Below are 57,374 nucleotides of genomic sequence, written 5' to 3'. Positions count from 1 at the left end.
GAGCTCGTCGGAGACACTTTTAGCGTAGAAGAACCAACAGAAATCGCTTTGTTACCCCCTTTTGCAGGAGGATAAAATAATTATGAACAATCGATATAGCAGACACATATTGTTAGAAGAAATTGGCGAGCAGGGACAACAAAGGCTCAACCGTGCCAAGGTCTTGGTCATTGGAGCTGGCGGTTTGGGCTGCCCAGTACTTCAATATCTCACCGGCGCCGGGATCGGCGTCCTTGGCATTGTCGACTTTGATGTCGTGGAACGCTCCAACCTTCAGCGTCAAGTATTGTTTGGTGAGGATGTTCTTGGTAAGAACAAGGCGTTGGCAGCTAAGGATCGGTTACAAGATCTTAATCCCGAAATAACGATCAATGCGTATCCAGAGAAATTGTCACCGACAAATGCCATTTCACTATTTGAAAACTATGATATCATCATCGATGGATCGGACAATTTTGCCACCAGGTATTTGGTGAACGATGCCTGCATTATCACCAATAGACCTTTCATCTACGGAGCTATTTATAAGTTCGAAGGTCAGGTATCGGTCTTTAATTTTAAAGGTGGCCCTTCGTATCGCTGCTTGTTTCCAACTCCTCCAAAAACGGGAAGCGTACCGAACTGTAGCGATATTGGAGTTTTGGGCGTACTTCCTGGGATCATAGGTAGCATGCAAGCCAACGAAGTGATAAAGATGATTTTGGGCATTGGAAAAGTTCTCAGTGGTAAAATGTTACTTTACAATACGATGACCACCCAAACTTCGACATTTACCATAAAGCGAAATGACCTTGAGATAGCAAAGGTGAAGCGTACCGCCAATAATTTTCATATTCAAAATTATGAGCTGTTCTGCGGAAATAACAGCATCAAAGAGATTTCGATTTTCGAGGCGTTAAAGAAGCAAGATACCCTATTCGTCGATGTTCGGGAAGCGCACGAAATGCCAAAAGTAGGGATCGTATCGGCGATAAACATCCCGCTTCAACAATTAGAAGAGAAGCTCGATGATTTAGATAAAGAGAAAGAAATTATCCTGTTATGTCAAACAGGAGTTCGAAGCAAGAAAGCAGCTGAGATCCTTCAAAAAAAGGGATTTGGAAAAGTATTCAATCTCAGGGGAGGCGCGGTCGATCTAGAGAAAGAACCCATTTTGAAATTAGCAAACAATGGAAAAAAAGAAACCTAAAAATGTATTTGTCCAAGGCCCGATCACCTCAGAATTCATTGGACGATCCATCGCCAAACACCAAAGCAAGACCAGCATCGGAGCTCATAATATCTTCTTGGGACAGGTGAGGGGCGACATGATCGATGGAAAAACGATCACAGCGATCGAATACTCGGCCTATGAGGAGATGGCCAACAAGAAGTTCCATGAGATTCGCGAAGCTACCTTCGAAAAATTCGAGCTTACCTGTATGCACATCTATCACAGTCTTGGAAAAGTAGCCGTTGGAGAAATTTGCCTCTTTGTCTTTGTCTCTTCGCCGAGGCGACGGGTGGTCTTCGAGGCATTGGAGTTTGTTGTGGAAAAGATCAAGGCCGACGTTCCGGTCTTTGGGAAAGAACTATTTGAGGATACCTCCCATCAATGGAAAGTGAACAGCTAAGATGCATCATTCAAGTAACAAAACTTGACACATTGTTATTTGAGATTTGAAATTTCATCATTATGATTGACATCACACATAAAACAACGACCCTTAGAATTGCCACGGCGCAAGCCATTGTAAAAGTCAGTACAATGGCTACCATTGAGGCAATTAAAAACAATACCGTTCCCAAAGGCGATGTCTTTGCAATGAGCAAGGCCGCAGGTCTTTTGGGCGTTAAGAAAACACCCGAACTGCTCCCCGATTGTCATCCATTACCTATCGAGTACACAGGGATCGATTACGAAATAAATGATTTGGAGATCAAAGTGCTCGTAACCATTAAGACCATATATAAAACCGGTGTCGAGGTCGAGGCCATGCACGGTGCAAGCGTTGTCGCTTTGAACATGTACGATATGTTGAAGCCCATTGACAAGGGCGTGGAGATCCACCACATAAAATTGCTGAACAAGAAAGGTGGAAAATCTGATTACAAAGATCGTTTCAGGCGAGACTTAAAAGCCGCGGTCATCGTTTGCTCGGATACCATTTCTGAAGGAAAGAAAGAAGACAAGGCTGGAAAGGCCATCATTTCAAAATTAAAGGAATGTGAGGTGGAGATCATGGACTATGTTATCATTCCCGATGAAAAGGATATCATTCAACAAAAAGCGAAAGACTATCAAGGCAAAGGTGCGGACCTCATCATTTTTACTGGAGGAACGGGTCTGTCGATACGCGACGTGACCCCAGAGGCCTTATTGCCTTTGATAGATAGGAACATTCCTGGTATTGAGGAGGCCATTAGATCGTATGGCCAGGATCGTATGCCGTATGCGATGTTATCGCGTAGCTTGGCTGGCACCATTAGGAATACGCTGGTTCTGGCTTTGCCAGGATCCACAAATGGCGCAAAAGAATCGATGGAAGCCGTATTCCCATCCGTTTTACATGTTTTTAGAATTTTGAAAGGAGCAAGACACGAGGAATCATGAGTATTTTACAGGACAAATTTGGTAGAGAACACAACTATCTTCGGATATCGATCACCGAACGATGCAACTTGCGCTGTACCTATTGCATGCCTGCCGAAGGTATAGAACTATCTCCGAAATCACATATAATGAGCTACGAGGAAATATTTGATATCGCTAAAGAATTCGTGGCGCATGGTGTAACGAAGATACGACTAACGGGCGGTGAGCCATTGGTGCGAAAAGATGCCCATGTCATTCTCGAAAAACTAGCCACCCTTCCAGTACGGCTTACCCTTACGACCAACGGTGTCTTGGTGGACAGATTTATAGATACCTTCAAAAAATGTGGCATCAAGAGTTTGAATGTGAGTCTTGACTCATTGGACATTGAGAAAAATACCAAAATTACACGACGGAATTACTTCAAAAGGGTCTATGACAACATTTTGCTTCTTTTGGAAGAAGGCTTTCAGGTAAAAGTGAACTGCGTATTGATGAAGGGCTTCAATGATGACGAAATTATCGATTTCATCAATTTGACCCAGAAATTACCCCTGCACATTCGCTTTATAGAGTTTATGCCCTTTGATGGAAATCGTTGGAATTTTGACAAATTGGTGTCTTTGAAAACAATCCTTGAGCGAGTTGATGCAGCTTTTGGCCAAGACGAGATACTAAAACTTGAAGATGCGCCAAACGACACCACAAAAGCCTATAAAATAAAGGGTTTTAAAGGAGACTTTGCTATTATCAGTTCTGTGACCAACCCATTTTGTGATGGTTGCAACCGTATTCGCTTGACGGCCAATGGACAATTAAAGAACTGTTTATTTTCAACTGCGGAGACCGACCTGCTTTCCGTAATGAGAGCGGGTAGATCGATCGTTCCTATCATTGAGAAGACGATCCTGGCAAAACGCGCCGTTCGCAATGGAATGGAGACCTTGGAAGATTTCAAAAACATGGATTCGCACTCACAAAATCGGAGCATGATAAAGATCGGTGGCTGATCTAATTCACCGAGATTGAGACCACATAGCCCTCATTGGCACGAATATTAAAGACGGTATTATCCTCAAAGATGAGATACTGGCCTTTGATACCTTTGAGCACGCCACTGTAATTAGGGGTTTTATCCAAACTTAGGCTTTTCACCTTTTCGGGATACTGCAATACGGGAAACTCTAAATTGGTTTCCGAATTATTCTCTATAAAGTAATCCTTAGCTTCGTCTGGTATGTATTGCCTCAATTGATCTCGTTGTACAACAAGATCTTCATCTTCAACCGAGTTGGTGAGCATTTTTCTCCAATTGGTCTTGTCAGCGATATGTTCTTTAAGTGCGACCTCCGTGATGCCTGCCAAATATCTGTTAGGCACCTCTACAATTTCAATGGCCTCGTGAGCGCCCTGATCGATCCAACGCGTTGGAACCTGAGATTTTCTGGTGACCCCTACCTTTACACTACTGCTATTGGCCAAATAGACAATATGGGGTTGAAGCTGCACCTTCTTTTCGTAGGCAAGATCCCTGTCTTCTTGGTCTAGATGCGCCTTGCTCAATTCTGGTCGCATCACCCAATCAGCCGCTTGGGGAATTTCAAAAAAACAGCTTTTACAGAAGCCTTGGCGATATATCGGTCTTTCGAGATGGCAATTAAGGCATTCGAAACGCTCAAAGGAGATGGCGATCTCCCTATCTAAAAGTTGATTCATATTGATGAAATCACTTCCCATATCTAAATAATACTGGATAGGACTTGCATTTTCTGTGGTCATCTTGGTCAGAACCCCTGTAAACATACTTTCAACTTTTTTGCTATTTTTATTAATCGAAACGCTTTAAACGAATGTAAAAAAACTTTTTCCCGTACACAATCTTTTTGCAATTTTGCCAAATAAGCCTAGACCAACATGCCAATACCCTTATTCAATTCGATCGTTTCTTGGTTTCTTAAAAAACGGTATCATCAAATTGAGCTGTTTATAAAGTACCCGAACGAGGTACAGCTAGAGCTGTTGCACCAGCTGTTGTCCGCGGCAAAGGATACTGAAGTGGGTCGATTGTACGACTTCGATTCCATGAACAACTACGCCTCTTTTGCCGAGCGCATCCCGGTAAGCACTTATGAAGATATCGAGGGCATCATCAATAGAAGTCGCAAAGGAGAACAGAATCTGTTTTGGCCCACGCCAATAAAATGGTTTGCAAAATCTAGCGGCACCACCAACGCTAAGAGCAAATTTATCCCTGTGAGCGAGGAATCGCTGCAAGATTGTCATTTCAAAGCTGGGAAGGATATGCTTTCGCTTTATTTCAACAATAATGAAGATTCCAAGCTGTTCACCGGAAAGAGTCTTCGACTTGGTGGCAGTAAGGAATTGTACGAAGACAATAACACCTATTTCGGTGATCTTTCAGCGATCATTATCGACAATTTGCCGTTTTGGGCTGAATTGAGTAGCACTCCGAGCCACAAGGTCTCTCTAATGGGCGAATGGGAAAGTAAAATGAATGCCATCGTCAATGAGACCATTCACGAAAATGTGACAAGCTTAGCTGGCGTTCCCTCTTGGATGTTGGTATTGCTGAACAAGATATTGCAAGAAACAGGTAAAGAGCATCTATTTGAAGTATGGGAGAATTTAGAGGTATACTTTCATGGAGGCGTAAACTTCAATCCCTATCGCGAACAGTACGAACGCTTACTACCCAAGGAAAACTTCAGGTATTATGAGATCTACAATGCGTCTGAAGGATTCTTCGCGATCCAAGATCGCAACAACTCTGATGAGATGCTGTTAATGCTCGATTATGGTATATTTTATGAATTTATCCCCATGGAGACCTATGGTTCGAAAGATCAGAAGGTAATTCCATTAAGTGAGGTCGTCATCGGAAAGAACTATGCCGTGGTCATCACTACAAACGCTGGCCTATGGCGTTATCAGATCGGCGATACCGTTCGTTTTACCAGTGTCGACCCTTACCGAATCAAGGTAACTGGGCGCACAAAGCATCATATCAATGTTTTTGGCGAGGAGTTGATCATTGAAAATGCAGAGGAAGCCCTCAAAAAAGCGTGTCGCTCCACCGCCGTTGAGATCATCGACTATACGGCCGCACCCATCTTTATGAAAGGGCGAGAAAAAGGCGCTCACGAATGGTTGATAGAATTCAGAACGCCGCCTGAGAATCTCAGCGCATTTACCCATCAACTGGATCTTACGCTACAATCCTTAAATTCGGATTATGAAGCCAAACGTTACAACAATATGACGTTGAACACCCCTAAGATTCACGTTGCAAGGAGTCGTTTGTTCTACGATTGGCTAAAACAAAAAGACAAACTGGGAGGACAACACAAAATTCCTAGGTTGTCCAATACAAGAGAGCATCTCGAAGAGCTTCTCGCGATGAATACTTAATTGATAATCAACGTTTTGAGGCTGTTTTTTTACGAGCATCCTTGATACTTCTTATCTCATTATATTTTTAAAGTATTTTCTTACAAAATGTGGTGAACCTTTTCTTTTTTGTGGTGAAACCATAAATTTATGTGGTGGCATGTGCATTTCATCGATATTTTTTTCATGTTAATCAAATAAAAAAGTGAAAGGACTTTTCAACTCTTACTTTTACAACGCACTTATAACCAATAACTTTATTTTTAATCAGTAATGAAGAATTTCCTCTTAAACGTTGCACTGCCCCTTGCAATAATTGTCACAAGTTTACCTACCCTATTTGCCCAAGGACCCGTTCAGGAATTCACTGCAGAAGCAACGTTGAGTCCTTTTGGTGTCTATGCCCCTTCCGCTAGCGCCGAGATCATCCGAGAATTGGATCCAAACGGATTCAAATACAACGTAAAGAATCTAGAGGTGAACACCAAATATGGTGAGCACAGCACTTCTTTCTTCCGCAAGAAGCTCATTTATGCTTCTTCAAAGAAAATCGGAGCATTCTACGCTAAAAAAGATAAAAGGACCGGCGAAGGTTTTGAGGACCTTTATTGTGCTGAGATCGACTTTTACGGAGAAGCCTTAAAGAGTCAGAACTTTTCAAGGGTTTTAAACACAAGACAAGAGCACGAAGCGGACGCGACCTTCAATAGAGACCAGTCGATCATATTTTTTAGTCGAAGTGATGAAGCGGATGACTATAAGCAAAAGATCTACAGAGCAGAATTGGTAAATTATCAATGGACCAATTTCGAAAAGATGGAGTTCAATCTAGATGGGTTCACTTACGAAAATCCTGCACTTTCACTCGATGAAAACACCTTGTACTTTGCTTCGAATATGCCAGGCACTTTAGGAGGTTACGATATTTTCAAAGTAGTGATGCAAGAAGACGGTACGTTCTCCAAGCCTATCAATCTAGGAAAGAACATCAACACCACAAAAGACGAGAAATATCCGTATATAGCAGAAGACAATGGAGCCTTATACTTCTCATCTGACGGCCACTATAATATGGGAGGTATGGACATCTTTGAAAGTAAGATCACCAATGATGGCACATATAATTTTCCAGTAAATATGGGAAGTTCCATCAATAGTGTGTCTGATGACATCGCCTTTATGATGGACCTCACGGCTACCGGCTTCTTCACCTCTGATAGAGATGGTGGAAAAGGTGGTGACGACATCTATCATTTTGTAAGAGAGCGTGTTACACAAAGACTTACATTGAGAGCTGTTGAATTTAATACAGACATGCCACTTCCGAATGCCAAGGTGTTGGTAAAGGATGCATATGGAAGAGTGGTGAGAGAGGCCCTGACCGACAAAAACGGTTATATCGACCTAGGTATCATTCCTTACAACTCGTATACCATAGAGGCTTCCAAAGATGGCTATAAGGATCTTAAGACCTATTTTGAAAGCGATCGAGGTGACCGCCATACTTTTGAAGAAGCGTTACAGATGGAGCAAAAAGATGCGGAGATCGTGTCCCTAGCTGATAAGACCATCATCGAAGTAGAACAGATCTATTTTGATTTTGACAAGGCCAATATCAAGGACGAGTCTACATTGACATTAAATAAAATTGCCAATATTCTGAATCAATACCCATTGATGAATATCCAGATAGATGCGCATACCGATGCGAGAGGTACCGATGCTTACAATCAGACACTTTCAGAAAAACGTGCAAAAGCTACCTTGGATTATCTTATCTCTAAAGGAATCGACCAGAATAGGATCATTGCAGTAGGACACGGAGAATCAAGACCTGTACATACCTGTAAGAAAGGCTGCAATGAAACGATGCATAAAGAGAATAGACGTGTAGAGTTTGTTGTGCTAAACATGTGATTTTACAACCATAGACAACCAACCAAACCAATCTATAGACAAAAAGAGGCGTTCATGTAAAAATGAACGCCTCTTTGTTTATTCGCTTGTTAGATACAATATTAACGAATACTTCTTCTTTCGCTAGGAGACTGCCTTGAGTTTCTTAATGGCAGATTTGGTAAGTTTCTGCTCTGCGTACGACTTGGTCACTTTTAAAATGGTCTCATCATTTCCAGGCATTTCAAACATAGCATCGGTAAGGATGGTCTCACAGAGCGACCTCAACCCTCGGGCTCCCAGCTTATACTCCACAGCTTTCTCTACGATATATTCCAAGGCGCCATCGGTGATGCTAAAGTCTATGTTATCCATAGCGAAGAGCTTCTCGTACTGTTTGATGATCGCGTTCTTTGGTTCGGTAAGAATTGCCCTTAGTGTTTTGTTGTCTAAAGGATTCATATGCGTCAATACTGGCAAACGACCGATGATCTCAGGAATCAACCCAAACTCTTTCAGGTCTTTTGGGATGATATACTGCAAGAGGTTATCTTGATCGACCGCATCCTCGCTTATCGAAGCGATATATCCTACAGCTTGCATATTCAAACGTTTGGTGATAATTCTATCGATACCATCAAAAGCACCCCCAGCTATGAAGAGAATATTCTCGGTATTTACTTCGATGAACTTTTGATCTGGATGTTTTCTACCGCCTTTTGGTGGTACATTCACCACGGTTCCCTCTAGGAGTTTCAACAATGCCTGCTGAACTCCTTCTCCAGATACATCTCTAGTGATCGATGGGTTGTCGCTTTTTCGTGCGATCTTATCGATCTCATCGATAAAAACGATACCGCGCTCTGCTTTTTCGAGATTGTAATCAGCCGCTTGAAGCAAGCGTGTTAGAATACTTTCCACATCTTCACCGACATAACCTGCCTCGGTCAACACGGTAGCATCTACGATAGCCAGAGGGACGTTGAGCATCTTTGCGACAGTCTTGGCCATTAGGGTCTTTCCTGTACCAGTTTGGCCAACCATTACTATGTTGCTCTTTTGAATTTCTATGTCATCATTGCTGGCGGGCTGCAATAATCTTTTATAATGATTATAGACTGCCACGGACATCACTTTTTTGGTGGCCTCTTGCCCAATGATAAATTCATCTAAAAATGCCTTGATCTCTTGAGGCTTCTTAAGAATAAGTTCAGAGGAAAGCTCAGTGTTCTTTGATTGTTTTGATTCTTCCAAAACAATCCCATGGGCTTGCTCAATACACCGGTCGCATATATGCGCGTCCAGCCCAGCAATCAATAGATTGGTCTCTGGCTTCTTACGCCCACAGAATGAACATTCTAACTCTTCTTTCGACATGCTATCCTTTTTTTATATAAATCGCTTCTCAATCTCTAATTAAAACCTCATCAATCATGCCATAATTCTTGGCCTCTTCAGCTTTCATCCAGTAATCCCTATCACTGTCATCATAGACCTTTTCGAATGTCTGGCCCGAATGCTTGGCGATGATCTGATATAATTCGTCCTTTAGTTTCAGGATCTCTCTCGCTGTAATTTCGATATCGGAGGCCTGTCCCTGAGCACCTCCTAGTGGTTGATGTATCATCACCCTAGAATGTGTAAGACCAGAACGCTTTCCCTTTTCACCTGCACATAGTAATACAGCCCCCATCGAGGCAGCCATTCCAGTACATATCGTAGCAACATCTGGCTTTATGAATTGCATCGTATCATAAATTCCAAGTCCGGCATACACGCTACCGCCTGGAGAGTTGATGTAGATACTGATGTCCTTGGACGAATCCACGCTGGCCAAGAACAATAATTGCGCTTGAATGATATTGGCCACCTGATCATTGATAGCGGTGCCCATAAAGATGATGCGGTCCATCATTAAACGTGAAAACACGTCCATCGCCACAACATTCATCTGGCGCTCCTCAATGATATTTGGAGTTAGGCCAACGGGATACATAGAGCTCACTATCTTATCATAGTACATACTGCTCACCCCATGATGACCGGTCGCATATTTTTCAAATTCCTTACTGTAATTCATGTTGAATTTTAAGATTTTTAAACGATAAAAGGCGTTAAAAACGATTGTTTTTAACGCCTTAAAGATAGTACAATTATTTTTTAAAGATCCTAGCCATAAACTTCTTTAACGAAGTTTTCGTAAGTGATCTCTTTTACCTTCAAATTTGCTTTTTCTTTGAAAAGTGAGAGCATTTTTTGACTCATCAATTGCTCGGACAATCGTTTCACTTCTTCTTGATTCCCAAGAATACGTGCTGCAATGTCCTCCAGTTCCTTTTCTGCAGGATTCAACTGGCCAAATTGCGCCATCTGTCCTTTGATCATTTCCATCGCATACGCTTTCAGCTCCTCAAATTTGATCTGAAGATCATGCTCCTGGATCAATTTTCCTTCGATCAACTGATAGCGAAGCCCTTTCTCTGACTTTTCATACTCCTCGCTTGCCTGGTCGTCTGTTAAAGGCTCTTCACCAGTTGCTTTGATCCACTTCTTTAAAAATTCTGCTGGTAGATCAAACTTGGTGCTATCGATCAAGTACTCGGTAACATCATTCAAAAGCTTTTGTTCTGCCTGTTGTGCAAACTGTCGCTCGGCATCAGCCTTGATTCGCTCTTTAAGTTCGGTAACCGACTTCACATTTCCTGGACCGAACAACTTATCAAATAATTCTTGGTCCAGATCTGCTAGTTCGCGGGTATTGATCTCGCTAACCGTAAAGGTCACCTCAATATCTAGGTCGTGTGCCTCGTCATGTGATACTTTTAGCGCTTGCATCAGATCATGATCATCTGCAAACAACCCTTTGGTCTTAAAAGTGATCACGTCATCGACCTTGGCGCCAACAAATTTATTCTGGTTTCGCTTTCCTTTGATCTTATCCAAAGAAATTGTGGTGGTATTATCAATCCCCTTTTCGCTATTGGTAAAAGTACCTGTGAGTTCATCACCCAAGGCTGCCTCATCTTTGCTCACCAACTTCCCATATTGTTTTTGAATGCGCTCTACCTGCTCGTCGACCATCTTTTTGTCGGCAACGATATGATATTGTGTAATGGCCTTCTTTCCTTTCAATTTAACTTCGAAGTTCGGCGCAAGACCCAATTCAAACTCAAAAGAGAAATCATCAGCATCCCAGTTAATATCGTCCTGTGGTTTTGGAAGTGGATTTCCTAATACGTCGAGTTTTTCTTCGACCAAATATTTATTCAAGGAATCTTGAAGTAGTTTATTGACCTCATCCACCATCACCGCTCTGCCATATTGCTTCTTCACCAGCCCCATTGGAACCTGACCTTTCCTGAAACCAGGAATATTAGCAGACTTGCGATAGTTACTAAGAATTTCGGCTACCTTATCAGAGTAGTCTTCTTTTGCGATATCTACCTTTACAACAGCATTTAGGGCATCGATATTCTCTCTTGTGATATTCATGAATCTAACATTTAAAACATTCAAATTTTGGCATGCAAAAGTACCACTTTTTTGCTTGCCAGCCAAGTATTTCGACCTTCTGTATTTTAGACTACTTTTTTTCTTCCTTGAGCAGTGAAAAAAAGATGGACTGGGCTATCGAAAGAAGCAAGCTGAACAAAATGGCCCACCAAATGTTCTCAACCGAAAAACCATTGATGAACTTATCGCAAATAACGATGATGAGACCATTGATAACAAGCAGAAAAAGCCCCAAAGTAAGTAGGGTGATTGGCAAGGTCAAGATAATCAGGATGGGCTTCACGATAAAATTGAGAAGTCCTAGAACCAATGCCACAATGATGGCAGTTACGTATCCGTCTACAAAGATTCCAGGCAATAATTTAGATAACGCTACCACAATGAGCGCCGTAAGTAACAGTTTCAATATAAATTTCATGGTCGGTCTGTTTAAAATCTAAGATACAAAAAATAGCGAGTCATTCTTAAAGTACAGCCCTCACCCAAATTTGAATAGTTCAAGTGAAGAAATTATCGAGATTAGATTTTTTATCAAAATAATTGAGGTCTCTCATACCATCTAATGTAGCTTACGATCATTCAACAAAGATCGTGGTAAAGGTTCCTGGATTTACCTTGGGAATCGTCGCATCATATTTTTGATTGATCGCATCTATAAAGGCATTTGCCGTTAAAGCATAGCCCCTTGCGGTCGGATGCACACCATCTAATGAGAATGCTCCGCCACTGGCAAAGGTTGAAGTGACAACTCCTTCATCGATGGCTATACCCCCATTGGCAACCTGTGATAATAGCGCCCTAGCATCGACAAAGGCAAGATCCAAACCATTCGCCGCATCGGCGATCACCTGATTATAGAATGCGTGCGCAGAAGCGACCTCTTCCTGTTCTGAAGGAAGTAGCACCCACTTGTCTTCTAAAGGAAAGGTGACGCCATTTATAGACAATTGTTCTGCAGTCGCCTGTGGAAGCCCCAGAGAAATCAATTGCTGAATCGTATCTGTATTTGCTTGACCAATGACTCTTGAACTGGGCAAGACCATAAGGTCATCGGCCGTCGCCTGCCTCGTCTGCCCATAGAGCATCCCAAAGACGGCAGCAGTCGTGGCATCCAAACCTCCGACTTGCAATGTCTGGGTCAGTGCCGTAGAAATATCCGGTAGTGATTCATCTTTGATCACAACGGCACTTGCGCCTGTTTCAGAAAATTGAATCGAACGCTCTGGAACACCCAAAAATGCGAAGGCACCGTTTAGTTCAGCGAATGTAGCGTTCAATGTTGGAATCTGAGGTCCAAAATTTGGATCCAAAGGACTCAGTGGTGCAAAAGGAACGGTTGTAAAGTAAGGAATAGAAGTCACATCAGGTAAATTGGCCACAACACCCTTACCCTCCGTCGCCTGTGCCAATGCTCCTGCAACGGCATCGTAAGCCGCCTTGAAAGTTGTTTCGGGCGTAAGCTCGTCCAATGCCAAGTCACCTCCAGATGTCGCATATCCCAAAGCATCATTATTCCCTATCCAAAGCATAAAAAAGGTGGGGTCTTGGGCCAAAGCATCATCGAGCACAGAGGCCGTTGCGCTTGAAGCAAATCTACCAAAATACGGATTTAATGTCCCATAGCCGTCTGCAACTAAGTGAAAGCTCTTTGCTCCTGGCACCCCCATATTGTTGAACGGCCCTGTTAGAATATTGGTCGCTTCCGTTGTAGGATCGCCTTCCAATATCACCGGTCCTTGGGGTGTTCCATCGGGATTCAATCGCAACACCAATCTATTATCGCTCACTTGAGTTCCCCCAACTTTTAATCCGCCAAGATTATCCGCCATTAATGGTTGATCAAAGACGCCGCCATCTACGAGCGAAAATTGATCCGCCATGATATTGGGTAGGGAATTCTGTTGACCATCTATATACAAAGCACCATCAGCAAAACCAGCTGTCAAAGAGTTTCCTAAGGCAACAAAGGTGGTGAAATCGGCATCTCCACTGGTGTATTGAACACCGTCTCGTACCTCGTTGACAAATTCTGGTTCGCAGGAGAGAAGACCGAGTCCGATGGTAAAAACTAGCGTGATCTTTATGTATTTTGAATGATTCATCGTTGTAAATTTCTAAAGTAGTTAGACTAAAGGCTATAGCTTATACCAATACCAGGAATAAAGGCATTGTTCTTGTAGGTCCCTCCAAAGGGTACATAATCAAAAGGAGCTCCCGCTTCACCGTCCGTATCGAAAAAGTCATAAGAAGCATCCACCTCGTCAAAGTGAATGAACAAGAATGAAGCATCGATGGCCCATTTGTTATTGATCTTGAACGTGAGACCACCGGTGAAGTTATCAGAGTTGTTCCGAGGAGTCTCTGGAGCAAAATAACCTTCCTGAACGGGAGATTCATCAAAGTAGTACCCTGCCCTGAAGGTGAATTTTGTATTGGCATCATATTGCACCCCAAAGCGATATGCAGATGAATTTTGATAATTCCTCGGATTGAACGATGCCCTGCCATTGCTAAAGAATACATTTAAGTTTTCGTAAGCATCCCAAAATGTCCTGTTTATCTCCATAGCAACAAGCCACTTTGTGGTAATTTGATATGATACTCCAAGGGATAACTCTGCTGGCAATGGGAGTTCAGCCGAAAATGTACCATCTGCGAACGTACTCTCCAGATTGGAAGGAATATTTTCAAAATCGGCCTTCCCGTCGGTAACCTCCATAATGATCTCTGAACGATAATTTATCCCTAAGGTAACCTTTTCTGATGGACGAAACATGACCCCAGCCGCGTATCCCCATGCCGTTATACCACTATCTTCAATGGACACACTGGCCCTATTTCCATTGGTATCAGTAAGTGTCCTGTTCAGGTTGCGATTAAAATTGACATTCCCTAAAGCTAAGATAGGACCCCCACCAATACTCAACTTTTCGCTAAGTTTTATCGATATAGATGGTTGCACGAAAATAGCGGCCAAGTCAATACTGTTCAATAGATGAGAACCCTCCCAGTTGGCTGGATATTCGACCCCACTTCCGTACGGCGTATAGATCCCAAGGCCAGCGCTGATATGATCGTTTATCTTATATGTGGCATATGCATAAAAGGGAGTTCCGACAGGGTTTTCGGCATCTGTAGACCATCCAAATTCCTCGTTTTGGAATCGTATATTAGAAAAGATCGGGGTAACCCCGATACTCGCAGAGAATTTCTGGCCTAAAAATGCCATTCCCGCAGGATTGAAAAACACGATCTCGGCATTATTGACAACAGCGACACCCGTATGCCCCATGGCAAGCGACTTCTGTCCCTGAAGCGCAACACGGTATCCACCAGCATAAGCCAAAGCGCTAAGGAGTACGATGGCCATTAACAAAAGTTGTTTCTTCATAATATGTCGAAATTGAATATTTAGTATGGTATTTTTTGAGAACGCCAATATTAAGATAAAATCCCAATATCGCAATGTTTGGCACAGCGTCTCATTTGTATATTACAAGTTGTGCCAGTCCTTAGCGATTTAGAAACTGCAACACATGTGCTGAGAACGCTATTGGGTTTTCCGCATGCAACCAATGTCCAGCATTCTCGATAGTTTGAATGACCGCATTTGGAAAATGCTGTCTAATTCCAGTTTCATCAGAGGCTATAATATATTCAGACCTATCACCCCTTAAAAACAACGTATCCCCTTCAAAGACCGACCCAATAGGCAATGACTCACCCACTTCGTGAACATGTTCTTTAAGTGCCTCTATATTGACCCTCAATCCTAGTCGTTCTTTTTCTTTCCAATATAGATTTTTAAGTAAAAATTGCCTGATACCTAATTCAGAAACGTAATTGGAAAGCAGTTCGTCTGCAAGCTTCCTACTATTTAAATCAGCAAGGTGCAAAGCCGAAAGTCCCGCTAATATCTGTTGGTGGTGCGTAGGGTAAAATTTCGGTGCAATATCAGCGACCAACAATTTATCCACACGATCGGGATAGGTGGCAGCAAAGAGCATGGCTGTTTTTCCGCCCATAGAATGTCCCAGCAGATTCACCTTTAAAAGTTGATGGTGATCGATATAATATTTTAGGTCCTCGACCAATAGCTCATAGTTAAAATCCACATGATGAAAACTTCGCCCGTGATTTCGCTGGTCGATCAAATGCACCTCAAAATCTTCCTCAGCGAACTTTCTGCCTAGGGTCTTCCAGTTATCCGACATCCCAAGAAAACCGTGTAAAATTAGGAGCGGAGATCCCTCGCCTATGATATTCGAATACAACAACATCAGTCCAGCTCCAATTTGTCCAAGTAAAGATTCACCACATTCTCCAACCCAAGATACAGCGCCTCTGATATCAATGCATGCCCTATGGACACTTCTAAGAGGCCAGGTATCTTCTTCGCAAAGAATTCTATGTTTTGTAAACTAAGGTCGTGACCAGCGTTGATACCAAGCTTCAGCTCATTGGCCAATCTGGCGGCCTCCACATACGGAAGGATCCCTTTTTCATTCCCTTTTTGAAATTCGATGGCGTAGGATTCGGTATAGAGTTCAATCCGATCAGTGCCCGTTGCCTTGGCTCCTTCAACCATCTTAAGGTCTGGATCCACGAAGATAGAGGTACGAATATCGTTGCGTTTGAACTCGCTGATCACATCGACTAGGAAGTCCTTGTTCTTTATGGTATCCCAACCAGCATTTGAAGTAATCGCATCCACAGCATCGGGCACCAAGGTCACCTGTGTTGGTCTTAGATCAAGAACAAGGTCTACAAACTTATCTATAGGATTTCCCTCTATGTTGAACTCGGTCTTAACGACCTTCTTCAGATCCCGGGCGTCCTTATATCGTATATGACGTTCATCTGGTCTTGGATGAATGGTGATTCCTTGAGCTCCAAAACGCTCGATGTCCATGGAAACTTTTACAAGATCGGGAACATTCCCACCCCGAGCATTTCTTAGGGTAGCTATCTTGTTGACATTTACACTTAGTTTGGTCATCTAATATCAATTCTGCTTTTCACGACAAAAATACAAAGTAAACAAGCCGTCTTTGTAGTAATTTTTAATTAATTTGCACCTTAAGACCATAAGTTTTTCAATGAATATTCATCCGTATATTTCTAACGATGTTGAAGCGCTTTCTCTGAGCACGAAGTCAGAAGATGCCAAGTCGCTCTTTGAACGCCTCACTTTCACCCACATTCCAATTGTGGATGACGGACAGCTTTTGGGATGTTTATGCGAAAATGATTCTCGAGGTTTTGAAAATGGCAAAATACTCGGCGATTATCAATATGCACTGGATCATTTTTCGGTTCATAAAGGAACGAATTGGCTTGATGTCTTGGAAACTTTCGCACAGAACGAGACCAATATCGTACCGGTGCTTGATGATGTTGAAAAGTATATCGGCTATTATGAGCTTGTAGACATCCTTAGTCAGTTTAACGAAACTCCTTTCCTCAATGAGGCTGGTGGGATCTTGATCGTAGAAAAAGGCATCAAGGACTACTCGTTCAGCGAAGTGACACAGATCGTCGAATCGAATAATGGCAAGGTCTTAGGTCTCTTTATTTCTGAAATCAGGGAGGATGTGGTACAGATCACCATGAAAATAGCCCAGCAGGGCCTCAATGAGATCATTCAAACATTCCGACGGTATAGCTATCAGATCATTTCGGGAGTGGAGGATGACACCTATTTAGAAGACCTGAAAGAACGATCTGAATACCTTAATAAATATCTCAACATTTAGTATGAAGATCGCTATTTATGGACAAGCGTATCAAAAGGTTGCCGTTAAAAGTGTAGACAAACTATTAACTTCCCTATCGGCCATGGGTGCTGATATATTTATAGAGGAAGACTATCTCCATAAATTGAAGATGTCATCTATAGATAACCGCTATGGTTGCTTTTCCAAGCTGGATAAAAGCTTTGACCTTTTATTTAGCATTGGTGGCGATGGCACCATCCTAAGGGCCATTACCTATGTAAAGGACCTTGGCATCCCAATTATGGGTATCAATACTGGAAGACTTGGTTTTTTGGCGACACTACAGACGGAAGATATCGAGGTCGCAACAAAAGAGATCTTTGCAAAACGATTTTCGCTAGAAGAACGGAGCCTATTATCGATCAGCACAACGAATGGAAAGAAAGATTTCGGGCAGCTCAACTTTGCCTTGAACGAGATCGCCATCAGCAGGAAGAATACAACTTCGATGATCACGGTAGAAACCTATCTCAACGACGAGTATCTTACCAACTACTGGGCTGATGGTCTTATCATTGCTACCCCTACAGGATCCACAGGATACTCTTTAAGCTGCGGCGGACCGGTCATCACCCCAAACACCAACAGCTTTGTGCTGACTCCGATAGCACCACATAACTTAAATGCACGCCCATTGGTCATTCCCGATAGTACCAAAATCATGTTGAAAGCCTCAGGTAGGGAAGATCATCATTTGGTATCCCTAGATTCTCGAATTTTCACCATTAGAAACAATACCACCTTGATCATCGAACGCGCCCCTTTCAACATTAAAATGACACAGCTCCATGATCAGAGTTTCTTTAAGACATTGAGGAAAAAATTATTGTGGGGCGCCGACAGAAGAAATTAGCCAAAGACAGACACTTTAAGGTCCACCGAACTTTAATGACCGTAAATATGTTTGAGAAACAATAAAAAGCCTCAAAATTTGTTTATCAATCACATACAAATGCACTTAGATTGCAGTTGTGAAACCATTATTGTTATATTTGCAAACTTTTGGACTTTATGAGAAATCATTTCTTAGCATTAGCCTCACTTCTTATGATGCACGTTACCTACGCTCAGATCAACGAAGTTGGTCTTTTTTTAGGTGGAAGTAATTATATAGGAGACATCGGCCCAACAGACTACATATCGCCCAATAATGTCGCTTTTGGCGCATTCTACAAATGGAACGTACGATCCCGTTATTCTTATCGGGCAAGTCTTTCGCACGCCAGAATCGAAGCCTCGGACCTAGATTCTGATATTGTTGGAAGACGTTTGCGCGGGCTTTCGTTTGAAAATACGGTCACCGAATTATCAGCAGGGGTCGAATTTAACTTTTTTGATTTCAATTTGCATAAAGATAGAAGATTAGTTACCCCTTATATTTTCACCGGCCTTAGTTACTTTGGCTATGATGCCCTTTTCTTTGAAAATGGGCAAGCGATAAGGCATGCATCCCACAAAACATTTGCAATACCTATAGTGCTTGGAGTTAAGACCAACATTTCTAGAAGATTTATCTTAGGCGCCGAGGTTGGGGCCAGGTACACTTTTACCGATGCTTTGGACGGAAGCAACCCAACTAGAGACAAAGAGCCTTTCGACGAATTGAAATTTGGCAACATCAATACTGACGACTGGTACGTTTTTGCAGGGATCACGCTATCATACACCTTTACCCAAAAACCATGTTATTGTGCTGAAGAGGAATAATGAAGAATGCAGATAAATGAGTTTTAAAGATCAAATAGACAAAGAGAATCTACCAAAGCACATTGCTATCATCATGGATGGCAACGGAAGATGGGCCAAAAAGAAGGGAAAGTTGCGGGTATTTGGTCACGAAAATGGCACCAAGGCCGTTAGAAGAACGGTTGAGGCCTGTGCAGAGTTGGGTATCGAAAACTTGACGATGTACGCTTTTTCTACTGAGAATTGGAACAGACCAAAGATCGAGGTCGAGACCTTGATGCGATTATTGGTGTCCTCCTTAAAAAAAGAGCTGAAAACACTTTCAGAGAATAACATCAGACTAAATGCCATTGGCAACACCTCTTCGCTGCCATCGCAAGCCCAGAAGGAACTTCAAGAAGTCATAGAAAAGACCAAGGACAACAACAGAATGACGCTGACCCTAGCATTGAGCTACGGATCCAGAGAGGAGATGAAACATGCTGTTAAAGAAATTGCAACCAAAGTTAAAAATAACATAATTCAAGTAGATGCTATTGATGAAACAATTATTAATAAGCATCTTTACACGCACAACCTACCAGATGTAGACCTCATGATACGTACAAGTGGGGAGCATCGTATCAGTAATTTTCTACTCTGGCAGATTGCGTATGCCGAATTGTATTTCACCGAAGTACTTTGGCCCGATTTTAGCGAGGAAGATCTGTATAGTGCTTTGCTAAATTATCAAAAAAGAGAACGAAGATTTGGAAAAACAAGTGAACAACTTAACTAATCAGTTAATGCGCAATAATTACACCTACCTAATAATCACCTTAACATTTCTTTTCTCCAGTTTCATGGCACTTGCACAAGAAACCACACTTGACAAGGGGAAAAAATATACCATAGAAGAGATCAAAGTTACCGGTATCAAGAATTTCAACGAGCAGACGGTAATTGCATATACTCAGCTAAGAAAGGGGCAACAAATACTAATTCCCGGCAAAGAACTTAGTGATGTGATCAATAGGCTCTGGAAATTAAATCTTTTTAGTGACGTTTCTTTCTACATCATTGACGTCAAAGACGGGGACAAAGTGACTTTGGAATTAAACATCAAAGAATTGCCCACTTTGATGGATGTTAAGATCAAAGGTATCAAACCAAGAAAAGCCGAAAAGATCATTCAAGAAACGGATCTGAAAAAGGGAAAAAAGGTCACAGAAAGCTTTATCACAACGACCAAGAATTTTTTGATCAACAAATACCAAAAAGAAGGCTACCTCAATGCAAAGGCGAACATAGCGACCTATCCAGACTCTACCGGCAACAATGTGAACATGGTTGTTAATATCGACAAAGGGGAACGGGTTAAAGTGAAGAAGATCCTCTTTAATGGAAATGAACAACTTTCCGATAAGAAATTGCGCAAGAAAATGAAGAACACCAAGCGTAAAAACCCTCTTCGCTTCTATAAAAAGTCAAAATATATAGAAGAGGACTATGAGGAAGATTTGGCATCGATCATCGATAGTTATAAGGAAAATGGTTTTAGAGATGCACGGATCATCAAGGATTCTGTGAGCGTGAACGACGATAACACCATCAACATCAATATAGACTTGGAAGAAGGTAATCGATATTATTTCGGCGACATCAAATTTATAGGAAACTCTGTGTATACAGACGCACAGCTTTCCAGAGTATTTGGCATTAAGACGGGCGATGTCTATAACGGCGTGGAACTGAAAAAAAGAATCCAAGATGATTCAAAGCCAGATGCACAGGACCTCACCAATCTATATCAGAATAACGGTTACTTGTTTTCTAGTATCAATGCCGTAGAAACAGCTGCCAAGAATGATACGATAGACTTTGAAATACGTGTCACCGAAGGGAAGCCGGCATATTTTAATAAGATCACCGTTGTTGGGAACGATCGTACCAACGATCATGTGATCTTTAGAGAATTGAGAACCAAACCTGGAAACCTTTATAGCAAGGATGCCGTGGTGCGTTCTGTTCGAGAATTGGGACAGCTTGGATTTTTCGATCCAGAGCAGATCTCACCAGATTTTAAGAACGTGAATCCAAATGACGGTACCGTAGACATCGAATATGGCGTTGTCGAAAGAGGGGCGAGCCAAATAGAACTTCAGGGAGGATATGGCGGAGGAGGTTTTATTGGAACCTTAGGGCTTTCCTTTAACAACTTCTCGATACGTAATATCTTTAACAAGGAGGCATACAAACCGCTCCCAATGGGAGATGGGCAAAAGCTAGCGCTCCGTTTGCAAGCGAGTAGATTGTTCCAAACTTATAGCTTCTCGTTTTCCGAACCATGGCTGGGCGGAAAACAACCAGTGCAGTTCTCCACCTCGCTATCACATACCATCCAGTTTCGATTCGACCCGAGAACTGGTAATGCGAATAAAGATGAGCGTTTTTTGATCACTGGGCTATCTATAGGATTAGCAAAGCGCCTCAGCGTGCCAGACGATTACTTTACGTTGTCACAGGCATTGAGCTTTCAGCATTATAACCTTAAAAATTACCGTATCTCCTTCTTTAGGAATATCAGCAACGGATTCTCAAATAACTTTGCATATACCATCGCCTTGTCGCGAAATAATACCGCTACGAACCCAATTTTTCCAACTAGGGGTTCTGAGTTCAATATAAGCGCTAAGATCACTCCTCCGTATTCACTTTTTGACGGAATTGACTATAGTGCCTTAAATAATGAACGGATAGCGCTAGAGTCTCAAACACCTACTCCAGCAACCCAAGAAAGACTAGAAGAGATCGACCAACAACGCTTTAAATGGCTGGAGTACTACAAGGTCAAATTCAAAGGGAATTGGTATACTTCGCTTGTAGACAAATTAGTGCTAAAGACCGGAGCCGAGATGGGCTATCTAGGTTCTTACAACAGTGCGCGTGGAGACTCACCTTTTGAGCGTTTTTACCTTGGTGGTGACGGACTTGGTAACTTTACGTTGGATGGTAGAGAGAATATCGCTCTTCGTGGATATGAGAACCAAAGCTTGTCTGACCAGAATGGATCCACCATCTACAACAAATTCTCCCTAGAATTGAGATACCCCATTACCTTGAAACCTTCCGCATCGATCTATGCACTTTCTTTCTTGGAGGCAGGTGCCGGTTTCAACAATTTTAGAGAGTATAATCCGTTTGACTTAAAACGTTCGGCCGGATTTGGATTGCGTATCTTTATGCCTGCTTTTGGATTATTGGGTATTGATTTTGGTTATGGTTTTGATAGTGATAACTTTGCAAATGACCAATTAAGCCCAAGCGGATGGCAGACCCATTTCATTATTGGGCAGCAATTTTAATTTTTGGCACGATATTTTCTATAAACAAACCAGAACAATGAAAACGAAAGTTCTTTTATCATTATTTGCACTTGCTTTGTTTGGCCAGGCCATCGTTGCGCAAAGTGCGCGCGGCCCGAGAATCGGCTACATAGATATGGAATATATTTTAGAAAATGTAGCGGAATATCAAGAGGCGAATGCGCAGTTAGAAAGCAAAGTACAAAAATGGAAAGTAGAGATCGAGGAGAAGCGAAGCGCTATTGAACAGATGAAGAAGGACCTCAGTGTGGAAAAGGTACTTTTGACCAAAGAGTTGATCGAGGAACGTGAAGAAGAGATCAAGCTGCTAGAGGAGGAGATGTTGGAGTATCAGCAAGACCGATTTGGTCCACAGGGCGACCTTGTCGTTCAGCGGAATCTTCTCGTAAAACCGATTCAAGACCAAGTCTTTAATGCAGTTCAAGAAATAGCAAAGAACAAAAGGTACGATTTTGTCTTTGACAAATCTGCAGACGTGGTGATGCTTTATTCTGCCGAAAGATATGATATAAGCGATCTAGTGCTTAGAAGTATCACAAGGGAGGTAAAGAAGACCGAAAGAGCGAACAAGACGGCAAAGGCCAAAGAACGTTTTGAAAGCGGTGAAGTAGAGGTCGATCCAGAGGTTGAAGCCCGAAAAGAAGCGGCCGCAAATAGCCGAGCAGAAAGACAACGACAGCTGGAAGAGCGAAAAGCCGCAAAGATAAAAGAGCGCGAAGAAAAAAAGAAGGCCTATGAAGAGCGAAGAAAAAAACTGCTAGAAGAGCGTGAGGCCAAAAAGAAGGCAAAAGAAGCAGAGGAAAAAGAAGATAACAACACAGAAGAAAACGAAGAAAACAATTAATAATACATTAAAATTTATAACACTTAATTATATTTCCCATGAAACACCTTAAAACCTTTTTAGTAGCCGTGGTAATGATTGTTGGCGCTACTGGTTTTGTAAATGCACAAAGTAAAGTTGCACACATTAATACCCAAACACTGATATCGGAGATGCCTGCGATGAAAGCCGCCCAGGTAGAGTTGGAAAAGTTAAGCAAAACCTATGAAGCGGACATTCAGGATAGGTTCACCAAGTATCAGAATAAGGCCAAGCAATATGGTGCAGAGGCTGAATCTCAAACAGATGCTACCAACGCCGCACGCCAAGAGGAATTGCTGAAAATGGAGCAAGAGATCACCAAGTATCGTAACGATGCTGCTGCTGACCTTTCAAAAAGAAGGGATGATCTTCTGAAACCTTTAATGGAGCAAGCGAAGAAGGCTGTTGAAAAAGTAGCTAAAGCTCAAGGTTTTGATTATGTGATCGACTCTTCTAATGGAGGAGGCGTGATCTTAGCAGACGGTAAGGACCTTTTGGCCGATGTGAAGAAGGAATTAGGATTTTAATACCTTATCATTATGAAAAAAATTTTAGTACTATTCGTATTTGTAGCTGCATCATTTGGTGTGCAAGCGCAAAAGACAAACATAGCGCATATCAACACCCAAGAATTGTTGAGTAGCATGCCTGCGATGATCGAAGCCCAAAAGAAACTCACCCAAGAAGAAGAGAGCTACAAAGCTCAATTTGCCGGAGTCTATAAGGAATATGACAATAAGGTGACTGAATATAAGAATCTTCCCGCAACAACAACGAAAGAAGAAGTTGTGAAAAAGGAACAAGAGTTGATGGCATTGCAACAAAACATCCGTGATGCCGAAAAAGCTGCCGGACAAGAGCTGCAAAAGAAACAACAGGAGATGTTAACTCCTGTGATGGAATCTGCTCGTGTTGCTATCCAGAAAGTAGCTAGAGCACAGGGGTATACCTTTGTGATGGACACCACTCCCGGCGGAATGGTCATTGTAGCTAATGGTAAAGACCTTATGGAAGATGTGAAGAAAGAACTTGGGTTCTAGTTCTACGACAAATCATAGATTTTTAAAGACCGCCTGAAATTTTCAGGCGGTCTTCTTATTTACAATTTAAGCATACATTTGCATTTAATGACAAATACAAACCCCATAGGTTTCTTCGATTCTGGCGTTGGCGGCATTTCGATATGGAATGAAGTGAACACTTTGCTACCAAACGAAAGCAGCATTTATCTTGCAGATAGTGCCAATGCCCCGTATGGGCCAAAGGGCAAAGATAAGATCATTGCGCTTAGCATTAAGAATACTGAGCTCCTTCTGGAGCACCATTGCAAACTCATCGTTGTCGCCTGTAATACGGCGACGACGAATGCCATAGACCATTTGAGGGCGACTTATGATGTTCCCTTTATTGGAATAGAGCCCGCCATTAAACCAGCGGCCTTGCAAACGGTAACCAATGCGGTTGGCATCTTGGCAACCGAAGGGACACTTTCTAGTGAATTGTTTTATAAGACCTCTGCCTTATTCGCAAGTGATGTATCTGTTGTTGAACAAATTGGAACTGGATTGGTAGAGCTTATCGAAGCCGGAAAGATTGATACGGAGGAAATGGAGATGCTTCTAAAGAAGTACACTGCTCCCATGATAAAAGCCAACATAGACCATTTGGTGCTAGGCTGCAGTCATTACCCCTACTTGATACCCAAGTTAAGAGCACTTTTACCAGAAAGTGTAAAGATCATCGACTCCGGAGAGGCCGTAGCGAGACAAACAAAGGCTATCCTGACAAAAAATGGGTTGTTAAATACTGAGGAAGAGAAGGCAGAACACTCCTTTTACACTAATACGAATGCTCATCTTTTGCAAGGGTTTCTCAATGACGATCATATCGCCGCGAAACTAGATTTTTAAGCTCTTATTGGAAAAGAACGTCATTCTTACTTTTTAGAAAGATTCTCCGCCATCAACAAAGCATTGTACGCGTTGACTATTTTTCCCGACTTGGATAATTGATAGAAGGGTATCATGCGTTCTTTGTCTTCCTTTGTAGGTGCATTGACCATGATATCATACATTACCCCACTTTCCATAAGAACCTGCTTGACCTCCGCCGCAGATAAATTTGGGTAGTGAGCGTAGATCAAAGCTGCTATTGCAGATACGATAGGAGTTGCTATCGAGGTACCACTGACTATCTCAAATCCATTTTGATTTGAAGATATTGTGAGGATATCGGTACCTGGGGCAAATAGGTCGACTTCATTTTTTCCGTAGTTGCTGGAAGGCCTTTTGAGGTTGGCTTTAACACTATGACCTGATGCTCCCACTTTAATGAAATTACTTATCATTTCTTGGCCCTTGCTATCGGTATCATTTGGATAATTGTAATTTTCGGCAAGGTCAAGATCGTTGCCACCATTACCTGCTGAAGTAACTACTAGCACGTTATTGCGTTCTGCATATTTCAAGGCATCCAGCACCCAGTCTTCGTGTAACGAAAACTCTTTTCCTGAACTAATGTTGATCACCTTGGCACCATTATCCACGGCATATCGTACCGCCAACGACAGATCTTTATCGTGCTCATCACCATAGGCCGAAATGCATACAGGCATGATCTTAATATGCTCACTATCGACGGCTCCGATGATACCCGCCACAAGTGTCCCGTGACTAAGGAACTCGGTATTGTAGTCAACAATATTGTTACCATAGTATTTGTCTTCAATATCATCGGGAGAATCGGCGATCATCTTCCTATCATCAAAATCTTTGTTGAGCATCTTATCCAATCGCTCATTGGCAATATCGTAACGCTGCTGAAGGGCTTCTTTCGTATATGAATGACGCTCAATCATAAACATGGTATAGTAGATCCGTGCAAGTTCTTTATCGGTCTTCTCCTGTTTATAGATCTCATAGAGTTCTTCTGCCGATGGCCTCTTTGAAGGATATAATTCGTCAAACTTCAATTTTGCCTTATCAAAATACAACAGTAAATATTTTGATGAACGCAGATCCCTTTTTGCATAATCACTCTGACTCTCATATTTTTTTTGGGCTCTGGTATATTCATCAAAAAGTCCCGGGTTTTCATTAATGTTTTTAATACTGTCTTTTCCAGAAAAAAGCGCATGGTAGCGTCTTAAAAAACGTGTGTATTCATAGTTTACGTATTCGGTGCTTTTGCCGTCGGAATGCCCTATGAAATTCCATCCATTAATATCATCGACATAACCATTGGCGTCATCATCTATGTTATTATTTACGATTTCGTCTTGATTGACCCACATCTTACCTTGTAGATATTGATGCCCTATGTCAACCGACATATCGATAACGGCAACAATGACATCGGCGCCTTTCTTTCTGTTCGAAATATAGGAAACGGCTCTATTTAAGCTTACTCCTGGAATAGTGTCTTGTTGAATATCACGTTTCCACCAGCTATTTTTGTCTGTAAAAGAGATTGGCCCCTCCTTTTCTGTCTCGTTACTCGCTATGATCATCGTATGCGTAGAACATGCCATCATCAAGGACAATGGTAACAGAAAAATACAAAGTCGCTTTACCATGCTTTTAGGTATTTAATATAAAAGAGACTTTTGAATTTAATCAGAAGTCTCTTTTATAGAACATTGATAATACAATTATTTTTTGATCAGATTGGCTGGGACGCAACCTAAATCGATGGTTTCCCAAGGATCCAGTGGGTCATCGGTATCTGGACCATCCGTATCAGTCCCATCGTCCAAAACGGGGAGGCTACCACCTTTTATGGAAGATAAATTATCGACGGTAGCAATCTTAAATTTCTTTAGACTTAATTTTGAGTTGAATCTAACTTTTTTCATTTTGGTTTTTTGGATTTAATATGATGGTCCAAATCTAATAAAAACTTCTACGAAAATGGAAGTGTAAAACTCACTTATGGTCTTGATTCATGAATAAAGACTTTTATATACATGCGAATCAACGACTTAAACACCCATTTTATCAAGTTGCTTTATGAAGTACGAGGGATAAATACCGTTCTTCTTATAGAAGAATTTGGAAAATGTTTCTGCACTTTTGAATCCACAATCGGTTGCGATAGCCTTGACAGTGTACTTTCTGAAAGAAGGGTCATTTTTCAATCTTTTCATGGCGTAATCGATTCTTAGATCATTTATGTAGGCTGGAAAGTTCTTCTTTTTGGCATAGTTGATCGTCATTGAGAGGTATTTTGGATTTGTTTCAAAATCCTTGGAAAGCGTTTGCAAACTCACATCCTTATTCACATATTTGTCAGTGTTTTCAAACTTGCTTAATTTTTCAAGCAATTTATTAAGGATCTCTTCCGGAATTCCAGAATCCGTCTTCAACTCTTCTGTGGACTCCGTCTTTCTTTTATTCTCACTATCTTCACTGATAATTGCGTTGAACCTTTTCTTATAGACGATTTGTCTTTTATATAAATAGGCTATGATAATAACGAGAAGTAAAACAGATAACAAAAAGACCAATGCTAAATAATTTTGGTCATTTTTAAGAGACTGTATTAGTTTTTCTTTTTCATTGATCAGTTCGGGGATATCGTACTTTGCGGTTATCTGTTTATTCAGATAAGCGTTGTTCACGGTAATCGCACTATCCACCTCTATGAGCTTCTCGATATAGATAAGTTGATTTTCCACATCACCTTTTTCTCTGTAATGATCCGTGAGAATATCATAAGCCTCGCTTAGCTCTGGCAATATATCTTTTGTTTCCTGAAAAACTAAATCAACTTTTTTTAAATATTCAATCCCGAGTGCTTCTTTATCGGTATTCAAATAGTTCTTTCCCAGATAAAAATGTGCTACCGCCTCATTTGGCTTATCACCAACGTTGTATATAAAAGGTAAAACCTTCTCAATGCTGTCGATGGATTTTAAATATTCTCCTTGTAAATGAAGTACGACCGCCTCATTGAGTATAAAATGATTCTTTCTTCTTTCATTATTCCGAATTATAGACTCCTCTATCCCTTTTCTATTCCAAAAGGAGGCGGAGTCTAATAGGTTCAAGTTCCTGTAGGCATCCGCAACAGAATATAGCGCCGCGAGGTAGTTATTAGTTCCCACTCGCTCATCATTGGCTTCGACATAATTGAAATTTTCCAAATGAATATCAAGCGCTTGGTCAAAATCACCTGCACGATTTTTAAGGATTCCAATATTGCTTTTGGCAATAAATATAAGATTAGGATTATTGAATTTTTTGGCGGTATTGTATCCGATGATATAGTTATCTATCGACTCTTTAAAATTTCTTTTTTTATAGAAGATCTTTCCCTTGTTAATATAGGCCGCTGCCGGATAATAATTATTTGGCTCATAATATTTTCCTACACTTTCGATCAAGCTGTCATAATATTTAATCGCTTCTTCATCGCTTGATTCCCTTGCCATGAAATGAAAAGCCCGCGGCTTCATTTGGTCATTGGCCTCCAGCATCGTCTTTTTATAAAAAGCAGAGGCATATAAAAGCGCTTTCTCCTTTGAGTCATTATATTCCTTGTACAAGCTTATCAGCTCTTCATAGTCCTTCTGCCATAACGAATCTAAAACCTGACCCCCTTCAATTTGACCGTATCCAGATCTCACTATCAACATTAAAAGGAGTATCCAGTATTTATAAGGTAAAGTCGAATGACAGATTTTCAGTTGGATCATCGAAATAAAATATAACGAAGCTAGAATGCTCGTCGTTCCTATCTGGAAAGATAACTCTAAGACTTATAACTCGCAAATAAATAAAGTGTTGAAAGCTACGCGATACCATAATTCAGTGCCTCCTCTTAATTCATGAATCACGACCCCTCATTCATGAATGGCGATAAGGTACGCTTGCATGGTGCTTTCTTGCTGCCTTCCTTTGTATTCAGAAAATCAAACTACATGGCAATTTTAGTAATTAAGATAATCGAGTACATCAATAATTATATAAGCGAGTTCTTCGCCTACTTAGGCTAAAAACGAAAAAAAAATCGGTAAGACAATGAAAATTCAAAGTGCATTAATAAACATGATATGCCGAGCGGCAATAATAATTACCATCACAATAGTTTGTATTGTGCTGAACAAATGACCCGATGGTACATGTCTGAAACACGAATTATTTGGAATGCCCATTTTAGCATGTTTGACCTTGATGAATTCGGTCAATATAATTCCCCTTTCGGGGGCAGGTTGAATGATCAAAAAAATTAATCAAAATGAAGACCATACCTCGACCTTTTGACGACAAGGTATGACACAATATTTGTAGGCCACAAATAGCCGGAAACCGAAAAGGCTTTGTTAGAGTAGGTACAAATAATAATTGAAATCAAATAATTATGAAAAGTTTAGAATTAAATCAAATGGAGGGTATCTATGCCGGCGCTTGCCCTGAAACAGGAATGGGATTCACTGTTGGTGCAACAGTAGCTGGAACATTAGTAGGTGGACCAGTAGGTTTCTTCGTTGGAGCGACCATAGGATTAATAGGAGGCACCTTCATTGGTCTTGCCAGCGGTGACTGTGATGATGAATAATCAATAAAAAATGTTAAACTTTTAAACTACACAAAATGAAAACAATTGAATTAAGCAAATTAGAAGCTATCCAAGGTGGAGATTTCGTGGATGGATTCTGTGCAGGATTTGCAGTAGTTGCTGGTGGCTATGCCGTTGGTGTCGCTGCCAATCTATGGAATCCTGTTGGTTGGGTAGGTACTGCTGTTGGAGGAGTTATCGGTGTTGGATGCGCTGTGAACACGATAGCCAACGCTATGTAAAACAAATCGGGCTCTGTAATAATATAGAGCCCATTTAAAACATTTGTTTCATGAAAAAAGCAATATTATTTATCATTGGGCTAGTTGTGATTATCGGGTTTACATTAAAGGTAACACAGATTGTCACTTTTTCGATAGCTCAGAACCTTGTTCTAAGCATATTGGTCATTGCCATTTTTATATTGACATACCGAATTAGGGTAAAATCAAAGTAGGGACATAATCAAAAAATTCAGTGATGAAAAACAACCACATCCTATTCGTAATCATTTGTTTCTCCACCTTCCTTACAATGGAGGCAGGAAAGTATTTTCTGGATATCAATCAGTTAGTCTACAACAGCCTAACCGAGACACTTTCAATTGAAAAGGTAGACCAAATGTTCAAAGAATCGCGTAAATGGCAGCTTATTGCCTATGTGTTGATTCCACTATTGCTATTTATTAAAACTCATGTAATAGCAGCAATACTCAACATAGGCGCGTTCTTTTTCGAAAAAAGAATTAGCTATAAAAAATTATGGGGTATTGTATTAAGAGCAGAAATTGTATTCATTGTAGTCGCTTTAATAAAGACGTTCTGGATGCTTTTCTTTTTTGACGACTATACTTTAAAGGATGTACAGGTTTTTTATCCCTTGTCCATGTTAAGTATAATAGGTGCTGAAGGTATAGAACCTTACTTTTTATATCCACTACAGGTTATTAATGCATTTGAAATTATATACTGGATCGTGCTGGCACTGTTACTAGATAAAGCGCTAAAAGAAGAAAAGGGCAATACAGGAATCAAAATTGTATTAACCAGCTATACTCCCGCCTTATTGATCTGGGTTGTGGCAGTCATGTTCTTTGCCCTAAACATGAGTTGATAGTCTCATAAATATACTTCCAATCCTATGATCGAAGATTATAGCATCCATTCATGTCAAAACCAAAAACAACACATAATGAAAAAGAATATAACCATTATCTCCTCAATCGTTCTCAGTCTTTCTTTGCTTGCCTTCTTTGGATTCAAAATGTCCAATAAGATCAAAGACAAGAAGGCAACAGCGGAGCGCATTCAGCAAATTCCTGCTTTTAGCTTCTATAGTTTAAATGACGAAAAATTTACGAATGACAATCTCTCAATCGGAAGTAAAACCCTGTTTATCTATTTCAATAGCGAATGTGAATTCTGTCAAGAAGAAATAGCACAGATTAACCAGAACATCGACTATTTTAAGGGTACACAACTGATCTTTATTTCCCATGAAAACAAAAGCGCCATTGCTATCTTTGCAGATAAGTACAAGGCGCTGAAGGGTGATAACATTCACTTTCTCTATGACGATAAGGCGACCTTTTCAACCATCTTTGACGCCAAGTCAGTTCCATTCGCACTTGTATATGATTCAAACAAGCAGTTAGTGGGAAAGTTCAAAGGAATCACCAAAGTTTATAATCTCGCTGAAAGCTTAAGCAATGCTAAATAAAAAAAGAATTTCAAAAACGATTGTAAGGCAACAAGACCAAACCGACTGTGGTGTAGCTTGTCTTTTATCATTGATCAAATACTATGAAGGAGATGGTTCTCTGGAAAAACTCCGAGAACTAAGCGGCACCAATCGACAGGGAACTACCTTGCTTGGGTTATACCAGGCAGCCAATCAATTGGGTTTCGATGCGCAAGGTTGCGAGGCAAACATCCAAGCGATAATCGACCATAGAACACCTCTTATTTTACATGTACTGATTGATGAACGATTAGAACATTACATCATTTGCTACAGGTATGAGAACGGAAAGTTTGTGATTGGTGATCCTGCCAAAGGAATCTACGAATTATCAGCGAAAGAATTAGAGGCCATTTGGGTCTCTAGAACCTGTTTGACCTTAGCTCCAAATGATGAGTTTGTTAAAGCAAAAGCAATCGCAAGATCTAAGAAAGTCTGGTTCTTGACATTACTCAAGGAGGATTACAAACTTCTAGGTATTAGTATAGGCATTGGTGTAACAATGGCAGTTTTGGGAACCTCGATGGCCATCTTTTCACAAAAGCTGATCGATGATATCTTGCCATCAAACGACCTGAAGCGATTGTTAACAGGATTGGCGTTATTGTCTTTCCTGCTTATGGCGAGAGTTGGATTCTCTACACTGAGAGAATTATTCTTAATTCGTCAAAGCAAGGATTTCAATAATAGGATCATCGACAAGTTCTATGATTCGCTGTTGCGCTTACCCAAAGCCTTTTTCGACACTCGAAAGATCGGCGAGTTGGTGGCACGTCTCAATGATACCAATAGGATACAACGTGTTATTAAATTCTTGGCAAGCAATCTATTGATCGACATTTTATCCGCTATCGTGGCGCTTTCTTTTCTTTATTATTATTCATGGAAAATAGGGCTAATCGCAACAATCAACCTTCCGATCTATTTCTTGATCATCTATGGTTTCAACAGTAAGATCATCACTGCCCAAAAGGAAGTCATGCAGGGATATGCATCCAGTGAGAGTCACTACATCAATTCTATGCAAGGCATAGCCAGTATTAAGAATCACAATGGCCTAAATATCTTCAAAAAACTCAACCAATTGATCTACGGGAATTTTCAACAGAAGGTATTTGATTTAGGTAAAATTAAAATTCGTCTTTCCCTATTCTCTGGAATAGCAGGAGTACTCTTCTTAATTGCTGTTTTAGGTTTTGGCAGCTACCAAGTATATCAACAAGCCATGAGTTTGGGAGAGCTCATGGCCGTACTTGGGATGGCCGGTACACTTATGCCTGCAATCACCAATTTAGCCCTGGTTGCCATCCCTATCAACGAAGCCAAAATCGCTTTTCAGCGGATGTTCGAGTTCGCATCCATGCAACAAGAGGTGACAGATGGCACTCATATTGAAAAGTTCGATTCTCTAGAAATATCAGACCTTACCTTTCGTTTCGCAGGTCGTAGTCGACTGCTAAAAGGTGTAAATATGAAGGTTCATAAAGGGGAATGTGTGGCTATTGTAGGTGAAAGTGGAAGTGGTAAAAGCACCTTAGGGCAACTACTGCAAAAGTTCTACCAAAAAGAAAGTGGAAATATCATCGTAAATGGAAAAATGGACTTGGACGGTATTGCTATGGAAAGCTGGCGAAACCATATCGGAGTCGTTTCTCAAGACATACACTTGTTCAACGGTACGGTTTTGGACAATATTTTAATGGGGACCGAAGATAGTGTTGAGAATGTTGTCAAATTTGTACAGCAACATGGTTTTGAGCCGTTCTTTTCCCAATTTCCACAAGGGCTAGGTACCATCGTTGGTGAGGAAGGCATCAATCTTTCCGGAGGCCAACGACAGGTGGTGGCATTGGCCAGAGTACTTTACAAAAGGCCACAGCTGTTAATTCTGGATGAGGCTACCGCCGCCATGGATAGAAACACCGAAAAATTTACCTTACGACTCCTCGAAAGACTAAAGGACGAGCTTACCGTTATCCTGATATCCCATCGCCTGCATACGCTTAAAAACTTTGCAGACAGGATATATGTACTAGAAGATGGGAAAGTTGCGCATGGTGGCGGTCATAAAGAGTTGTTGCTGACCCATAACTTCTACAGTGAATTCTGGCAGGAATTAAATGCCGACAAAAAACCCACGCTCGTCAGTGCATAAACAAAAGGCCAACTATAAACCTTTCAACTATAAAAAGGCCTATCCCTCTGAATATTCATTGGGTTAGGCCTTTCTTTCATTTTATCTCTTTCTAATATCATTCTTTAAACCAACCGGAATATTTGACATAATTGTTAGCGATACGATCTATCTCTCCAGCAATAAGTTCTTGACTTATGTTCTTTACCTTTTTGGCTGGAATACCCGCATAGATACTTCCCGCCTCAACGATCGTGTTTTGAGTAACAACAGCCCCCGCAGCGATGATGCTATTGCTTTCCACAATACAATCATCCATAACAATACTTCCCATCCCGATCAAGACATTATCTTTTATGGTACAGCCGTGAACGATGGCATTATGCCCAATAGAGACATTATTTCCAATATTCGTAGGCGATTTTTGGTAGGTGGCATGAATGATAGCTCCATCCTGGACGTTGACCTTATTCCCCATCTTTATGTAATGCACATCCCCGCGGATCACCGCATTGAACCATACGCTACAATGATCGCCCATTTTTACATCGCCTACGATCGTAGCATTTTCAGCAATGAAGCAATCTGCCCCGAATTCTGGATGTTTGCCGTTTATTTCTTTTATGATCATTATTGAAAATATGAGAGTAGTTCTTTCTTTTTGGAGGCGCTTACCATGATCTCCTTTCCATTGTCCAATACGACACTTCCGCCCTTGCCCTTTTTATATTTTACCACAGCATTCACGTTGACCAAAAACGACTTGTGTACTCTTGCAAAGGGGTATTGAGACAAAGCCTCTTCAAAATATTTTAACGTTTTGCTCACCAAGATCTTTTTCCCTGATGAAAGAAATAGTTCTGTATAGTTATCATCTGCCTTACAAAAGGTGATGTCTTCGACAGAGAGCACTTCAAATCCTTCTTGTGTGGGAATGGTGATCTTTCCTCCATACTCGCTTAAGCTTGGAGTCAATATCTTATCTTGAAGTGCGTTCTCCTTCACTTTTATCGCCGTTACGTGATCCACTGCCTTGATCAATTCGTCGATGGCAATTGGTTTGAGCAGGTAGTACGATGCGTGATTGTTGAGAGCATCGATCGCGTAGTGATCATAGGCGGTGACAAAGACGGTCTCAAAGGTTCTATCATTCAACTTTTCAAGGAGGTCAAAACCACTGCCAAATGGCATTTCGACATCCAAAAAAACAAGATCGAGATCATTGTTTCTGATCAAAATCATCGCTTCATCGATATTTCTTGCTTCCCCCAGCAATTCCACCTTGGGGCAATACTTCTGAAGATAATTGGTCAGAATTTGTCTGCTGATCTCCTCGTCTTCAACTATGATAGCCTTCAATTCCATATTATATGTTTATCTAATCCTTCTTTAATGTCAATTCTACCCGTGTACCTTCTCCCGATGCCTCTACATCCGTCAAAAAGACGTCTACCTTATCCTTATACATATCGTTGAGAATGGCTATACGCTTTTTTATATTGCCCATCCCCTTGGATTTCTGTTGCTGCTGATGTTTTGTCTTTAACTCGGCAGATCGTTTTCTGCCAATTCCATCGTCTTCTATGATGATCTTCATCTGCTGATCGTCTACCTGTTTAAAATGAACCAATAGATGTCCTTTGCTTTCTTTGTATCGCAATCCATGCCAAACGGCATTCTCTATATAAGGCTGCAGCAACATTGGAGGGATCTCGAATTCCTCTACCATCAACGATTCGTCCACTTTGATCTCATAATCAAACTTGTCTTTAAAGCGCGCATGCTCCAACTTGGTATAGAGTCGTAACAACTCTATCTCTTTTGAAAGGGGGATAAAATCTTCTTCTGAATTTTCCAGAACCGATCGCATCAATACCGAAAACTCTGAAAGATAGCGATTTGCATTGCGCTCATCATTCATGGCGATATAATTGTTTACCGAATTGAGCGCATTGAATATAAAGTGTGGATTCATTTGAGAACGGAGCGACCTAAGCGCGAGCAAATTATTCGCCAATTTCTGCTGCCTGATACTTCTATTCATAAAAAACAGCGTGATCGCCAACAATACCAGTCCAATGCCCAGACCATAGATGATCAATTGCTGCCGTTTATTGCTCTCGGATATTAATGCTTGTTCCGTGGAGATAAGATCCATTCGACTCTCAGAGAGCGCAATGTCCTTCTCTAAGCTGGTGATGCGATTCTGTTTGTTTGTGATATCCCGACTAAATCTCGCTGCCTGCGAGATCTGTTGCTCTTTTTTGAGATAGATGCGATCTACTAGATCTACATAACTTTGATAACTCTCTAGTGCTTTGGCAAAATCTCCCTGATATTTGAATGCCTCTGACAGTTTTCTGGTCGCATCCTTTTGCACGATCAGATCTTCTTTCTTGTCGGCTTCAGAGATACTTCGTTGCAGATATGGAATGGCTTCTTCGGTTTTTTCCTGAAGCAGCAGTGCACTTCCGATCTTATAGTTAAGTGCTTGAGTGGTCACAGAATCGGAAACCGTTGGTGACACAGAAAATGTATGTTGCTCCCCTTCGACATCCTCTACTTGTTCTAGCGCTTGTTTGCGCAGCTCGATCTCCTCGTCATAGAGATTATTTCGTCCATAAAAATCGGCGACCTTATCCTTTTCTTCCAATGAACGCTGTGGACTTTGGCTGCTAGCCAAATTCAAGGAGTTGTCAAAATATCCCTTGGCCTCTGGTAGATTTCCACTTGCGGCATAGGCCTCCGCCAGTTTAGAATTTAGATCGGTGATCTTTGGAGTGATCAGGTTCTTATTGGCCAATTCCAATCCTTTGTTATAATTGTCTATAGCTTCAGGATAGCTGGCAGCAGCCATCTTAACATCCCCAAGGCCTTCATAGGCAGCAATCTTTTCATAAGGTACCTGTCTAGTTTTTGAGAGGATCTCTTTAAATGTTTCTTCCGCAGCCTCCAACTCATTGTTGTTGAGCAAGGCATTTGCCAATCTCAATCTTACCGAGGCCTTATCGGTATATCGTAACGAATTTTTATAGCTGTTTACCGCAAGGTCGAACTGTGCCCAATGCGCATAGATATTTCCAAGCGTCTCATAAGATAAGCCTGCTTTGATCCTATCGGGTCGTTTTCCTAATGCCTTGATCGAATTCTCAACAAATGCGATACTCTTATCGATATTCTTTTTTTCATATCGCTGCGCCGAGTCTATAAATTGCTGATGCGTAAGCGAAGTCCCCTCTCGCTTGCTTCTTGTCCCTCTTTTAAAAGAAGCAACATCATTTGCATCGTCAAATCCCTCTACCAACACGTCCACATCTTCTTCGGTATTTAAGGTATAGAAGACCGTCTCAAATGCTGGATGACTTACCTCAAGCTCATCTCCAATTCTTGCCCTTATCTGAAATTCCCCCAAGGCATTGGTCCTAACTGTTCTAACACCTCCAACACGAACCTCTGCATCCGGAATAGGGTCTCTATTCTCTTTGACCTTTACCGTTCCCTCCAATATAAATTCTTTTGGCGTTTGGTTTCGGTATTCCTGTGCTGTAAGGGTAATAGATCCCAGCAAAGCAAGCAAAACTAGTATGTGTCTAAAATTATTCACACTATATAAACTACTATAGAATTATGATAAACTACGTCGGGAACAGCCCATGAGACAATTATTGGTACAAACATTTTGATTTCAACACAAGCCTCAGAGCATTCAAATCTCGATTATCGAGTAAACTTACGTACTTTCAGCGATCTTATAAAATCATAGATTTCCTATATATGCGTTTTTATAGGCGGAAAAATGGCGTTCGCTAGCTCATCCTTTTTGTTTACGTATCGAAAGGTACACTTCCCTCATTCATGATTTTTCTTGAAATATCTTCCTCATACTTTTATTCAAAATTCAATAAAGAACCCTTTATTTAAAATAATTCATCATGAAAAATCTAAAAAACATCCTGGTCATGTGGAGCATGTTCTTGCTATGTAGTTCGCTCATGGCATGCAAAAACAACGACAGATCAAAAGAAATTGACTTTGTGGAAAATGCCTCCAATCAAGAAGCGCTTAAGAATCTTCATGGCCCTAAAACCAATAAACATTTTATTAAGGTAGCCTTACTTTTGGATACCAGCAATAGCATGGATGGCCTTATCAATCAGGCGAAGGCGCAACTCTGGGAGATCGTCAATGAACTTTCGTACGCCAAATGTGGCAATGATAGACCCAATCTACAAATAGCACTCTACGAGTATGGAAATGATAATCTGCCTGCCAGAGAAGGGTATATAAGACAAGTTCTTGGGTTTAGCAACGATCTTGACGAAATTTCGGAAAAGCTATTTTCATTAACGACCAACGGAGGCAATGAGTTCTGTGGAGAAGTGATAGAAACCTCTTTAAAGCAATTGGATTGGGGTAATGACCGAGATGACCTAAAACTATTGTTCATAGCCGGAAATGAGCCCTTCACTCAAGGAAATGTGGATTATAGAGATGCTATTGCAGATGCCAAAGAAAAGGACGTTGTTGTCAATACCATTTTCTGCGGAGACTACGATCAGGGAATCTCGGGAATGTGGCAAGACGGTGCCATCCGTGGCGATGGGGATTATATGACCATCAACCACAATCGTGCCATCGTGCATGTGGTAACACCATATGATGCAGTAATACTAAAACTCAACAGTCGATTGAACAAGACCTATATCGCGTATGGCTCGCGAGGGATTGCCAAAATGGAGCTACAATCCGCTCAGGACACCAACGCTGCATCTATGAACGAAGAAGTAGCAGTGAAAAGGGCAGTAAGCAAAAGTTCTCGACTTTATAATAACAGTAATTGGGATCTTGTAGATGCCATTGCTGACAAAGAGATCGCAATCGCTGACCTGAAAGAAAAAGACCTTCCAAAGGAGTTAAAGGGTAAATCCGAAAAGGAAATAAAGAGCTATATCGAAGAGAAACGAGTCGAAAGAGCGAAGATACAGGGAGAGATACAATCGCTGAACACCATGCGCAAGCAATATATTGCCACTAAGCAAAAAGAAGAAAGCAAAGATAACTTAGAGGCCGTAATGATCCAAGCGATCAAGAAGCAGGCGAAACGCAAAAATTATAGTTGGTAGGTGGTTGATTTTTTGAATTGAAAAAGCCCCTGATATCCTTTGCTATCAGGGGCTTTCTCTATCTTGTATGTTTATCTATTATTGCGACAGGCTAATAGTTTACCGAAGGACATTTACAATCATAAGGCTTTTGACTCTCTAAGAAGTTAAAGCCTAGAGTAATTTGGTGAAAACCTCCTGAATCGAAGGTGATGTCGCCTATTTGATACGAATAGGTATACGCAAACATCCAATTATTCTTATTGAATCCTATAATTGGAGAGATCAATTGCAGTCGCTGCTCACCAACCCCAACGCCATCGACAAACTGAGCCCCATCAAAACTGTTTCTATAAGAAAGTCCTCCCCAAATGGTAGCTTGTTCTAGATCTTTGTAAACCTTACCGTTAATGTCAATTGACCCTTGTCCAGTAAACTCATACCACTGGAAAAGTAAAGATGGCTCGTATGACCAGCCTCTTTTGCCCTCAAACACATATCCACCTGCCAACAAATAGTTACGCTGATTGTTCGACTCTATTTCGCTATTGATGTTTCGATTTGCAAACAACAGATTTTTAACTGCGAAATGCGCGTAGAGATTTAATAAATGATAGGAAAATCCGAAGTCTACATTAAAATAAGAGGTACTCTGCTTGATCCCGGCGATAAGCGGATCAAAATCTCTAGGATCGAAATTAGTCTCGTCCAGCGATGCTTGGATCACTCCCAAGCTAAGCCCAAAGGATAACTGATTCACCTCTTTATCATTGCCTCTCCAGAAATTTAGATGATGTGCATAGGTAAGCTGAACACCGGTTTGTGAATGGTAGCCATTTTGATCCCTGAAAACAATACCTCCAATACCAGATTGCTGCCCTACTCTTGCGTGCGCATTGACCGTTTGTAAATTAGGCGCCTCTTGTTGATCGAACCACTGTTGCCTTGCCGTCAATCTTGCTTTTCCACCATATCCCGCCCCTGCCATGGAAGGAAAAACCAGATAATAGTTGTCTGATAAATAATCTAAATAAACAGGGATTCCTTCTTGAGCCTTTAGGAAACTTGAGACAAACAGAAAGATGACGAGGTGACAATATTTATACTTCATTCATTAAATTTAAAAAAGCCATGCACTCTTTCAGTATAATCTGGATAATCTATGAGGCTTATTCGTTAGTTTGTAATTATTAAACTGTCGTAAATATAATACACAGCTTGCATTGATTTGTTATTTTTGCAACAAAGATCGTCCGCTATGAAAAAATATACGATAAACACACAGCAAACTAGCAATCCAGCTATTATAAAATTTGAAGCAAACGAATTCTTAACTCAGCATCAAAGCTTTGAATTCAAGAACATTGATGAGGCCAAGAGCTCGCCACTTGCGCAGCAGCTATTCTATCTGCCATTTGTTAAAACGGTATTTCTATCAGGAAATTTTGTGGCAGTAGAACGTTTTAACATTGTAGAATGGCCAGAAGTGCAAGAAGAAGTTGCTTCACAGATAGAAAACTTCTTAAATACAGGTGGTACTGTCATTACAGAGGACGCGCCTAAAAAGAAAGTTGCGGTGACGGTCTATGCAGAGAGCACCCCCAATCCGTCTGTGATGAAATTTGTAGCAAACAAACGGCTCGTGACAATCCCGGCCGAGTTTAAGAATATAGATGATGCAAAAGAAGCTCCAATGGCGATGGAGCTCTTCCGCTTTCCATTTGTGAAGGAGATATTTATCGATGAGAATTATGTTTCTATATCCAAATATGATATGGCGGACTGGAACGAAATTACCCTCGAACTCAGAGAGTTTATAAGAAACTATATCGAAGAGGGAAAGGAGATCATCGTAGCTGGTGCCAAGATGAACACGACAGCAGCCCAAGAAGCCAAACAGCAGGAGTTTGATGCATTGGACGATACCTCCAAGGAGATTGTAAATATTTTGGAAGAATATGTGAAACCAGCGGTCGCTTCAGATGGTGGGAACATCCAATTTCAATCCTATGATCACGACAGTAAGACGGTAAAGGTGATTCTTCAAGGTGCTTGCAGTGGATGTCCTTCTTCAACTTTTACGCTGAAGAATGGTATCGAAAATATGCTTAAGGAAATGCTGAACGGAAAAGTACAGCATGTGGAGGCCATCAATGGATGATTTACGTATGTATTTATGATTCAAGTGAATACATTTTAATAAATGAAAGAATTTACTTATTTTTACAATGCAATCATTTTTAACTAAATAATCACTCATCATGGCAGTCTTAAAGGTTATAGAAATATTATCCAACTCTGAGAAAAGCTGGGAAGATGCAACCGCAAAAGCGGTAAAGCAGGCATCAAAATCAGTAAAGAATATCCGCTCTGCGTATGTCCAAGATCAAAGTGTCATCGTAAGTGGCGATGAAGTAACTGAATTTCGTGTAAATCTTAAAGTTACTTTTGAAGTAAAATAATTTTTAAGTGTTATTTAACATTACCTTTTGAAGAAAGGTGTTGGTCTTAGATCAACACCTTTCTTGTTATATATCTATTTGAAGTTCTTAACGTATCTTTGGTAAATGATCTATAGACTTTCCACACTTGCCCTGATCGGCCTTATTTTTTTATGCTCCTGCAACGGTCAAAAAGAAACCTCGAAAGAAATGCAACACCAGTATACCAACGACCTCATCAACGAAACCAGCCCATATCTACTTCAACATGCACACAATCCTGTTGATTGGAAACCATGGAAGCCAGAAGTTTTAGAACAAGCGAAACGTGAGAACAAGCCACTACTCATTAGCGTTGGCTATGCCGCCTGCCATTGGTGCCATGTAATGGAGCACGAAAGCTTTGAGGACAGCACCGTCGCAGCGATGATGAACGAAAAATTCATCAATATCAAAGTAGACAGAGAAGAACGGCCCGATGTGGATCAAGTGTACATGAACGCCGTCCAATTGATGACCGGTGGCGGCGGATGGCCTATGAATGTTGTGGCCTTACCAGATGGAAGACCCTTTTGGGGAGGTACCTATTTCCCAAAAGACAAGTGGATACAATCCTTAGAGCAGGTTCACCAAGTATTCATACAGGACCCAAAGAAAGTAGAGGAATATGCCGACAAACTCGCCAAAGGCATGCAAAACCTTGATATGGTCGTTCCCAATACCGAAGAGGCTTCCTTTACTAAAGAAGACCTTAAAAATTCGATAGAAAGTTGGAGCCGCTACTTTGACAAGGGTATGGGAGGGATGAATCGTGCTCCGAAATTCATGATGCCTAACAATCAACAATTTTTGCTTCGTTATGCTTTTCAAGCAGAGGATGAGAAATTGATGGAGTACGTAGACCTTACATTGACGAAGATGGCGTATGGTGGGGTATTTGATCATGTGGGTGGTGGTTTTTCGCGCTATGCCGTTGATACGAAATGGCATGTTCCCCATTTTGAAAAAATGCTTTATGACAATGGCCAACTCGCCAGCCTCTATGCCGAGGCCTATACCGCTACAAAAAATCCTCTGTATAAAAATGTCGTCTACGATATCTTGGCCTTTGTTGAGCGTGAACTTACCAATGAACAAGGGGGGTTCTATTCTTCGCTAGATGCCGATAGCCTGGACGAGGAAGGGCATTTAGAGGAAGGAGCATTCTATGTTTGGAAAAAAGAGACCCTTCAAAAACTATTAAAAGACGATTTTGACCTTTTCAAAGACTACTATAACATTAACGATTATGGCCTTTGGGAAAAGGGAAATTACGTACTTATCAGAAAGGATAGTGATGAAAATTTACTAGCAACATATCAAATTTCCGCTGAGCAGCTCAAAACCAAAGTCATTCAATGGAAAAAGATCCTTCTAGACGAACGCTCCAAGCGCGCACGTCCACGGTTAGATGATAAAACCTTGACCTCTTGGAATGCCCTCATGCTTAAAGGATATGTGGATGCCTATAAGGCGTTTGATGAGCAGCACTTCTTAGATATCGCTCTTGCCAACGCTAATTTCATAGTTGCGCATCAAATGCAAGAAGATGGAGGATTGAACCATAGCTACAAAGATGGAAAAAGCACCATCAATGGCTACCTGGAAGACTATGCGGCCACCATCGAAGCCTTCCTTGCGCTATATGAAGTGACACTAGATGAGCAATGGCTCGATTTCTCCAAGAAGTTTGCCGACTACTGCTTTGACCACTTTCATGACGAGCGCAGTCAGTTGTTTTTCTTCACCTCCAATGAGGATGCATCATTGGTAACAAGAAGTATGGAAAAGACCGATAATGTTATTTCTGCCTCCAATTCCATTATGGCCAAGAATCTCTTCAAACTTTCGCACTACTTTGGCGACAAACGTTATTTTGAAACTTCGCAGCAAATGCTGAACAATATGAAAGGAGATATTAACACATATCCTTCGAGTCACGCCAATTGGTTGGACCTGATGATCAACTTTGCCGGAAATTATTATGAAGTTGCTGTTGTTGGAGAAGATGCCAAAGAAAAGATAAATGCGCTCAACAAAAATTATATTCCCAACAAAATGATCGTGGGTAGCGAAGACAGCTCTAAAATTCCACTTTTGGAGAATCGGTTTGTGGCGGGAGAAACTTATATTTACGTATGTGTCAATAGTGCATGCAAGCTTCCCACAACGGAAGTCAAAACGGCCATTGAGCAAATGGATCCCAAACTTTGAGGCTACCGCTTGTTTCCTGCGACAAAGTCTTTTAAGTAATAGGGCTCAAAATAGGCAACATCTTCAAAATCTTTTGCTAAGAACTTAAGGTAGGACAATGCCGCCATTTCTTTTGAGGAGGGTGATCGCTCGTCGTCCATAAAAATGGCATTTTGATGTGATATCACCTCTTTGCATTTCGCAGCTCCACTTCCGATGAAATATGTTTTCTCTTTTTCGAGATATTCCGAAAAGGACATTGCATCGATGACCTCTGCCTCAGTTTTCCTAATTTCCTTGCCTTCAGCATTAAAAACTGCAGCATACACTTCCATTCGACGAGCATCCAATAATGGAATCACCAGACCGTCATCAAGACTCAATTGTGAAGCAAGGATGGTCAAGGTCGGTAATGAGATCAACGGAATGTCTAAGGCAAAACAAAGTCCCTTTGCTGCAGAAACACCGATACGCAAGCCCGTATAAGAGCCAGGACCTTTACTTACGGCGATCGCCTGTAGCTCTCTTTGTGTGATGCTGGCCGCTTGCAAGACCTCTTCGATGAATACATGTAATTTTTCGGCATGCGAATATTTAGCATCATTCTGCTCTCTAATGGCAATCACTTTTCCATCTTTGGCCAGTGATACTGAGCAGTTGGTCGTAGCGGTCTCTAAATTTAAAATGTACCCCATAGGTGATATTGAAGCTGCAAAGATACATTGCAAAGCATTCAAAAAACAAATTCCAGATTTCAATATATAAGATCGAAATCTGGAATTCTATAATAGATTGGTTGATCGTTAGAGTTGAGAGATCGGAATGCCAAAATAGAATTCCAATACTTTCAACCTAAAAATATAGTCATACTTAGAACGCACCACCTGTGCTTCGGCCTGCACGACGGCTTGCTTGGACTGATTGAAATCGAAGGAGTTAAGCAGTCCTACATTGAAACGTTCTTGTGAGTATCCAAAGGCTGTTTTACGTGCTTTCAAGGTCTTCTGGGCCGCTTCATAAGTCTTTGCCGCACCAATGGCGTCGGTATATGCTTGATTTACTGTTGCCTCGAGATCCAACTTGTCCTGTTGCAATTGCAGCTTACTTCTTTCAAGGTTGATCTGACTTCTTTTAATGGCATTCTTGTTGGCAAAGCCGTTAAAGATCGGTATATCTAACTGAAGTCCGTAAGACATTCCGTCGAATGTCCAAAACTGCTCTACGAATCCAAGATTGATATTGTCGGCCCAACGTGTATTATAATTCATGAAAGCGGATAATGTTGGGTAACTGGCACCTTTACTAATTTTTACATCTTTTTCAGCCAATTCAACATTGCTCTGCGACAATTTAATGTCATTTCTAAATGTCAAAGCCTTTTCGTAAACACCCTTTGGAGAAACATCAAAAATGGTTGACGCAGGCACCAGATAATCTTCTTCTGAAATATCGAAGCTTTCATAGTCGGTTATGAGAAGTAACTGAGCTAGTGATATTTTAGAGATTCTTAGCGTGTTCTCTGCGTTAACAATGGACTGTTCTTGAGTGGCAGCCGTCGCTTCGATCTCGAAAAGGTCTCCCTCTGGAACGATCCCAGCATCTACAAGTTCTTTTGTTCTCTGAAGATCTTGTTTTGTGGATTCGTATTGTGCTTGCTGAACTTTCAACGATTCTCTATCTGAGACTACACGCAGATAAGCATTGGCAACGAACAGTCGGATATCATCTTTGATATCATCCAAACGATACTGATTTGCTATGGCAGAGAGTTTTGCCCTGTTCAGTCTATTCAAGTTTCTTAATCCGTCGAAGAGCGTGACCGAAGAAAACAAGCCAGGGGATACGGACATTACGGCTTGGTTTTCTAGAACCCCAGTGGTAGGATTGGTCCCCAAACCTATACTTTCTGTTAATGACGCCCTACCGTTGAGCGATGGAAGAAAATTACCGAGAGCATCTATCTTATCGAGTTCAATAGATTCTAGATCTAATTCGGCCTGCTTTATAGTGATATTGTTTTCCAATGCATACTCCACACATTCATGGAGTGTCCATTTTTTTTGCTGCGCCTGTATCAAACCAAAGGTAAGCGACAACAAAACAATTGTAATTCTATTTTTTTTCATGTGATCTGTTTATGCTGATGAGTTACTTAGTTTGACGCTTCTTCCTCTTCTTCATCCTCACCTTTTTTCTTCGGCTCCGTTTTATTCCAAACTTTGATCTTATCTTCCTTGGTAATTCCAGAGATCACCTCAACATTAATTCCGTCAGAGATTCCTATTTCAATATCTCTGCGTTCAAATTCTTGCTCGCCGATGGCTATCTCCACATAGGGTTTTTCGGTCTCTTTGTCGAATTGCAAGAGCGCCTCCTTGATGGCCATGATGCTATCTTTCTTCTCCAAGACGATCGAAGCATTAGCACTATAACCAGCTCTCACGAAGAAATCTTCATCCAAATAGACGTCGCCTTCGATCTTAAATTGTACGGCACCCTGCTCTTCATTTCCTTTAGGAGCTATGAATTTTAATTTGGCGTCGAATTCTTTGTCTTGAATCGCTCCCAAACTTACTGATAACGGCATATCTACCTTTAGTTTTCCAACTTCTGACTCGTCTACCTTTCCTTCGAAGATCATCTTTTTCATATCAGCGATCGTGGCGACCGTGGTCCCGTCGTTAAAGTTATTACTTTGAATTACTTGATCGCCTTCTTCCACCGGAATCTCGAGGATGGTACCAGATACTGAGGCGCGAATATTGGTGATCGCCTGAGCACCGCCAGTAGACCCTTGACGAATGATCTGCAAATCGTTTTGTGCGTTTCTCAATTCTTGCTTTGCCTGGTCATAGCGCAACTGAATATTTTGAAAATCTTGAGCAGAGATCACACCTTTGTCAAACAATGCCTTGTTACGGTCGTAGTCCAACTTGGCATTGCCCAAGTTTATATTGGCATTGTTCACACGACCTCTCGCCGCATTCAGTGCTTGTTCGTTAGGCACTACCTTTATCTTAGCGATCAGATCGCCGGTTTTAATTTCGTCTCCTTCCTCTACAAATATCTTGTCGATGATACCGGTAACCTGAGGTTTTACCTCCACTTCCTCTTCTGGCACTACTTTCCCAGTAGCAACTGTTTTATCTTCGATAGAGGTGGTGAAAGCAGTCTCGGTTTCATAGGTAATTGGAGATTTGCTGTTGCTCTTCATAAAATAGACAGCGGCGTACAATCCCCCGAGTACGATAAAGGCTATCAAAAGGTATTTTAAAATTTTCATTCGTTGATGATTTATTTAGTTTGATGTATTTAGGTTATTCTTCTCTTAATGCGTCTATTGGTTTTATACTCACAGCTCTTTGGGCAGGAATGAGCCCTATAAGTGTTCCCAGTACGATCATAATGACCAAAGCTCCTAAAACATAGGGTATGGGTACTGTAGGGTTGCTGTAAGGGAAAGAACCCTTATCTGCAAACATGGTGTTGATAAGTGATAACACCAAGGCTCCACAAATAATTCCGATAACACCTGCAATGATCGTGAGGAAGACAGATTCTAGAATGATTTGCCCACGAACTTCGCCGGGGGTTGCACCGAGTGCTCGTCGGACGCCTAATTCTTTGGTACGCTCTTTAACCGAGATCAATAGAATATTACCAATAGCGATAACTCCGGCCAATATGGTGGCGATTCCTACGATGAGTGATAAAAAGTTCAATCCTTTAGAGAATCCCATGATTTTTCCAAATGCCTCCCCCAAATTAAAAGAACCAAAAGCCCGCTCATCATCGGGATGCACCTTATGTATTCTCTTCAAGGATTGTTTTATGTTCCCTTCTAAAGCGACCACATCGGCATCATCATAAGCCGCAATAGCCATCCAGCCCACGTTATCTCCCATATTGTATATCTTTTGATAGGTTGAGAAAGGAATAAAAATGGCACTATCATCTTCAAAACCACCACCACCGTCATACTTGTAGACCCCAATAACCTGGAAATAAATGTTATCGATCCTTACAAACTTCCCCAAGGGATCCTCATCTTTCTCGAATAGTTCTTTTTGTACACGCTCACCAATAACACATACTTTGCGTTCGTGCCTTATATCTTCGTCATTCAAAAAACGTCCTCCATCATAAATTTTCTTTCTAGCGATCTTGTCGATCGTAGGATAGTCTCCAAAGGTAGAATAGGTGCCAGACTTCAGGTCTCTGACAACTTGCGCTGGTGCATCTCCAAAAATTCCTTTCACATTCCTTGGCGCTATGAATTGAATTTCTGGATTTTGATTATAGAGGGATTCTACATCATCGAGCTTCAACTGAATTCTTCTTCCAATTTTAAAGCCCTCATTTGGAATGCTTGTGCGTTGCGCCCACACAAACATGCTATTTTGCGCAATGTCCTTGAATTCTTTCTCAAAACCATTGTCCAATCCTTTGGCCGAACCAGAGAGCGCTATGTACACAAAGATTCCCCAAAGTACTCCGACCACGGTAATCACAGTTCTTAATTTGTTCTTGCTAATAGAACCGTAAATTTCTTGCCATGTATCTCTATCAAATATGAATTTCATCTTATTCGTCTCTTAGTGCTACAATTGGTTTAATACGTGCGGCGCGTCTTGCAGGGATGTATCCTGCCAAGGCTCCAAAGAAAATTAGCAGTAATGTCGCTTTGACCACCGTGCTTGTGTCTACGTAAGGATTCTTTATAAAGAATTCTTCGAGTGATACTCCTACAAAATTCAAAATCCCCATACCTATTACCAGGCCTGCTATTCCAGCGATGGTAGTGATGAAAATAGACTCTTGAAGTACCATTCCAACAATGCTCCCAGGAGATGCCCCCAATGCCTTTCTAACCCCTAACTCTTTGGTCCGTTCCTTTACAACAAAGACCATGATATTACTAATTCCAATAATTCCTGCGAGTAAGGTTCCAATTCCCACAAAAGCGACCACCATTTGCAATATTCCTGCGAACTGTAGGGTTTGTTTTACCTGATCTGCAACATTCCTGATAAAAATACCGTTTTGATCATCGGGCGCAATGACGTGTTTGTTACGCATGTATTTGTCCAAACTTCTTTCAAAAGCCATGGCTCCTGAATATCCTATTCCCAGTTTAAAACCAACAATGATCTGGTCTATCTTGTCAGTATTTTTTTCTATCAATTGTCTGGTGGTGTATGGCATATAGATCAGACGTTCCTCATTGTCACCACCATCATCTTGAAACACCCCTATGACCTTATAGACAATGCCATCTATATCTAAGAATTTTCCAAGCGCGTTTTCCTTCCCAAATAGATCTTGTTCTACGAGTCTGCCTATTACAATATGTTTTGCTTTCTCTTTAATATCGTTCTCATTCAGGTAGCGCCCTTTCATGATAATGGTCTTCTCGCAAAATTGGTAGGCTGGGGATACCGCTCTTGTGGTATAGGTGTTAGATTCTCCTTTGTATTTAGCCATTCCGCCTCTAGATATTCTTGGACTGATATAATCTAGATACATGGTAAAATCCTCCTTAATGTCCGATACATCGTCATTTCTGAATTCTATTCTTCGGTTGGTCGCAAACCCTTTATAGGGTTTTGACGTGCGTCCTGGAAATAACCAAATGGTATTCGTAGCATCATCGACAAAGAATTCTTGGAAAGTATTCTTTAACCCATTCCCAAAACCGAAAAGAATGGTAAATATCAGTATTCCCAAGGTAATGGTGAACCCAGACAGGAAGGTTCGAAGCTTGTTCTTCCCTATCGACTGAAATATCTCTTGCCAACGATCTCTACTGAACATATTGTTGCGCTCTTATTTGTTCCACCATCTTATCTTCTACAATGACCCCATCTTTTAAATGCACGATACGCTTGCACATATCAGCAATATCGGGCTCATGAGTCACCACCAGAATCGTGTTACCTTCATCGTTTATTTTCTGAATAAGATCCATCACCTCGTATGAGGTTTTTGTATCCAACGCCCCAGTAAGCTCATCTGCTAACAAAACCTTAGGTTCTCCAACCATTGCCCGCGCAACGGCTACACGTTGCTTTTGTCCACCCGAAAGTTCACTAGGTAAGTGGGTCGCCCATTCTTTAAGGCCGACACTTTCTAGATACTTCATCGACTTCTCAATACGTGCTTTGCGCTTCATTCCCTGATAATAAAGGGGTAGGGATACATTCTCTACAGCAGTTTTATAATTGATAAGGTTAAAGGACTGAAATATAAACCCTAAGAACTTGTTCCTATACTGTGCAGCCTTTTTCTCGTTTAAATTCTTTATTGGAACACCATCCAAGACATAGCTGCCGCTATCAGCAACGTCTAACATCCCTATGATATTAAGTAATGTAGATTTTCCGGAACCTGAAGAACCCATAATGGCAACTAGCTCCCCTGCCTTTACATTTAGATTGATTCCTTTAAGGACATGAAGGGAATTTGCTCCCATCCTATAGGATTTATGAAGATCTTTAATTTCGATCATGTTGTTGATGGTTGATTAGCAGCTACAATGTTAATCAATACATTGCACCTTCAGTATTAATGATTTGTTAAGACTTATACTACTAAAAAGCATAAGGCAACACAACATAAGACTTATCTGTGTAGGATTTGTTACAGGTAAAATGTGAAGATAATGTTAAAATAAGAATTTGGGAGGGCGTTGACTACTCGATCTGTCTCTCTTTTTTCAACCAACGATAAATGTAATAACCCAATGCACCTATCAGCACATAAGGAATAGCCATAAGGTAGACGATTCCGTTATTGATGCCCTTAGCGGTCTCTTGACTACCTTCACTTTCTAGTACTGCTCTGCACATAGCGCACTGAGCGTCCATCAACTGCGGAAGCAAAACCAAAAGAACCAATATGACCAATGCTTTTTTCATCTAATTATCAGGTATAATACGGAGATATCATCAAATAAACGATCACTCCTGTGATGGCGACATATAACCAAATCGGAAAAGTGATCCTAGCGATCTGTCGATGCCGTGAAAAGCTCTTCGCAATCGCTCGTACATAGGTGATGAGCACCAAAGGTATGATTCCTATAGATAACAATATATGCGTTACCAATATAAAATAATAAATATACCGCACAATACCTTCTCCTCCAAAAGCCGTGGCATCCGAGGTCATGTGATAAGCTACATACATCACCAGAAAAAGCACAGAACACCCGATGGCCGTTTTCATTAAAACTTCGTGCAATTTTCTTCTTCCATTTTTGATCGCCCAGACAGCGACCATAAGCAAGATGGCTGTTATACCATTTATGGTTGCATAGATAGGGGGCAAGAACCGCAATGGCTCCACATCATAACCCAATCTTCTTAGATTTACCCCAAATAGTGCCACCACCACCAAAGGGATTAGAATGGACAATATGATGATCCATTTCTTATATTTCTTTTCTTCTTCAGTAGCTTGTATTCTGCTCATATTATTCAGATAGCAATAACTTTATATCTTCTTTCAATTCTTCGATCTGGTTCTCAAGCCCATATTCACTATCCTCAATTGCTCTGTAGTAAGTGATAGGATTTCCATATTGATCCTTTCGGCTTCGTATATAACCCTCCTTGTCGATCAATGCAAAAAGTCCGGAGTGCTCAAACCCTCCGGCTTCCTCGCTTCCCTGTCCTGCGTACATTTTAAAGCCATTGTTAGCAAGGTCATAAATGGTCTCTTTCTTGCCAGTTAAAAAATTCCAGTTTTTTGATTGGGGATCGTAGAGCTCTGCGTGTTCTTTTAATTTTAGAGGCGTATCATTCGCAGGATCTATGGTAATGGATACGATCCCAAAATCGGCCTTATCCCCGAAGAGATCATCCAGCTCTTTCATCTTCTGATTCATAATAGGACAGATGGTGGGACATTTTGTAAAGAAAAACTCTAAGACATACACCTTTCCCAAATAATCTTCATTGGTGATCGGCAGGCTATCTTGATTTGTGAAGATGAAATCGGGGACCTTGACCTTTTCGCCCATGGCTGATGTGATATAAGCCAATGTGTTTTCTGAAACCGCACTACTTCTATCTTTAAGATCCGTGACGTCTCCGCGCTTTATACGATCCACGATCTTTGGGATGAAAATGATGCCAAAGACAAGTATAATGAACGAAATTCCGATATATGATTTATTCTTCATGCGAGGTCGTTATTTTTTCTTTTGCTTTAAGAACGAATCTCTTCTGCTCACCTTATAATTTTTTTTCAACGCTAAGTTATACTCTGCCAGAACAACCTTAACATCGTCATCCATAAGATTGTGCAATTCGCTGACCAAATTTGCATTATAGCCATATATCTTATCATTTTCCTCGTCTGGCAATCTTCCTCTAAGCGATGATTTTTTGTCGATGATAAACACATAGTCGCTTCCTAGGTCACTGTTTAGGGAGAACGGCGTCTGCAAGCTTTGAAAGAGCTCCTTTATTTCAAAATCATCGCCATAGACAAATCGCCACTTATCTATCTTGGCATATCTACTGAGTTCCAATTTTAGGTCGGCAACTTGAGACTCCGTATCTTTTGGAAGGACCATCACCATTTGAAAATTGGTGTCGTAATCATAATTCCCTTTATAGATCTCCTCGTGAAGGTTATAGACCGACGATTTTTTCGTACTGAAATCATTTCCTAAAAATCCCAGTACCGTGATCTTTTCATCCAATTTGACCTTTTGACCATCTTCTGTGGAAAAAGCCTCTAAATCTCCCACCTTCTCAGTCAGCACGGGTAGCTCTCCAAAATGATAGATCCCCGAGGCAAAAAAAAGATAGATGACCACAGGAAGTATGAAAAGCGAAATAAGAACTATTTTTTTCTTCATTGCAATCGAAAAATATGTTGCAAAGATACTTGCTAAAGTGAGATAGAACAAGCTTGCCTTCTTAAAAGTATCTCAATATTTAAAGGCTGAGATGACCGAGTTCTCTTGATGAATATCAATTCCTTTTATTTTTAGTTGTATCTTTAAACCCATCATTTTAACTAATTACACATGAAAAAAATACTTGCATTTATTGCATTTCTAGCGCTGTTCGGCATAAGTACCACTACTTTGGCACAGGAAAAAAAGACTCCCAGAGAACTAGCCAAAGAAAAGACCATGGAATTGAAAGAACAAGTTGGGCTTGAAGAAGAACAGATCGATGGCGTTTTCAATTTTTACCTGAAACAGGTGAAAGAAGAACAAGGCATTCAAGAGATGATCGCAAATAACAATCCTAAGGTCAAAAAGATAGAGGAGAGCAAAGAAGAGCGAGCTGCAAAAAGAGAAGCTGCTTTGAAGGAACTCCTTACCGAGGAGCAATTTAAAAAGTACAAAGAAACGCAACAATAAGATAACCTCTAGATGATTGAAAAGCGAGCTTAGAAGGGCTCGCTTTTTTATTTTATAAGCTAGTGGCCACTTTTCTGGCGGCTTCAATCGTATTGTCCAGATCTTTGTACGATAGTGCATCGTTTAAGAACCAACTTTCAAAAGCACTTGGAGGAAGATAGATCCCTTCGTTAAGCATCCCGTGAAAAAATTTCTTGAAGGTCCCATTATTTCCTTTGGCGGAAGATTCAAGATCGACTACCGGCGCTTCGGTAAAATGAACAGAGATCATCGAGCCTAGGCGATTGATCTGAAACGTGATTCCCGCTTCGGTGAGCACTTTCTCAAGTCCTTGATGCAAGTATTTGGTCTTATCGTTTAAACTGGTAAAAACTTCTGGCCGCTCATTCAACTCTTTCAACATGGTCAAACCTGCACTCATAGCCAGAGGATTTCCACTTAATGTACCTGCTTGATAAACCGGTCCCAGTGGCGCCAAATACTCCATGATCTCGTTTCTTGCAGCAAAGGCTCCTACGGGCAATCCTCCACCGATGACCTTGCCGAACGTTATGATATCGGCATCTATCTTCAATAATTCTTGCGCTCCTCCTTTCGCCAAGCGAAAACCGGTCATGACCTCGTCAAAGACCAATAGGGCATGATGGTCGTCGCAAAGCTTTCGCAATCCTTCCAGAAAGCCCTCTTCAGGAATAATACATCCCATATTTCCTGCTACTGGTTCGATGATAATAGCGGCGATCTCCCCGTTGTTGGCATCGAAAAGTTCCTCAACATTTGCAAGATCATTATATCGCGCCAGTAAAGTATCTTTTGCAGTGCCTTGCGTAACTCCAGGACTATTGGGTGCTCCAAAGGTAACCGCTCCGCTACCGGCCTGTATCAAAAATGCATCTGAATGCCCATGATAACAACCCGCAAACTTGATGATCTTCTCTCGTCCCGTATACCCTCGAGCCAATCTAACAGCACTCATACAAGCTTCGGTTCCACTATTCACAAAACGGATCTTATCGATATTCGGGACCATCGATACAGCCAACTTGGCAATCTCGGTCTCTATCTGCGTAGGAATTCCAAAAGAAGTCCCCTTCTGTGCCTTATCTACTATGGCATCTATCACTGGCTGATGAGCGTGCCCCAAGATCATCGGACCCCATGAGGCGATATAATCGATGAGTTTGTTCCCATCTTCATCATACAAATAAGCTCCTTTGGCACTTTTCACAAAAATAGGGTCACCTCCTACCGCCTTAAATGCGCGCACAGGGGAGTTCACCCCTCCAGGAATGTACATTTCGGCCTCCTTAAATAAGGCACTGCTTCTTTGGTAATTCATTAAAAATCTTTTGGTAATGGTTTCACGAACAGGGTTTGTCCCTCATGGATCGTATTGTCTTCTAGACTATTTAGCGACCTTAATTCGGTAACAGATATTTTATGCCTTCTAGCGATCGAGTAAAGCGTATCGCCCTTTTTAACCGTATAGCGGTCTTCCTTGGGCTCTACCTTTTGTGCCAACCTTGGGTCTTTTCCAATTACTTCGGCGTCAAGCTCATAGAGCTTATACCTTTCTATCAAACTGATCAATTTTGCAGGGTACTTGGGATCGGTAGCATAGCCTGCTTTCCTCAAACCCCTCGCCCAACCTTTATAATCGTCTTTAGGTAATTTGAACAAAGAAAAATAGCGCTTTCGCCCATAAAGGAATAAAGAGTGGTCTCTGAAGGAAGTTTTTGGGTCATCATACTTTCTAAAGCACTCTCCACGAGCGTCATCGTCGTGATATACTCGCCCTCCTTGCCACTCTTTGTGACATTTAATGCCGAAGTGATTATTGGAGCGCATGGTCAGATCGCCTTTTCCTGAGCCCGATTCTAAAATCCCTTGTGCCAAGGTTATACTTGCTGGAATCCCGTAGAGGCTCATTTCTTGTTTGGCAGTTTCAGTATAGGTATGAATATAGTCTAGCACTATATTACCCGTTTTCGGTCTTGTAGGCGTCTCTTCCTCTTTTGGAGGTGTACGAACTTCCGGTGTTGTGACAACCACTTCAACCCTTGGTTTCGGATTTTTATAAACCGTTTTTTTCTTAGCACCGCAGCTGCTGAGCACTATGGTAGCTAGCAGATATATAAAATGTTTGTATCTCATGTGTCGATCAATGGCAATTTTCTCTTTTTCAGTTGTTTGTTCATTCCGGCGATTCCTTGCAAACCACCCGTATGAATCATCAATATCCGACTCCCCTTCTTAAAATAACCGTTTTTTATCAAATTAATTATACCGAAGGCCATTTTGCCTGTATAAACAGGGTCTAGCGGGATACCAGTACTCTTTTTGAACGTATTGAGGAATGCTATCAGCTCCCTATTGACTTTTGCGTAACCCCCAAAATGATAATCGGCAATTAAATTCCAGTTATCTTTTTGTGCAAATTTACGAATCTCTTCTTTTAAAAAATCTCCTTTCAGTGCTGGAAAACCTAAAACCAATTGTTCAGGCTTGCTACTGTTGATTATTCCAGAAATCGTCCCTCCTGTTCCTACGCAGCAAGCGATCACATCAAAAGTCCGGTCATCGGGTGTTACTATCTCTTCACAACCCTTTACCGCTAAATCATTAGTACCACCCTCGGGAATAATGTAGACATCATTGTATTTTAGATTTAGCTCTTGAAGGAAGGCTGCTGAATCTTTCTGTCGATAATTTTCTCTAGAAATAAATTCTAACTCCATACCGCAATTCTGGGCATATTTTAAAGTTGGGTTTCCCTGAATTTTTGAAGCCAATTCCTCCCCTCTAATTATTCCTACAGTTGCAAATCCTCTTACCTGACCGGCTCTTGCAACAGCAGCAATATGATTGGAAAAAGCTCCGCCAAAGGTGATAAGTACCTTAGCCTTGATTCGCTCTGCTTCTAACACGTTGTATTTAAGCTTCCTGAATTTATTTCCAGATATGAAGGAATCGATTTCATCCTCTCGCTTCACAAACAAACGGACATCATATGGCAAACCTATCGATACCTCTTGATTCTTTGATATGTAGGTGTCTTTAAACACGGTCGAACAAGTTACACTTTAAAAATATTACTATTTTGAATAATTGTTCATAAAAAAAGCCCCCGATCGGGGGCTTTTTATTTAAGCTATTCCTAATTGAGTTTTTTTATGGTCATCCCGCAACCTTCAGGGATAGTAATGACATTTCTGTTGCCATTTTTCACTGACCAGATCGCAATGACATCACCTGCTGATAAATTCAAAATTAACGTTCGTGAGGCCGATTGAACACCAGCACTTGTTGTAGATAGACTAGCGTCGGTTCTTGATCCTGCCACTGGTGTTCCGTTCAACAACAATTCAGACCTAACCTCGTCATTAGCATTGGTGCCACCGTTGGTCAATTCAAAATCTACGGAATAATGAATCTCGTAAATACCATCTTCCGACAAAGTCACGTCTCCAGCAGACAGCAAATACCCACCAGAATTAATAGTTTCGGTATCCAAATTGATCTTAGATGCTGTGGTTGTAATTGTTTGTCCTCCATTAAGGTCATAACAATTAAATACATTTAAAGATCTAAAGGTACCGCCGTCACTTCCCACTTTCAAAACGTTATTGGCATCTGCGCTTACGACATTTGCGATTTGTGAGGTGTTTACTTCATTCACGTACGTTATCACTCCCGTAGATGTATTCTGAGATAGATCGGTTTGAGTCTCACTCGCTGAGCCTCCCCCCAAAGCCTCAAGACTTCCATCGCTCATTCCTATGTATACTTTATCATTTTCATCCTTATAAAAATCCCCTTCTGCTGCCGTACTATAGGTAGTAACTTGAGAAGACAATATCATGGTTTGTGCATAAGATTCAATGGTAGCTATAAAAAACACAACTGCTAGCACTATTTTAAAAATTCTCATATTGCTTAAATTCTTTAGGGATTATTTAATTCTCTCAATAATTAAGGAAGATCCATTAACAGCAGTCTGAAGCGTACCTCCACTATATACTCTTCCTTGGACAGTGATCACGTCATTTGCATTCAACTGAATTACTTTGGTAGCCGTAGCTGTCCCCTTATCAACCGTACTGTTACGCTGGTAGGCAGTTGAATATGTTCCTGGTACTGCAACTCCATTCACCATCAATTGATATTCACTTCCTGTTCGTGTATTACTGGTAACACCTGCAGTTACTCGGTAAGTGATTAGATACCTTCCAGCAGCTCCCACTGTGATTGATGATGTAGCTGCTGTATAACCGGTATCTACAATACCTGATGTTCCAAAATTGATGTTCACTGGAGTAGCATTGATGGTCTGACCACCAGTAATATCATAAACTTCTGCGATTGTCGATACCAACGCGGCAGAAAAATCTGCTTGGCTACCAGTATTGCCATTACTTAACCATATCTGATAAGCAGAAAGGCCATTAGCTCCATCAATACCATCAGCACCATCGATACCATTGGCTCCCGCTGGTCCTTGTGGACCTTGAAGACTCGCAATGAAGTCTGCCTCTGTCCCCGTGTTGCCGGCATTCAACCATATCTGGTAGGCAGACAGTCCAATCCCTGCTGGGCCTTGTGGCCCTACTGGACCTTGAGGACCTGTGGCCCCATCTATTCCATCGGCACCATCGATACCGTCAGCTCCCGCTGGTCCCTGTGGTCCTTGAGGACCCTGA

General features: G+C 41.2%; 56 protein-coding genes and 1 pseudogene (1 of these 57 cut by a window edge). 26 read left to right on the top strand and 31 right to left on the bottom strand.

Annotation, left to right across the window (positions count from 1 at the left end; all coding sequences use genetic code 11):
- The 5 genes from ACFQ1M_RS15745 to moaA all read left to right on the top strand — a co-directional run.
- On the top strand, positions 1-75 hold the 3' portion of the coding sequence (locus tag ACFQ1M_RS15745) for a MoaD/ThiS family protein (RefSeq protein ID WP_386409914.1). It extends 162 nt beyond the left edge of the window; the window shows 75 of its 237 coding nt (coding positions 163-237); its start codon lies off the left edge, out of view; its stop codon occupies positions 73-75.
- A gap of 7 nt (positions 76-82) precedes the next feature.
- Positions 83-1,189 carry a molybdopterin-synthase adenylyltransferase MoeB gene (moeB, locus tag ACFQ1M_RS15740; protein ID WP_386409912.1) on the top strand — a complete coding sequence of 369 codons (1,107 nt, stop codon included), beginning with the start codon at positions 83-85 and terminating at the stop codon, positions 1,187-1,189.
- On the top strand, positions 1,170-1,613 hold the full coding sequence (locus ACFQ1M_RS15735) for a molybdenum cofactor biosynthesis protein MoaE (RefSeq protein WP_386409910.1): 444 nt from the start codon (positions 1,170-1,172) through the stop codon (positions 1,611-1,613). Before moeB ends, ACFQ1M_RS15735 begins: the two co-directional genes overlap by 20 nt.
- A 62-nt stretch (positions 1,614-1,675) precedes the next feature.
- Entirely contained in the window at positions 1,676-2,593 is a 918-nt protein-coding gene (moaCB, locus tag ACFQ1M_RS15730) for a bifunctional molybdenum cofactor biosynthesis protein MoaC/MoaB (RefSeq protein WP_386409908.1), read from the top strand.
- Positions 2,590-3,585 carry a GTP 3',8-cyclase MoaA gene (moaA, locus tag ACFQ1M_RS15725; protein ID WP_386409906.1) on the top strand — a complete coding sequence of 332 codons (996 nt, stop codon included), beginning with the start codon at positions 2,590-2,592 and terminating at the stop codon, positions 3,583-3,585. The genes moaCB and moaA overlap by 4 nt, the downstream gene beginning before the upstream one ends.
- Before the next feature lies 1 nt (position 3,586).
- Here the strand turns inward: moaA and ACFQ1M_RS15720 are convergent, their stop codons facing one another.
- Positions 3,587-4,378: a DUF2797 domain-containing protein gene (locus tag ACFQ1M_RS15720; protein WP_386409904.1), complete on the bottom strand. Its 792-nt coding sequence runs from the start codon at positions 4,376-4,378 to the stop codon at positions 3,587-3,589.
- 111 nt (positions 4,379-4,489) lie between these two features.
- On the opposite strand from ACFQ1M_RS15720, the gene ACFQ1M_RS15715 reads away from it, so the two are divergent.
- Both ACFQ1M_RS15715 and ACFQ1M_RS15710 read left to right on the top strand, forming a co-directional pair.
- Entirely contained in the window at positions 4,490-6,004 is a 1,515-nt protein-coding gene (locus ACFQ1M_RS15715; RefSeq protein WP_386409902.1) for a GH3 auxin-responsive promoter family protein, read from the top strand.
- 252 nt (positions 6,005-6,256) lie between these two features.
- The gene (locus ACFQ1M_RS15710) at positions 6,257-7,900 is read left to right on the top strand and encodes an OmpA family protein (protein WP_386409900.1); all 1,644 of its coding nucleotides are present in this window, start codon (positions 6,257-6,259) and stop codon (positions 7,898-7,900) included.
- A gap of 123 nt (positions 7,901-8,023) precedes the next feature.
- Here the strand turns inward: ACFQ1M_RS15710 and clpX are convergent, their stop codons facing one another.
- The 8 genes from clpX to ACFQ1M_RS15670 all read right to left on the bottom strand — a co-directional run bounded on the left by clpX (position 8,024) and on the right by ACFQ1M_RS15670 (position 16,391).
- Positions 8,024-9,256, bottom strand: a complete 1,233-nt coding sequence (gene clpX, locus ACFQ1M_RS15705; protein WP_386409899.1) for an ATP-dependent Clp protease ATP-binding subunit ClpX — start codon at positions 9,254-9,256, stop codon at positions 8,024-8,026.
- Positions 9,257-9,284: 28 nt separating this feature from the next.
- Entirely contained in the window at positions 9,285-9,959 is a 675-nt protein-coding gene (clpP, locus tag ACFQ1M_RS15700) for an ATP-dependent Clp endopeptidase proteolytic subunit ClpP (RefSeq protein ID WP_386409897.1), read from the bottom strand.
- Between the two features lie 89 nt (positions 9,960-10,048).
- Complete coding sequence (tig, locus tag ACFQ1M_RS15695) at positions 10,049-11,371, bottom strand: trigger factor (RefSeq protein WP_386409895.1); 1,323 nt, start codon at positions 11,369-11,371, stop codon at positions 10,049-10,051.
- Positions 11,372-11,462: 91 nt separating this feature from the next.
- Complete coding sequence (locus tag ACFQ1M_RS15690; RefSeq protein WP_386409893.1) at positions 11,463-11,810, bottom strand: phage holin family protein; 348 nt, start codon at positions 11,808-11,810, stop codon at positions 11,463-11,465.
- Positions 11,811-11,967: 157 nt separating this feature from the next.
- Positions 11,968-13,494, bottom strand: a complete 1,527-nt coding sequence (locus ACFQ1M_RS15685) for a G-D-S-L family lipolytic protein (RefSeq protein ID WP_386409891.1) — start codon at positions 13,492-13,494, stop codon at positions 11,968-11,970.
- Between the two features lie 26 nt (positions 13,495-13,520).
- Positions 13,521-14,783, bottom strand: coding sequence for an OmpP1/FadL family transporter (locus ACFQ1M_RS15680; RefSeq protein ID WP_386409889.1), 1,263 nt, complete (start codon positions 14,781-14,783; stop codon positions 13,521-13,523).
- Positions 14,784-14,904: 121 nt separating this feature from the next.
- Positions 14,905-15,672, bottom strand: a complete 768-nt coding sequence (locus ACFQ1M_RS15675; protein WP_386409887.1) for an alpha/beta fold hydrolase — start codon at positions 15,670-15,672, stop codon at positions 14,905-14,907.
- A complete protein-coding gene (locus tag ACFQ1M_RS15670; RefSeq protein WP_386409885.1) occupies positions 15,672-16,391 on the bottom strand; it encodes a pyridoxine 5'-phosphate synthase in 720 nt (239 codons plus the stop codon). The genes ACFQ1M_RS15675 and ACFQ1M_RS15670 overlap by 1 nt, the downstream gene beginning before the upstream one ends.
- 100 nt (positions 16,392-16,491) lie before the next feature.
- On the opposite strand from ACFQ1M_RS15670, the gene ACFQ1M_RS15665 reads away from it, so the two are divergent.
- From ACFQ1M_RS15665 to murI, 9 genes are all read left to right on the top strand, one after another.
- A complete protein-coding gene (locus ACFQ1M_RS15665) occupies positions 16,492-17,148 on the top strand; it encodes a CBS domain-containing protein (RefSeq protein WP_386409883.1) in 657 nt (218 codons plus the stop codon).
- A gap of 1 nt (position 17,149) precedes the next feature.
- Complete coding sequence (locus ACFQ1M_RS15660; protein ID WP_386409881.1) at positions 17,150-18,022, top strand: NAD kinase; 873 nt, start codon at positions 17,150-17,152, stop codon at positions 18,020-18,022.
- 158 nt (positions 18,023-18,180) lie between these two features.
- The gene (gene porG, locus ACFQ1M_RS15655) at positions 18,181-18,876 is read left to right on the top strand and encodes a type IX secretion system protein PorG (protein ID WP_386409879.1); all 696 of its coding nucleotides are present in this window, start codon (positions 18,181-18,183) and stop codon (positions 18,874-18,876) included.
- Between the two features lie 16 nt (positions 18,877-18,892).
- Positions 18,893-19,633 carry an isoprenyl transferase gene (locus ACFQ1M_RS15650; RefSeq protein WP_386409877.1) on the top strand — a complete coding sequence of 247 codons (741 nt, stop codon included), beginning with the start codon at positions 18,893-18,895 and terminating at the stop codon, positions 19,631-19,633.
- Positions 19,634-19,640: 7 nt separating this feature from the next.
- Positions 19,641-22,199 (top strand): outer membrane protein assembly factor BamA, encoded by a 2,559-nt coding sequence (bamA, locus tag ACFQ1M_RS15645; protein ID WP_386409875.1) that lies wholly within the window; start codon positions 19,641-19,643, stop codon positions 22,197-22,199.
- A gap of 37 nt (positions 22,200-22,236) precedes the next feature.
- Positions 22,237-23,064 (top strand): OmpH family outer membrane protein, encoded by an 828-nt coding sequence (locus tag ACFQ1M_RS15640; RefSeq protein WP_386409873.1) that lies wholly within the window; start codon positions 22,237-22,239, stop codon positions 23,062-23,064.
- Positions 23,065-23,102: 38 nt separating this feature from the next.
- Positions 23,103-23,612, top strand: coding sequence for an OmpH family outer membrane protein (locus ACFQ1M_RS15635; protein ID WP_386409871.1), 510 nt, complete (start codon positions 23,103-23,105; stop codon positions 23,610-23,612).
- 12 nt (positions 23,613-23,624) lie between these two features.
- Entirely contained in the window at positions 23,625-24,125 is a 501-nt protein-coding gene (locus tag ACFQ1M_RS15630; protein WP_386409869.1) for an OmpH family outer membrane protein, read from the top strand.
- Between the two features lie 87 nt (positions 24,126-24,212).
- Positions 24,213-24,995, top strand: a complete 783-nt coding sequence (murI, locus tag ACFQ1M_RS15625; RefSeq protein ID WP_386409867.1) for a glutamate racemase — start codon at positions 24,213-24,215, stop codon at positions 24,993-24,995.
- Between the two features lie 26 nt (positions 24,996-25,021).
- On the opposite strand, the gene ACFQ1M_RS15620 is transcribed toward murI, so the two are convergent.
- The 3 genes from ACFQ1M_RS15620 to ACFQ1M_RS15610 all read right to left on the bottom strand — a co-directional run bounded on the left by ACFQ1M_RS15620 (position 25,022) and on the right by ACFQ1M_RS15610 (position 28,720).
- Positions 25,022-26,659 (bottom strand): S8 family serine peptidase, encoded by a 1,638-nt coding sequence (locus ACFQ1M_RS15620; protein ID WP_386409865.1) that lies wholly within the window; start codon positions 26,657-26,659, stop codon positions 25,022-25,024.
- A 75-nt stretch (positions 26,660-26,734) separates the two neighbouring features.
- The gene (locus tag ACFQ1M_RS15615) at positions 26,735-26,938 is read right to left on the bottom strand and encodes a hypothetical protein (protein WP_386409863.1); all 204 of its coding nucleotides are present in this window, start codon (positions 26,936-26,938) and stop codon (positions 26,735-26,737) included.
- 126 nt (positions 26,939-27,064) lie between these two features.
- On the bottom strand, positions 27,065-28,720 hold the full coding sequence (locus tag ACFQ1M_RS15610) for a helix-turn-helix domain-containing protein (protein WP_386409861.1): 1,656 nt from the start codon (positions 28,718-28,720) through the stop codon (positions 27,065-27,067).
- A gap of 725 nt (positions 28,721-29,445) precedes the next feature.
- Between ACFQ1M_RS15610 and ACFQ1M_RS15605 the strand changes: the two genes are divergently transcribed.
- The 5 genes from ACFQ1M_RS15605 (at position 29,446) to ACFQ1M_RS15585 (ending at position 33,538) form a co-directional block, all read left to right on the top strand.
- On the top strand, positions 29,446-29,643 hold the full coding sequence (locus ACFQ1M_RS15605) for a hypothetical protein (protein ID WP_386409859.1): 198 nt from the start codon (positions 29,446-29,448) through the stop codon (positions 29,641-29,643).
- 35 nt (positions 29,644-29,678) lie between these two features.
- Positions 29,679-29,885, top strand: a complete 207-nt coding sequence (locus tag ACFQ1M_RS15600; RefSeq protein WP_386409857.1) for a hypothetical protein — start codon at positions 29,679-29,681, stop codon at positions 29,883-29,885.
- Between the two features lie 292 nt (positions 29,886-30,177).
- Positions 30,178-30,756: a hypothetical protein gene (locus ACFQ1M_RS15595; protein ID WP_386409855.1), complete on the top strand. Its 579-nt coding sequence runs from the start codon at positions 30,178-30,180 to the stop codon at positions 30,754-30,756.
- 78 nt (positions 30,757-30,834) lie between these two features.
- Positions 30,835-31,362, top strand: a complete 528-nt coding sequence (locus ACFQ1M_RS15590) for a TlpA family protein disulfide reductase (RefSeq protein WP_386409853.1) — start codon at positions 30,835-30,837, stop codon at positions 31,360-31,362.
- Positions 31,352-33,538 carry a peptidase domain-containing ABC transporter gene (locus ACFQ1M_RS15585; protein WP_386409851.1) on the top strand — a complete coding sequence of 729 codons (2,187 nt, stop codon included), beginning with the start codon at positions 31,352-31,354 and terminating at the stop codon, positions 33,536-33,538. Before ACFQ1M_RS15590 ends, ACFQ1M_RS15585 begins: the two co-directional genes overlap by 11 nt.
- A gap of 97 nt (positions 33,539-33,635) precedes the next feature.
- Here ACFQ1M_RS15585 and ACFQ1M_RS15580 read toward each other — a convergent pair whose 3' ends face one another.
- The 3 genes from ACFQ1M_RS15580 to ACFQ1M_RS15570 are packed head-to-tail and all read right to left on the bottom strand — an operon-like array spanning position 33,636 to position 37,085.
- Complete coding sequence (locus ACFQ1M_RS15580; protein WP_386409849.1) at positions 33,636-34,148, bottom strand: gamma carbonic anhydrase family protein; 513 nt, start codon at positions 34,146-34,148, stop codon at positions 33,636-33,638.
- Positions 34,148-34,882 carry a LytR/AlgR family response regulator transcription factor gene (locus ACFQ1M_RS15575; protein WP_386409847.1) on the bottom strand — a complete coding sequence of 245 codons (735 nt, stop codon included), beginning with the start codon at positions 34,880-34,882 and terminating at the stop codon, positions 34,148-34,150. The genes ACFQ1M_RS15580 and ACFQ1M_RS15575 overlap by 1 nt, the downstream gene beginning before the upstream one ends.
- A gap of 13 nt (positions 34,883-34,895) precedes the next feature.
- Entirely contained in the window at positions 34,896-37,085 is a 2,190-nt protein-coding gene (locus ACFQ1M_RS15570; protein ID WP_386409845.1) for a histidine kinase, read from the bottom strand.
- A 364-nt stretch (positions 37,086-37,449) separates the two neighbouring features.
- Between ACFQ1M_RS15570 and ACFQ1M_RS15565 the strand changes: the two genes are divergently transcribed.
- A complete protein-coding gene (locus ACFQ1M_RS15565; RefSeq protein ID WP_386409843.1) occupies positions 37,450-38,640 on the top strand; it encodes a vWA domain-containing protein in 1,191 nt (396 codons plus the stop codon).
- 91 nt (positions 38,641-38,731) lie between these two features.
- Here the strand turns inward: ACFQ1M_RS15565 and ACFQ1M_RS15560 are convergent, their stop codons facing one another.
- Complete coding sequence (locus tag ACFQ1M_RS15560) at positions 38,732-39,730, bottom strand: PorP/SprF family type IX secretion system membrane protein (RefSeq protein ID WP_386409841.1); 999 nt, start codon at positions 39,728-39,730, stop codon at positions 38,732-38,734.
- A 147-nt stretch (positions 39,731-39,877) separates the two neighbouring features.
- Here ACFQ1M_RS15560 and ACFQ1M_RS15555 point away from each other — a divergent pair, with 147 nt between their 5' ends.
- The 3 genes from ACFQ1M_RS15555 to ACFQ1M_RS15545 all read left to right on the top strand — a co-directional run bounded on the left by ACFQ1M_RS15555 (position 39,878) and on the right by ACFQ1M_RS15545 (position 43,313).
- Positions 39,878-40,780: a NifU family protein gene (locus tag ACFQ1M_RS15555; protein WP_386409839.1), complete on the top strand. Its 903-nt coding sequence runs from the start codon at positions 39,878-39,880 to the stop codon at positions 40,778-40,780.
- A gap of 100 nt (positions 40,781-40,880) precedes the next feature.
- Entirely contained in the window at positions 40,881-41,081 is a 201-nt protein-coding gene (locus ACFQ1M_RS15550; protein ID WP_386409837.1) for a dodecin family protein, read from the top strand.
- 105 nt (positions 41,082-41,186) lie between these two features.
- Positions 41,187-43,313: a thioredoxin domain-containing protein gene (locus ACFQ1M_RS15545; RefSeq protein ID WP_386409835.1), complete on the top strand. Its 2,127-nt coding sequence runs from the start codon at positions 41,187-41,189 to the stop codon at positions 43,311-43,313.
- 2 nt (positions 43,314-43,315) lie between these two features.
- Here the strand turns inward: ACFQ1M_RS15545 and tsaB are convergent, their stop codons facing one another.
- The 10 genes from tsaB to ACFQ1M_RS15495 form a co-directional block, all read right to left on the bottom strand.
- The gene (gene tsaB / locus ACFQ1M_RS15540) at positions 43,316-43,987 is read right to left on the bottom strand and encodes a tRNA (adenosine(37)-N6)-threonylcarbamoyltransferase complex dimerization subunit type 1 TsaB (RefSeq protein WP_386409833.1); all 672 of its coding nucleotides are present in this window, start codon (positions 43,985-43,987) and stop codon (positions 43,316-43,318) included.
- Between the two features lie 108 nt (positions 43,988-44,095).
- Entirely contained in the window at positions 44,096-45,418 is a 1,323-nt protein-coding gene (locus ACFQ1M_RS15535) for a TolC family protein (protein WP_386409831.1), read from the bottom strand.
- 26 nt (positions 45,419-45,444) lie between these two features.
- Positions 45,445-46,575 carry an efflux RND transporter periplasmic adaptor subunit gene (locus ACFQ1M_RS15530; protein ID WP_386409829.1) on the bottom strand — a complete coding sequence of 377 codons (1,131 nt, stop codon included), beginning with the start codon at positions 46,573-46,575 and terminating at the stop codon, positions 45,445-45,447.
- Between the two features lie 34 nt (positions 46,576-46,609).
- A complete protein-coding gene (locus tag ACFQ1M_RS15525) occupies positions 46,610-47,875 on the bottom strand; it encodes an ABC transporter permease (protein WP_386409827.1) in 1,266 nt (421 codons plus the stop codon).
- A 1-nt stretch (position 47,876) separates the two neighbouring features.
- Positions 47,877-49,106 (bottom strand): ABC transporter permease, encoded by a 1,230-nt coding sequence (locus ACFQ1M_RS15520; protein ID WP_386409825.1) that lies wholly within the window; start codon positions 49,104-49,106, stop codon positions 47,877-47,879.
- On the bottom strand, positions 49,096-49,800 hold the full coding sequence (locus ACFQ1M_RS15515; protein ID WP_386409823.1) for an ABC transporter ATP-binding protein: 705 nt from the start codon (positions 49,798-49,800) through the stop codon (positions 49,096-49,098). Before ACFQ1M_RS15515 ends, ACFQ1M_RS15520 begins: the two co-directional genes overlap by 11 nt.
- 184 nt (positions 49,801-49,984) lie before the next feature.
- The gene (locus ACFQ1M_RS15510; RefSeq protein WP_386409821.1) at positions 49,985-50,140 is read right to left on the bottom strand and encodes a hypothetical protein; all 156 of its coding nucleotides are present in this window, start codon (positions 50,138-50,140) and stop codon (positions 49,985-49,987) included.
- A gap of 76 nt (positions 50,141-50,216) precedes the next feature.
- Positions 50,217-50,765 (bottom strand): DUF420 domain-containing protein, encoded by a 549-nt coding sequence (locus ACFQ1M_RS15505; RefSeq protein WP_386409819.1) that lies wholly within the window; start codon positions 50,763-50,765, stop codon positions 50,217-50,219.
- A 1-nt stretch (position 50,766) separates the two neighbouring features.
- A complete protein-coding gene (locus ACFQ1M_RS15500) occupies positions 50,767-51,477 on the bottom strand; it encodes an SCO family protein (RefSeq protein ID WP_386409817.1) in 711 nt (236 codons plus the stop codon).
- 9 nt (positions 51,478-51,486) lie between these two features.
- Entirely contained in the window at positions 51,487-52,161 is a 675-nt protein-coding gene (locus ACFQ1M_RS15495) for a hypothetical protein (protein ID WP_386409815.1), read from the bottom strand.
- A gap of 171 nt (positions 52,162-52,332) precedes the next feature.
- Here ACFQ1M_RS15495 and ACFQ1M_RS15490 point away from each other — a divergent pair, with 171 nt between their 5' ends.
- Positions 52,333-52,674 carry a hypothetical protein gene (locus ACFQ1M_RS15490; RefSeq protein ID WP_386409813.1) on the top strand — a complete coding sequence of 114 codons (342 nt, stop codon included), beginning with the start codon at positions 52,333-52,335 and terminating at the stop codon, positions 52,672-52,674.
- Positions 52,675-52,726: 52 nt separating this feature from the next.
- Here ACFQ1M_RS15490 and hemL read toward each other — a convergent pair whose 3' ends face one another.
- The 5 genes and pseudogenes from hemL to ACFQ1M_RS15465 form a co-directional block, all read right to left on the bottom strand.
- Positions 52,727-54,013 (bottom strand): glutamate-1-semialdehyde 2,1-aminomutase, encoded by a 1,287-nt coding sequence (hemL, locus tag ACFQ1M_RS15485; protein WP_386409811.1) that lies wholly within the window; start codon positions 54,011-54,013, stop codon positions 52,727-52,729.
- Positions 54,013-54,828, bottom strand: a complete 816-nt coding sequence (locus tag ACFQ1M_RS15480; protein ID WP_386409809.1) for a glucosaminidase domain-containing protein — start codon at positions 54,826-54,828, stop codon at positions 54,013-54,015. The genes hemL and ACFQ1M_RS15480 overlap by 1 nt, the downstream gene beginning before the upstream one ends.
- Entirely contained in the window at positions 54,825-55,739 is a 915-nt protein-coding gene (locus ACFQ1M_RS15475; RefSeq protein WP_386409807.1) for a 1-aminocyclopropane-1-carboxylate deaminase/D-cysteine desulfhydrase, read from the bottom strand. The genes ACFQ1M_RS15480 and ACFQ1M_RS15475 overlap by 4 nt, the downstream gene beginning before the upstream one ends.
- A gap of 92 nt (positions 55,740-55,831) precedes the next feature.
- Positions 55,832-56,605, bottom strand: a complete 774-nt coding sequence (locus ACFQ1M_RS15470; protein WP_386409805.1) for a hypothetical protein — start codon at positions 56,603-56,605, stop codon at positions 55,832-55,834.
- A 21-nt stretch (positions 56,606-56,626) separates the two neighbouring features.
- Positions 56,627-57,374: pseudogene (locus ACFQ1M_RS15465) on the bottom strand (hypothetical protein); the annotation flags it as partial.

It is taken from the genome of Sungkyunkwania multivorans (assembly GCF_042675645.1).
In the GTDB taxonomy this organism is placed as follows: Bacteria; Bacteroidota; Bacteroidia; order Flavobacteriales; family Flavobacteriaceae; genus Sungkyunkwania; species Sungkyunkwania multivorans.
Note: the sequence above shows the minus strand (reverse complement) of the source record. Positions and strands in the feature narration are given on the sequence as shown.

Excerpts from the sequence above, each read along its gene's own strand:
- ACFQ1M_RS15565 (WP_386409843.1), top strand. The coding sequence starts at position 37,450 with ATGAAAAATCTAAAAAACATCCTGGTCATGTGGAGCATGTTCTTGCTA.
- murI (WP_386409867.1), top strand. The coding sequence starts at position 24,213 with ATGACAAATACAAACCCCATAGGTTTCTTCGATTCTGGCGTTGGCGGC.
- ACFQ1M_RS15650 (WP_386409877.1), top strand. The coding sequence starts at position 18,893 with ATGAGTTTTAAAGATCAAATAGACAAAGAGAATCTACCAAAGCACATT.
- porG (WP_386409879.1), top strand. The coding sequence starts at position 18,181 with ATGAGAAATCATTTCTTAGCATTAGCCTCACTTCTTATGATGCACGTT.
- ACFQ1M_RS15500 (WP_386409817.1), bottom strand. The coding sequence starts at position 51,477 with ATGAAGAATAAATCATATATCGGAATTTCGTTCATTATACTTGTCTTT.
- ACFQ1M_RS15545 (WP_386409835.1), top strand. The coding sequence starts at position 41,187 with ATGATCTATAGACTTTCCACACTTGCCCTGATCGGCCTTATTTTTTTA.
- ACFQ1M_RS15490 (WP_386409813.1), top strand. The coding sequence starts at position 52,333 with ATGAAAAAAATACTTGCATTTATTGCATTTCTAGCGCTGTTCGGCATA.
- ACFQ1M_RS15580 (WP_386409849.1), bottom strand. The coding sequence starts at position 34,148 with ATGATCATAAAAGAAATAAACGGCAAACATCCAGAATTCGGGGCAGAT.
- clpP (WP_386409897.1), bottom strand. The coding sequence starts at position 9,959 with ATGAATTACAGTAAGGAATTTGAAAAATATGCGACCGGTCATCATGGG.
- hemL (WP_386409811.1), bottom strand. The coding sequence starts at position 54,013 with ATGAATTACCAAAGAAGCAGTGCCTTATTTAAGGAGGCCGAAATGTAC.
- ACFQ1M_RS15710 (WP_386409900.1), top strand. The coding sequence starts at position 6,257 with ATGAAGAATTTCCTCTTAAACGTTGCACTGCCCCTTGCAATAATTGTC.
- ACFQ1M_RS15630 (WP_386409869.1), top strand. The coding sequence starts at position 23,625 with ATGAAAAAAATTTTAGTACTATTCGTATTTGTAGCTGCATCATTTGGT.
- ACFQ1M_RS15515 (WP_386409823.1), bottom strand. The coding sequence starts at position 49,800 with ATGATCGAAATTAAAGATCTTCATAAATCCTATAGGATGGGAGCAAAT.
- ACFQ1M_RS15530 (WP_386409829.1), bottom strand. The coding sequence starts at position 46,575 with ATGAAAATTTTAAAATACCTTTTGATAGCCTTTATCGTACTCGGGGGA.
- ACFQ1M_RS15495 (WP_386409815.1), bottom strand. The coding sequence starts at position 52,161 with ATGAAGAAAAAAATAGTTCTTATTTCGCTTTTCATACTTCCTGTGGTC.
- ACFQ1M_RS15520 (WP_386409825.1), bottom strand. The coding sequence starts at position 49,106 with ATGTTCAGTAGAGATCGTTGGCAAGAGATATTTCAGTCGATAGGGAAG.
- ACFQ1M_RS15715 (WP_386409902.1), top strand. The coding sequence starts at position 4,490 with ATGCCAATACCCTTATTCAATTCGATCGTTTCTTGGTTTCTTAAAAAA.
- ACFQ1M_RS15555 (WP_386409839.1), top strand. The coding sequence starts at position 39,878 with ATGAAAAAATATACGATAAACACACAGCAAACTAGCAATCCAGCTATT.
- ACFQ1M_RS15550 (WP_386409837.1), top strand. The coding sequence starts at position 40,881 with ATGGCAGTCTTAAAGGTTATAGAAATATTATCCAACTCTGAGAAAAGC.
- ACFQ1M_RS15660 (WP_386409881.1), top strand. The coding sequence starts at position 17,150 with ATGAAGATCGCTATTTATGGACAAGCGTATCAAAAGGTTGCCGTTAAA.
- ACFQ1M_RS15640 (WP_386409873.1), top strand. The coding sequence starts at position 22,237 with ATGAAAACGAAAGTTCTTTTATCATTATTTGCACTTGCTTTGTTTGGC.
- ACFQ1M_RS15605 (WP_386409859.1), top strand. The coding sequence starts at position 29,446 with ATGAAAAGTTTAGAATTAAATCAAATGGAGGGTATCTATGCCGGCGCT.
- ACFQ1M_RS15525 (WP_386409827.1), bottom strand. The coding sequence starts at position 47,875 with ATGAAATTCATATTTGATAGAGATACATGGCAAGAAATTTACGGTTCT.
- ACFQ1M_RS15675 (WP_386409887.1), bottom strand. The coding sequence starts at position 15,672 with ATGTTGTTGTATTCGAATATCATAGGCGAGGGATCTCCGCTCCTAATT.
- ACFQ1M_RS15590 (WP_386409853.1), top strand. The coding sequence starts at position 30,835 with ATGAAAAAGAATATAACCATTATCTCCTCAATCGTTCTCAGTCTTTCT.
- ACFQ1M_RS15585 (WP_386409851.1), top strand. The coding sequence starts at position 31,352 with ATGCTAAATAAAAAAAGAATTTCAAAAACGATTGTAAGGCAACAAGAC.
- ACFQ1M_RS15620 (WP_386409865.1), bottom strand. The coding sequence starts at position 26,659 with ATGGTAAAGCGACTTTGTATTTTTCTGTTACCATTGTCCTTGATGATG.
- ACFQ1M_RS15690 (WP_386409893.1), bottom strand. The coding sequence starts at position 11,810 with ATGAAATTTATATTGAAACTGTTACTTACGGCGCTCATTGTGGTAGCG.
- ACFQ1M_RS15670 (WP_386409885.1), bottom strand. The coding sequence starts at position 16,391 with ATGACCAAACTAAGTGTAAATGTCAACAAGATAGCTACCCTAAGAAAT.
- ACFQ1M_RS15615 (WP_386409863.1), bottom strand. The coding sequence starts at position 26,938 with ATGAAAAAAGTTAGATTCAACTCAAAATTAAGTCTAAAGAAATTTAAG.
- bamA (WP_386409875.1), top strand. The coding sequence starts at position 19,641 with ATGCGCAATAATTACACCTACCTAATAATCACCTTAACATTTCTTTTC.
- moeB (WP_386409912.1), top strand. The coding sequence starts at position 83 with ATGAACAATCGATATAGCAGACACATATTGTTAGAAGAAATTGGCGAG.
- ACFQ1M_RS15595 (WP_386409855.1), top strand. The coding sequence starts at position 30,178 with ATGGAGGCAGGAAAGTATTTTCTGGATATCAATCAGTTAGTCTACAAC.
- ACFQ1M_RS15685 (WP_386409891.1), bottom strand. The coding sequence starts at position 13,494 with ATGAATCATTCAAAATACATAAAGATCACGCTAGTTTTTACCATCGGA.
- clpX (WP_386409899.1), bottom strand. The coding sequence starts at position 9,256 with ATGTCGAAAGAAGAGTTAGAATGTTCATTCTGTGGGCGTAAGAAGCCA.
- ACFQ1M_RS15665 (WP_386409883.1), top strand. The coding sequence starts at position 16,492 with ATGAATATTCATCCGTATATTTCTAACGATGTTGAAGCGCTTTCTCTG.
- ACFQ1M_RS15470 (WP_386409805.1), bottom strand. The coding sequence starts at position 56,605 with ATGAGAATTTTTAAAATAGTGCTAGCAGTTGTGTTTTTTATAGCTACC.
- ACFQ1M_RS15720 (WP_386409904.1), bottom strand. The coding sequence starts at position 4,378 with ATGTTTACAGGGGTTCTGACCAAGATGACCACAGAAAATGCAAGTCCT.
- ACFQ1M_RS15635 (WP_386409871.1), top strand. The coding sequence starts at position 23,103 with ATGAAACACCTTAAAACCTTTTTAGTAGCCGTGGTAATGATTGTTGGC.
- moaCB (WP_386409908.1), top strand. The coding sequence starts at position 1,676 with ATGATTGACATCACACATAAAACAACGACCCTTAGAATTGCCACGGCG.
- moaA (WP_386409906.1), top strand. The coding sequence starts at position 2,590 with ATGAGTATTTTACAGGACAAATTTGGTAGAGAACACAACTATCTTCGG.
- ACFQ1M_RS15535 (WP_386409831.1), bottom strand. The coding sequence starts at position 45,418 with ATGAAAAAAAATAGAATTACAATTGTTTTGTTGTCGCTTACCTTTGGT.
- ACFQ1M_RS15735 (WP_386409910.1), top strand. The coding sequence starts at position 1,170 with ATGGAAAAAAAGAAACCTAAAAATGTATTTGTCCAAGGCCCGATCACC.
- tig (WP_386409895.1), bottom strand. The coding sequence starts at position 11,371 with ATGAATATCACAAGAGAGAATATCGATGCCCTAAATGCTGTTGTAAAG.
- ACFQ1M_RS15680 (WP_386409889.1), bottom strand. The coding sequence starts at position 14,783 with ATGAAGAAACAACTTTTGTTAATGGCCATCGTACTCCTTAGCGCTTTG.
- ACFQ1M_RS15575 (WP_386409847.1), bottom strand. The coding sequence starts at position 34,882 with ATGGAATTGAAGGCTATCATAGTTGAAGACGAGGAGATCAGCAGACAA.
- ACFQ1M_RS15510 (WP_386409821.1), bottom strand. The coding sequence starts at position 50,140 with ATGTGCAGAGCAGTACTAGAAAGTGAAGGTAGTCAAGAGACCGCTAAG.
- ACFQ1M_RS15610 (WP_386409861.1), bottom strand. The coding sequence starts at position 28,720 with ATGTTGATAGTGAGATCTGGATACGGTCAAATTGAAGGGGGTCAGGTT.
- ACFQ1M_RS15505 (WP_386409819.1), bottom strand. The coding sequence starts at position 50,765 with ATGAGCAGAATACAAGCTACTGAAGAAGAAAAGAAATATAAGAAATGG.
- tsaB (WP_386409833.1), bottom strand. The coding sequence starts at position 43,987 with ATGGGGTACATTTTAAATTTAGAGACCGCTACGACCAACTGCTCAGTA.
- ACFQ1M_RS15560 (WP_386409841.1), bottom strand. The coding sequence starts at position 39,730 with ATGAAGTATAAATATTGTCACCTCGTCATCTTTCTGTTTGTCTCAAGT.
- ACFQ1M_RS15600 (WP_386409857.1), top strand. The coding sequence starts at position 29,679 with ATGAAAACAATTGAATTAAGCAAATTAGAAGCTATCCAAGGTGGAGAT.
- ACFQ1M_RS15480 (WP_386409809.1), bottom strand. The coding sequence starts at position 54,828 with ATGAGATACAAACATTTTATATATCTGCTAGCTACCATAGTGCTCAGC.